We start from the raw sequence: 56,800 nt of genomic DNA, 5'->3' as shown, positions 1-56,800 counted from the left end.
CCACCGCTACCCGGTGGCACGCATTGCGGCTGCCTCCCCTCTGTTCCAGTGCATCACCTTCAGGTCGAAATGGCACTGTCAGAACGGCATATGCCAAAAGACTGGGCGAAACCCCAGCACTGCTGTCATGCTGGCAGTCGACTTCTGCCAATTTTTGGTACTGCCAAGGGGGCTGTGTGGCCGACGAACGCGCATCATTGCCGCGACGACAACTGGGGCGCTTCGTCCGCCGCCAGCGCGAAGAGAACACCTCACTGACGCAAGAAGCTGTGGCGAAAGCCATGCAGTGGAGTCACAGCAAGTACGCACGGCTCGAACGGGGCGAACCGGGCAAGGTTCTCGACCGCGATCTCGCCGAACTCGGCAAGATTCTCGAGATTCCCGAGAACCAGGTAGGCGCCATGATCGAACTGGCGCGTCAGGTAGCCGAAAAGACCTGGTACAACTCGTTCAACGATCTCATTCGAGCGAACTTCGACGTGTACATGCGGTTGGAGACAGACGCGCGCTCGATGGAAATCTGGCGACCGGATATCGTGCCCGGCTTGTTTCAGACGGCTGACTATGCCGGCGCACTGAACCGGATCTACTTCCCGAAGGAATCCGAGGAGGAACACGCGCGCCGAATTCAGCTGAAATTGCAGCGCCAGAAGATACTTACGCGCAAGAAGGCACCGGTCGTCGTTGATCTCGTGCTTCACGAGTCTGTTCTTCACACGGTTGTGGGGAATCATTCCGTCACAGCAAGCCAGCTGAGGCACCTAGCCGATATCAGCACCAAACCGAACGTCACCGTCCGTGTTCTGCCTTATGCGGCCGGTTTTCCGCTCGGCACACCGGTAGGACCGTTCGCCATTCTCGACTTCGAGACCAGCTCCAACGGCGTAGCCGAACCGACAGTCGTGTACGTCGAGAACTACACCGGTGACATGTACCTTGAGGAAGACGCGGACGTCCAGCGATACCGCAGGGCCTCCGCGACCATCCAGCATACAGCGCTGGATGCCGTGGCCAGCAGGATGCTGCTACGGCGAGCAGCACGGAAGGACGCAACCAAGTGAGCAATGACCGTCTGGCGGAGGCGCAGTGGTTCAAGAGCACGCATAGTTCAGGTAATTCGGAGTGCGTCGAGGTCGCCTTCCTCGACCACGGCATGGTCGGCGTCCGCGACAGCAAGAACCCCTCCGGCCCCGCATTGATCTTCACCCCCGGCGAATGGAATGCCTTTGTCGGCGGCGCGAGCAGCGGCGCATTCGACCGAGCGTGAGCGTGCTGCACCCACGATGCGTCAGGGCTCTGCGACCTCGACCAGTTGCTTGCCGAGATTGCGGCCCTCGAAGACGGCGCGCAATGCGCTCGGCGCGGATTCCAGTCCCCTGCTGACGGTTTCGGCAATGGTTATCGCTCCCTGGGCCTGCCATTCGCGCAATGCCGTGAAGGCTTCCGGAAAACGGTCGAGGTAATCGAGGAAGATGAACCCCTCCATGCGCGCCCGGTCCAGCGCCAGCCTCATATAGTTCCGCGGCCCCAACGGCGGATCGGCACCCTCATAACCGGACGAGATCGCCCCGGCCAGGACGACACGTGCGTGAGGGGCCAGGTGCGCCAGACCGTATTCGAGAATTCGGCCGCCGACACCGTCGAAGAAGACGTCGACACCGTTGGGGGCGAGATCGGTCAGACGGGCATCGATATCGTCGTGCTTGTAGTCGAGGGCGGCATCCAGACCCGCGTGGTCGATGATCCAGGAGCACTTCTCCGGGCCACCAGCGATACCGATGACCTTGCAGCCCAATGCCTTTGCTATTTGCCCTGCGATGGACCCGGTGATACCGGCCGCCGCCGAAACCAGCACCGTCCGACCGGGCTCGGGACGGCCGATATCCGTCATACCGAAGTACGCGGTCAAGCCCGGCGGTCCGAACAGACTCAGCATCGATGTAGGGGGCACACCGTCGGGCACAAGGTTCAACCCGAACAACCCGCCCGCAGACCGAACGACGTAGTCCTGCCATCCCACCATCCCCGCGACCCAGCTACCCACCGGACAATCCGGGTCGTTCGAGCGAACCACCTGGCCGACACCACTGCCACGCATCACCGCGCCGATCGGCACGGCGTCGATATAGTTGTCGGACGCGTTGAGCCAGCCCCGCTGTGTGGGATCTATTCCCAGCCAATGCACCCGAATCAGGGCCTCTCCGGGCCCCGGCACCGGGACCGGCACATCCCTCAACTCGAAATCTTCGTCCCGCAGTGCCCCTACCGGCCGTCGCCGCAACACCCACTGCCTGTTCACCGCGTCCACCACCGGGCGATAGTAGATCGCCCGGCACCCGCCGCTCGACTCCTTTTCCGCCCGGGCGACAGCGCACGACATCCGGTTGCTGCGCGAGCGGTCGCAGTCGGTCTCGCCCGCCGCGGCTTGGCCATCGCCGATCGGCTTGCTACTGAAATCTGTTCGTCTACAACTTCTTTCGCGGCTCGGCGTGTTACGCCAAGTGGGCGCATGGTCTACAACTGAACACCTCCGGCTGTCACAGCCTCAAGGTAGCTTCGCGTCCATGCCCGCCAACCCGTCGAATCCGCACGACGCCTACTTCCGGCGCGTACTGAGCCGCCCAGCCGACGCCGCGTGCGAACTCCGCGCGGCGCTCCCGGCAGCCGTCACCGACCGGATCGATTGGGACACACTGCGTTTGCAGTCCGGCAGCTTCGTCTCCGCGGATCTGCGCTCCCGCTACAGCGACCTGCTCTACCGCACTCGCCTCGACGGCCATCCCGCCTACATCTACTTGCTGATCGAACACCAAAGCCGCAGCGACCATTTCATGGCCCTGCGCATCGTGGAGTACCTGGTCGGCATTTGGAATCAGCATCGTAGCCAGCACCCGGAGGCGCGCACCCTGCCCGCGGTGATCCCGCTGGTCGTGCACAGCAATCACACCGGCCGCCCATGGAAGGCCCCGACCGAAGTGGCCGATCTCATCGACCTCGACCCATCCGCCCGAGAAGCATTGCAGCCTCATCTGCCCCGGCTTCGGTTCCTGCTCGACGACGTGGCGGCACTGGACCTGCCCGCCCTGCTCCGACGGGATCTCACACCCGCCACCCGAGTGATGCTGGCCCTGCACAAAATGGCACCGAACAACATCGACCTCGGCACCGATATAATTTCACTGATCGACGACCTGCGTGCACTGCTGTTCGGCCCGAGGGGAAGGCACAGTTCCAGGCCGTCATCGCCTACGTGATGACCGTCAGCGACATTTCGGAAGTTGATCTGCTCCCGTTGGTCGATCAGCTCGGACCGCCAGCCAAGGAGGCAATCGTGACCACTGCCGAACGGCTCCGCGCCGAAGGCGAAGCCCGCGGGGAAGCACGGGGTGAAGCACGCGGGGAAGCACGCGGGCGTGCCGAAGCACTCATCGAGCTACTCACCCTCAAATTCGCTCCCCTACCCGCGGACGTCACCAAGACCGTCCACGCGGGCACTCCCGAGCAAGTACGCACCTGGACAGCGCGTGTCCTCACCGCGACAACCCTGGACGAAATCTTCGCCTGAGCCCGCAGCCGCTCACCCCTACTGCGCGGGGCGGAGTTCCACGCAGCATTCGCCGGCGGTCGGCGCCAGCACCGCTTCGAGTGTCTCGGCTTTCAGGCCGGACAGCACTCCGCGTAGATAGGCGTGGTTGAGGCCGCAAACCAGGCCGGGGGCTTGGGTGGAGAGAGGGTGGAAGGGGCAGTTGCGCAGGCGTAGGCAGTTCAGCGGGTCGCGGCTGGGTTCGAAGCCCTGGTCGGACAGGATCGCCTGCACCACCGTGAGGGCGCGCTCGACGCCCAGGCGGCCGGGGCGTAAGCGCTCGCGGGCGTTGTGGCCCAGCGTATTTCCGCGTTCGGCCGCGACTCGTTCGGCGGCGTCGCGGGCCGTTTCGCCGGTGCTCTCGGCCAGCACCGCATCCATCAGGATCTCGGCCAGCACTTCGTGGCGGCGTTCGGGGATGTTCACCCGCACCTCGGCGTCGGTGGGCTCGTACACCTTGGGAGCGCGGCCGACGCGGCGCAGGCCGCCGGTCTGTTCGTAGCGCGCCTGGAGGAGTCCGGCGGCGACGAGTTTATCCAGATGGAAGGCAGCCAGCTTGCGCGAGATACCGACCTGTTCGGCCGCTTCGTCACGAGTCACCGGCCGCCGGGCCGCGCGGATGAACCTGTACATGCCGCGCCGCAGTTCGTCATCGAGCACCGCGACCGCACCGATCGCCGAATCGCTGGTCATCCGACCACAATAACGCCTAATCGCATGGGTCGAAAGATCGATCGCATCGATTCACGGGCGTTGTATTGACCACAGATACAGTTTCACCAATACTTATTGGCGAAACTGAACCTCGACCGAGGGAGGGTGGAGTCATGGCGGATGATGTCGTGGCCGGAGATTTGGAGCAGGCCAAACAACCCGTCAGTGCCGCACTGGCCGGGCCGTACGGGCATCCGTTCCACCCGATCCTGGTGACGGTGCCGATCGAGGCGTGGGTCGCGAGCCTCGTCTTCGACATCGGCTCCCACATCGTCGACGACCCGCAGTTCCTCGCCCGCGGGGCCGAATGGCTGGTGGCGATCGGCGTGCTCGGCGCCTTGGCCGCCGCCTCGATCGGCTTTCTGGACCTGTTCGCCATCCCGTCCGGAACGCCCGCGTTCCGCACCGGACTGACGCATATGAGCCTGAATCTGGTCATCACCATCGCCTATGCACTGAACTTCTGGTGGCGGACCGCGGCCGGCACCGATCGCGCGACACCCGTCGGGCCCCTGGTCTTGTCGATCGCATCCCTGCTCGTGCTGGGCATATCCGGATATCTCGGCGGCAAACTCGCCTACCACTACGGCGTGCGAGTCGCCGGCGAAACCACGCAGGCCACCGGCTACCGCCGCTGACCTTCCCTTCTCATATTTCGGGAGTCACCATGGGCATCGCAGCTCTGATCCTCTGGCTGCTCACCGCCGGCGGAGGGTTCTTCCTGCTGGCCACCTGGATCGCCAAAGGCGGTGCACGACAACCCAGTTCGAGCCATCTGCCGCCGCCGGTGATCTTCGGGCACTTCCTGCTCGCCGCCGCCGGCCTCGTGGTGTGGATCATTTACCTGGTCATCGACAACGACGCCCTCGCGTGGGTCGGATTCGCCTTGCTCGTGCCCGTCGCGCTGCTCGGATTCGTCATGTTCTTCCGCTGGCTGCCGGTGTTCCGCGCCCGCACCGCGAACCAGGCCACCGACCACGCGGCGGCAAACCTGGCCGGGGCACACGAGGCCGCAGAGCCCGCCGAGCGGCATTTCCCCGTGGCGATCGTCGGTGGGCACGGCGTCCTGGCCGTCGCGACGCTCGTGCTCGTGCTGCTCACCGCTCTCGGCGTCGGTGGGAGCTAGCGTGTCCGTCCCCGCGTTACACGTCGTCCACGAGACCGGCGCCATCGACCTCGCGGTCGCCGAGGATGCCGCTCGGACCTTCCTCACCGCGTTGGGCGTCAGCCTCGACAGCGAACATCTGCAGGCCACGCCGGGCCGGATGGCGCGCGCCTACGCCGAACTGAGGGCTACGACGAACTGGTGCTGGCCCGCCGCATCCCGTTGCGCTCGGTCTGCGAACACCATCTGCTGCCGTTCGAGGTGACCGTCGTCGTGCCCGCGGCCTGAACTCCGCGCCCTGAGGCGAGCGTCAGCCGCCGGGTCGAGCACCCGCCACGGCGAATGCGACCGCCTCGGCCGCATTCGCCGCCCGGTGACTCCCCTCGACCGCTCCGCCCTCGGCATCGAGGATCTGCCAGCCACCGATCGACACCACCGGCACGTCCCCACGTCGATTGGCGAGCGCCAGCTCCGACAGCGTTCCCCAGGAACCGCCCACCACGATCACCGCGTCCGCCGACCGGACCAGAATCGCGTTCCGCGCCTCACCCATCCCCGTGTACACGACGGCGGACAGGCCGTCACACACACCCGCGCGGTCGGTGTCCGGCCGGACTCCGATCATTAGGCCGCCTTCGGCCGACGCACCCTCGGCGACCGCCGCCATCACCCCGGTTCCGCCGCCGCACAACACGATCGCGCCGGCCCGGGCCAGCAGCCGCCCGACCTCCCGCGCGATATCGGCCTCGGCGTTCGTGCAGTCGCGCGGCCCGCAGACCGCGACCTGAACAGGGGGCATCTCGCACACTCCTCGGGCGTGGCCGATAGGTACTGCGGCAGCGGCGAAACCACCTACTGCCGCGGCGGGAACGGTGGCAGCAGCGGCGGAATGGTCGGCACCACGATCGGCGGCAGGCCCGGGACGACGATGGTCGGCGGCCCCGGCGTCGGGGGTGCGGTCGTGGTGGTCGGCGCCTGCCAGTTCGGAGTGGGCGCGGCGACCGAGGCATTGGTGGCATCGGTGGTCGGCGCTACCGAGAGGTCCGCGGAGGCGCGGGGCGGCGCGACAGGCACCGAAGTGGAGGCGGAGGTGTTGCTCTGGGAATCGCCGCGCAGAACCGATTGGCCCCAGCCGAGCCCGATCCCGAGCGCGGCGACGACGACCAGCGCACCGACCGCCACCCCGGCCACGCTCAACTCCCGGCGACGACCGGCACCGACAGCACCCACCTTGCCGCCGAGTGTGCTCGTGGCGCGCGCCTTGTTCCGCTTGCGCGCGCGTCGCAGCGCATCCTCGGACAACCACACCGGCGCCAATTGCACGGTGTCGTCGGCGGATCCGGGCCCGGGAGCCTGTGGAACCGGCGCGGGTGTGGCCACCTGGGCGGGGCGGGCGAGCAGTGCCGCGCCGCGCACGATCACCGTCTCCGGATCGGCGGGCACCAGCACCGGCATCCCCATCCACCGCTCCAGAATGCGCGCGATCAGAGGAATCCGGGCGCAACCGCCGATCACGAAGACCGCCTGCACGGCCTGTTCGGAGCGCATCATCACATCGCGGGTCATGCGAGCCGAGGATTCGACCGCGAGCATGATCAGCGCTTCGAAGTTCTCCTGCGACAACAACACCAGGCCGTGCTCGGACGGCACCGCGACCGCCGTGGTACTCGACAACTGCTCCTTGGCCTGCCGGCATACGCCGTCCAGGGCCGCCAAACCCTGTGCGGTGGGGGGATGTTCGATCCGGCCGGAGGCGATCTGCTGTTCGCGGATCAGCGAATCCAGGTAGTCGCCGCTGATGTCGCTGGTGCGCTCGCTGTGGCTCACCTGGCCGGACTCGACGTCGATCACGCTGACCGAGAGGCCGGAACTGCCGAGGTCGTAGAGCGCGACCGTGCGATACCCCTGCAGTTCACCGGTGGCGCGCAGGAATTCCCGCGCCGCCGCGACCTCGGGCACGAGTTCGTAATTGGTGAGCTGGCGACGCGCCAGGGCGCCCCGCAGCGTGCGCGCATGCTGTTCGTTGCGATAGGCCAGCGCGGTCGCGGCGATCTCGGGCGCGGAACCGAAGACGGCGCCGACGGTTTCGGCGGCCACATCGTCCATGGAGTGCTGCTCGCCGACCGGCATCGCCTGCACGTCGAAGGCGGTGGCGACGAATCGTTCGGCGGAGTTACCGGGATGTGGGATCGCGACGCGAATGGCGCCGGCCCCCACCGAAACTCCCAGTACCGAACTCATCTGCCGCCCATCTCGTTTCACGCTTCCCGACCGGTACGCCCCGGCCACCGCCCCCACCGGCCTGCGCTGGGCCGTGCGAGCGCCCCCAGGCCGCCGTGAACGGGCCCGATGCGCATGCCGCAGGGCGCCGCCACTCTACCTGGCTCCCGCCACACTACGACGTGCCGAGTCCCGCGTACACCCATCCCGCGGCGGTCCACGCGGCGCGCTCGAGACAGTTGCGTCCGTCGATGATGGAACGCCCGCGCACCACCGGCTCGAGGTCACGCGGCGAGAGTGCGGTGAACTCGTCCCATTCCGTGAGAACCAGCACGACATCCGCCCGATCACACGCCTCCGCCACCGAGGTCGCGTAGTTCAGCGTCGGAAAGACGCGACGGGAGTTCTCCAGCGCTTTCGGGTCGTAGACCGTGACCACCGCACCGTGCAGCTGGATCATTCCGGCCACGTTCAACGCGGGCGAATCGCGCACATCGTCGGATTCCGGTTTGAAGGCCGCGCCCAGCACCGCCACGTTGGCGCCCAGCAGCGAACCGCCGCACGCCTTGGCCGCCATATCGACCACCTTGGTGCGCCGGCGCATATTGATGTTGTCGACCTCACGCAGGAACGCGACCGCGTGATCGGCGCCGAGCTCCCCCGCCCGGGCCATGAACGCCCGGATGTCCTTGGGCAGACAGCCACCGCCGAAACCGAGCCCGGCGTTGAGGAACCGCCGGCCGATGCGGGCGTCGTGGCCCAGCGCGTCGGCCAGCATCGTGACATCGGCTCCGGTCGCCTCGCAGACCTCGGAGACGGCGTTGATGAACGAGATCTTGGTGGCCAGGAACGCGTTGGCCGACACCTTCACCAGTTCCGCGGTGGCCAGATCGGTGAGCAGGAACGGCACCTGCGCCGCGATCAGGTCGGCGTAGATCTCGCGCACCTGCGCTCGCACCCAGTCGGCGCGCTCGCGTTCGCCGTCGACACCGAGGACCAGCCGGTCGGGCCGCAGCGTGTCGCGCACCGCGAACCCCTCCCGCAGGAATTCCGGATTCCAGGCGACCTCGACGTCGGTGCGCGCGCGGGATCGCATCCGGCGGCCCAGTTCCGCGGCCGTGCCGACGGGCACCGTCGACTTGCCGATCAGCACCGACGGCCGCTCCAGCAGCGGCGCCAGCGAATCGGCCACGGCGTGGACATATTTCAGGTCCGCGCCGTATTCGCCCTTCTTCTGCGGGGTGCCGACGCCGAGGAAGTGGGCGTCGGCGTGCGCGGCCGCCTCCTCGTAGGAGGTGGTGAAGCGCAGTCGCCCGGCGTCGAGGTTGCGGCGCAGCACCGCTTCCAGGCCGGGTTCGTAGAACGGCACGACGCCGTCGGACAATTTGGCCACCTTGCCGGGGTCGATGTCCACCCCGAGCACCTCGTGACCGAGCTCGGCCATGCAGGCGGCATGGGTGGCTCCCAGATATCCCGTCCCGAATACCGTCAGACGCATAGTCGATTGATACGCGGCGGGTATGGCCGGTCCGCGTCCACGAGGCGAGGGCGCAGGCAACAGTGGGTGTACAGGGAGAAACCGCCGCCGATCAGCGCATTCGCCGACCACCTACCATCGCAGAGTGCGAAAACGGTGGTGGGTGCGCGGTGCGGTGGGGGTGGTGCTCGTGCTCGCCGTCGCGGTGGCGGCGCTGTGGCCGGTGTACGTGCGCCCGCGTACCGACGCGCCGCGCCCGGCCGATGCCATCCTGGTCCTCGGGGGCGCCCACGACGGCCGTGAGGAGCTGGCGCTGCGCCTGGCCCACGACGGTTACGCCCCGCAGGTGGTGTTCTCCGATCCCTACGACCACTCCCCGCTGATCAATCGAATCTGTCACGGCGGATACAGCTTCCGGGTGAGCTGCTTCGATCCGGAGCCGCGCACCACACGCGGCGAGGGACGCGAACTGGCCGCCCGCGCGGCACGGGAGAACTGGCGACGCGTGATCGTGGTGACCTTCACTCCGCACATCTCCCGCGCCCGGTATGTGCTCGGAAAGTGCTGGGGCGGTGAGGTTCTGCTCGTCGACGCGCGGCCGCACATCGGGCCGGCGCGGTGGGCCTACCAGTACCTGTATCAGTCCTCGGGATATGTCAAAGCCGCCTTCGAGGACTGCTGAACCGGCGGCCGTCGAGCCGGGCATCGGCTCCACGACCTTCCGGCTCGCTCACGGCCGATCCGACACCTCACCGGTCGGGTCCCGGAAAACCTTGTGCCGCACCACCTTCCGGAAGCACCGGCCCGGAATAGCCGGCGATGCGCACCCGCTCGTCCATGCGGTCGCGGATATGGCGAACGCGTTCGCCGACCGCGGTGCGCGGCGCGTACGCGGACACCGAGAGTGCGTACAGCGCCGCCGCGTCGCCGGACTCCGCCCGCCGTTCCTGCAGCGCCACACCGAGATCCGTACCGTAACCCAGGTCGACGGCCGCCCGGTCGGCCCGGTAGTCGATGCGACGCACGACCGGAACGAGAGCGCAGGCCGCCACCTCCGGAGCGATACGCAGCAGCAGCGCGGCCGGAAGCCCCACGATCACGGTGGTGGCCGCGATCGCCGGGCAGGCGACCAGCACCCGGCTGACCGCACTCCATCCGATACCGAAGATCCGGGCCGCCGGCGGAGTCATCCGCCGCGTCAGCCACGCTCCGACCGCCGCGGGGCCCGACAGCAACACCCGCTCCAGCCACACCAGCGGCAGATTGAAGTACCGGAACACGAACTGGCACAACGACACCCGTCCCTCGGACCGATACCCGAGCTCCCGGGCGAGTACCGCTTCGAGTTCCCGCGGGGGCGCACCGAGTACGGCCGACGGGACCGCGATCATCCGCCGGGGCAGCAACAGTTCACGCTCGCTCTCCCGGATCCACAGCGAATGCGAGGAGGAGGCGATGCCGGATCGGCGGGCCACCCGCTCCCACGCCGTCATCAGCGCGTGCCGCTCGCCGGAAGTGGGCGCGCGCACCCCGAAACGCGCCGACAACCACCGCCGCTCGGCGCCCAGGAAGCACACCACCGCGACGAGAACACACACCACCAACCACGCGATGGCGAGAATGCCGAGGGTGCCGAAACCCATCGCCAAACCGAGCCCGTAGAGCACCACCGTGAGGATCGCCGCGGTGGGTGCGGCGGCCAGTACCAGCGCCGCCCAGGAGCGGATCCGGTCGGTCGCGGAGGGCCGGATGGCCGCGCCCGCGCCGGGGTCGTTCGCCTTCGCTGTCGAGTCAAAGGTCATGCACCACGGTAAAGGGAGAGCACAAAGCCGCACGTCGCGGGGCGTTACACGGCGGTAACCGAGCGGCAAACCGGACACCACATCGGGCCTGCACCCTCGAAAGGCCGCGCCGAGCGCGGGAACGATGAGGAGTAGATCGTGGTTGATGTGCAAACCCGTCCGGCGACCGCTGCCGCCGCGACGAAGGAAACCCTCGAGGACTACACGCTGCGTTTCGCGCCCCGCAGCTATCGCAAATGGAGTCCGGCAGTGGTCGGCGTCTCCGCATTGGGCGGCATCGCCTATCTCGCGGATTTCTCCATCGGCGCCAACATCGGCATCGCGAACGGCACCGGAAATGCGTTGCTGGGCATCGGCATCTTCGCGATCATCATCATGATCACCGGATTTCCGCTGGCCTACTATGCCGCTCGCTACAACATCGATCTGGATCTGATCACCCGCGGAAGTGGATTCGGTTACTACGGTTCGGTGATCACCAACCTGGTGTTCGCCTCGTTCACCTTCATCTTCTTCGCCACCGAGGGTTCGATCATGGCGCAGGGCCTCAATCTGGGCCTGCACATCCCGCTGTGGCTGGGTTATCTGCTCTCCACGGTGCTGATCTTCCCGCTGGTCGTCTACGGCATGAATACGCTGGCGAAACTGCAGGTCTGGACGACGCCGCTGTGGCTGCTGCTGATGGTGTTACCGTTCGCGTTCCTGCTGATCCGCCACCCCGAATCGATCGACTCGTTCTTCGCCTACGGCGGTAAGGACGGTGCGGGCGTGAGCCTTTCCGGTGCGCTGCTGGCCGCCGGTGTCTGTCTGTCACTGATCGCCCAGATCGCCGAGCAGATCGACTATCTGCGGTTCATGCCGCCGAAAACCCCGGAGAACGCCCGCAAGTGGTGGGGCTGGATGCTGCTGGCCGGGCCGGGCTGGGTGATCTTCGGCGCCGTCAAACAGGTCGTCGGCCTGTTCCTCGCGGTCTATCTCATCGCGAATCTGCCGGGAGCACAGGACATCGCGAATCAGCCGGTGCATCAGTTCCTGGAGATCTACCGCGATATGGTTCCGTCCTGGCTGGCGATGACGCTCGCGGTGGTGCTGGTGGTCATCTCACAGATCAAAATCAATGTGACCAACGCCTATTCGGGTTCGCTGGCGTGGACCAACTCGTTCACCCGCGTCACCAAGACCTATCCGGGCCGGCTGGTATTCCTCGGGGTGAATCTGGCGATCGCGCTGATCCTGATGGAAGCCAATATGTTCGACTTCCTCAACGACATCCTCGGCTTCTACGCCAACTGCGGTATCGCCTGGATCGTCACCGTCGCAACGGATATCGCGGTCAACAAGTATCTGCTGAAGCTCTCGCCCAAACAGCCCGAATTCCGGCGCGGCATGCTCTACAACTTCAATCCCGTCGGCCTGGTCGGCTTCGGATTGTCGGCGGTGCTGTCGATCATGACCTTCTTCGGCGTCTTCGGTGCCGCGTTGAAACCGTATTCGCCGATCGTCGCCGTCGTGATCGCCTTCGTCGCGACCCCGCTCACCGCGGTTCTCACCCGGGGTAAGTACTACCTGCGCCGCGGCGACGACGGAATCGAACTGGACATGTTCGACGAACACGGCAACCCCTCCGGCGAGACCCTCACCTGCCACGTCACCGGAATGGACTTCGAACGGCCCGACATGATCGCCTCCGCGGTCCCCGGGCCGGAGGGCGAAATCCAATACATCAGCTCACTGGCCCTGTCGACGGACAAATCAGGCGCGCACGTGCTGCCGCCGAGCTAGCCGGATGCCGACGTAGTGAACGTATCGTGCAAACCTCGGCGGTTTTTGCGGTTTTCTCGCATTGACGTCGAGGTTTGCACGAAAAGTTCAGGTCCCACTCCAACCACACTTCCAGCAAAGGTGCTGTTCAGGACTCCGCGGGCTCCGGAATCGAATCCTGCGGCAGCGGAAAGTTCATATACGCGCGCGAGGGCGTGGGCCCCCGCTGGCCCTGATATTTCGAGCCGGCCGCCGCACTACCGTACGGGTGTTCCGACGGACTGCTCAGGCGGAACAGGCACAGCTGGCCGATCTTCATACCCGGCCACAGCGTGATCGGCAGATTCGCCACATTCGACAACTCCAGCGTGATGTGACCGCTGAAACCCGGGTCGATGAATCCCGCCGTGGAATGGGTGAGCAGGCCGAGCCGCCCGAGGCTCGACTTACCCTCCAGGCGTCCGGCCAGATCATCGGGCAGGGTGCAGACCTCGAGCGTCGAACCCAGGACGAATTCGCCCGGATGCAGGACGAACGGCTCACCCTGGTCGGGTTCGACCAAGGTGGTCAGTTCGTCCTGGCGTTGCGCGGGATCGATATGGGTGTAGCGAGTGTTGTTGAACACCCGGAACATTCGATCCAGCCGCACATCGATACTCGACGGCTGAACCAATTTCTCGTCGAACGGTTCCAGCCCGAGCCGCCCGGCGGCCAGCTCGGCACGAATGTCGCGATCGGAAAGCAGCACGGCGGTCAGCCTAGTAACCCGTGTTCGCGGGCTCGCAGCCGCACAGCGAGCCGGCGCGAAATCCGTCCCATCCGCGGTGGCCGGCAGCGCGAATTCCGTCCCGTCACCAACGAGCTGTACGACCGCGGGGTCGTCCGGAGGAAAGCGATGAACCGATGAAAAGTATGCAGCGCGCTGTCGTCACCGCGGCGCTCGTGTCGGCCGCCCTGCTGGGAGTGTCGGCCTGTTCTTCCGACGACAACTCCGGTTCGGGATCGTCGTCGTCCATGACAAGCGGTAACGCGATGACCAGCACCATGATGTCGCCGAGCGGTTCGGCCGCCGATGCCATGGCCGGCCTGGTCGGTCCCGGCTGCAAGGCCTACGCCGAGCAGGTGCCCTCGGGCTCGGGCTCGGTCGAGGGGATGGCACAGGATCCGGTGGCAACCGCCGCCTCGCACAATCCGATGCTGACCACACTCACCGCGGCCGTCTCCGGGAAGCTGAACCCGCAGGTCAACCTGGTCGATACGTTGAACGGCGGCCAGTTCACCGTCTTCGCGCCCACCGATGACGCGTTCGCGAAACTGCCGCCGGCCACGATCGACAGCCTGAAGACCGATAGCGCCACGCTCACCGAGATCCTCACCTACCACGTGGTGCCGGGGCAGATCGCACCCGACGCCATCGCCGGTGAGCACAAGACGGTCGAGGGCGGCACGGTGGAGGTGACGCGCTCCGGCGACATGATCAAGGTCGGCGACGCGTCGGTGGTCTGTGGTGGCGTGAAAACCGCGAACGCGACGGTGTACCTGATCGACACCGTGCTGATGCCGCCGGCCTGATCACTGTCGAGCCGGCGTCGGCGCAGGTCGCGGGGTTGTGAGAACTTTTCCGCCGCTCGCCCCCATCCGGCACGCCGGGCATGTCGAAACTCTTCCTATGCATGCAGGAACGCACTCATGACCGGCGATCCGGAGTTCACCTCGATCCGCCTGGCCGACATTGACGAGGCCCCGTCGTGTCCGCCGGGCGGCGGCGAGCGAGCGGAGGCGCAGCGTGAGCTCGCGACTCTGCTCGCGGCCGCCGCCACCGGCAACCGGGACGCGTTCACGCGGTTCTACCGCGCGACCAGTGCGCGGGTGTTCGGGCTGGCATTGCGCATCCTGCGCAACCACAGCGCCGCCGAGGAGGTCACCCAGGAGGTCTACCTGCAGGCGTGGACGGCCGCCGAACGCTACGACGCCGCACTGGCCAGCCCCATCGGCTGGTTGATGATGCTCACGCACCGGCGCGCCGTGGACCGGGTGCGCACCGAGCAATCGGCGACGGTTCGTGATCGTGTCTTCGGCCACGCCCATCTGGGACGCGAGCACGACGTCGTCGCGGAGACCGTCGGTCAGCGACTGGAGGAGCAGGCGGTGCTGCTCTGCCTGGACACCCTCACGGCCACCCAGCGAGAAGCGGTCGCCCTGGCCTACTACAGCGGGCGCACGTATCGAGAGGTCGCCGAACATCTCGACGCGCCACTCCCCACCGTCAAGAGCCGTATCCGGGATGCGCTGAAGCGGCTCCAGAACTGCCTTTCAGGGGTTGCCTCCCATGCCTGACACATCCGAACACGAACTGCTCGACCTGGCCTATCCGTACGCCCTGGACGCCGTCGGCGATTCCGAGCGCGACGAGATCGAACAGCGCGTCGCCACCGCCGGTCCCGAGACGAGCCGGGCCTTCACGGTGGTGGTTCGCGGCGTCCGCGAGACGATGGGCGCGTTGTCGGTCCTCGATGCGAAAGAGCCTGCGCCGGAACTGGAAGCGCGCATACTCGCCGCACTCGACCGGGCGCGGCCCGCCGATCCGTCCGCCGCGGTTCCGCTCACCCGGCCGTCCAGGAGGCCTCGGCTACGGTGGCTGGCCGCGGCGGCCGCGGTAGTGGTGGCGGCGGGAGTCGGCGGCGGGATCGTCGCCCAGCAACACGCCGGACGGACCGCGAATGCGCCGATGGCGGAACAGATCATGCGACAGCCGGATGCGCACACCGCGAGCGCGCCGCTGAGCACCGGCGGCATGCTGACGGTGCACGCGTCCACCGGAATGGGCGCGGTCACAGTCGCTTTCGACAGCGTGCCGCCCGCGCCGCAGGGCCATGTGTACCAGCTGTGGGTGGTACCGCCCACCGGCGCGCCGCGCTCGGCCGGAGTGATGGACTCGATGCCGAGTTCGTCCGCGCCGATGGTCGCGACCTACTCCGGCGGCGACGCGCTGGCCGTCACCGTGGAACCCGCGGGTGGCTCCCCGGCTCCGACGACGACTCCGATCGGCACCATGCCGATGAGCTGACGAACGGTGCCGTCCGCGCGGTCCGGCGTCACGAATTCCTCACCCCACCTGGGAATCGAGGAGATCATGATCGATACGGCTACGCGCGGGCCCACCGCGCACCGCGGCACGCTCGGATTCGCCGCCGCCGCGCTCGCCGGGGTTCTGGCCGGTGCGACGGTGCTGGGAATCGGCGAATTCGTGGGCGCGATCCTGGATCCACGCTCCTCGCCGTTCTTCGCCGCCGGGGCGACGGTCGTCGATCACACGCCGCAGCACCTGCGCGAGGAGGCGATCCGGCGCTTCCGCAGTCACGACAAGGATGTGCTGTTCGCCGCCATGGGCGCGGCGATGGTGGCGCTTTCCGCACTGTGCGGTGTGCTCGAACGTCGCCGGCGCATCGGCAGCGCGGTATTCGCCGTGCTGGGTATCGCGATCGCCGTGGCGGCACTGCGTCGCCCGGATGCGCAGTGGTGGTTCGCGGTTCCGACCGCGGCCGGTGTGGTGGCGGGGCTGATCGCGTTGCGGCTACTGCTCCCACACGGAGGGCGCCGCGGCGAGGTCCGGGACCGCAGTCGGGGCGGTGTGCCGAATCGTGTCCGGCTATCGGACCACGGTGACGCCGAGGACCAGCGTGAGGCGCCGGAGCGGCGTGGGGTCGGTGCGCGCGCGGAATCACTTGGCAGCGCACGGATTTCGGTAGACGCCGATCCTTCCGATGCGATTCGAGTGGAGCGCCGGCGTTTCCTGGCGATGGTGGCAGGGGTCGGCGCGATCGCGATCGGCGCCGCGGCGGCCGGACGATTCGTCGCACAGCGGCTGCGGGACGTGGCCGCGGACCGAGCGAGATTCGTTGTGCCGAAGCCTGTTTCGGAGGCCGCACCGATCAGCCCGGTGATGTCGCCCCTGTTCCCGGGGTTGACCCCGTTCGTTACACCCGGCAGCGACTTCTATCGGGTCGATACGGCGCTACAGGTGCCAGCGTTCAGCAGTGCCGAGTGGCGTCTGCGCATCCACGGAATGGTCCACCGCACAGTCGAATTCACGATGGACGACCTGCGTCGGCGGCCCGCGATCGCGCGCATGATCACCCTCACCTGCGTGTCCAACGAAGTGGGGGGCACTCTCGCGGGCAATGCGGTGTGGACCGGATACCGGCTGGCCGATCTGCTCCACGACGCGGGCGTGCCCCCCGACGCCGATATGGTGTTGTCCCGCAGCGCCGACGGATTCACCGCCGGGACGCCGATCCAGGCGATGACCGACGGGCGCGACGCCCTGCTCGCCGTCGGCATGAACGGCGCGCCGCTGCCCCTCGAACACGGCTACCCCGCGCGGCTCGTGGTGCCCGGCCTCTACGGTTACGTCTCCGCCACCAAATGGGTGGTCGTCCTCGAGGTGACCCGATTCGATCGCGCACAGGCGTATTGGACGGCGAGGGGGTGGGCCGGACAGGCGCAACTCCCCCGACACCTGGCGGCAATGGACCTACCGGTGGCAGGCCACCCCGGGCGCCCACACCCTGCGCGTCCGCGCCACCGACACCACCGGAACCACCCAGCCCGCTCAGCGCCGTCCACCGATGCCGGACGGCGCGACAGGGTGGCATTCCCGCACGGTCAGCGTGCGTTGAGCGGGCGCGCCGATTCGCGGTCGTCCTCGCGCGACGCCCCCACATACGCCCGCCACAGCGCCGCGTAGGTCCCGTCCGCCCGCAGCAGCTCCGCGTGCGGGCCGACCTCCGCCAACCGGCCGCCCACCATCACCGCGACGATGTCGGAGTCCGCCGCGGTCGCCAGCCGATGCGCCACCACGATCGTGGTGCGGCCCGCGGTGAGCACGTCGATGGCCGCGCGCACCCGGGCCTCGGTGGCGAGGTCGAGGGATGCGGTGGCCTCGTCGAGGATGAGGATGTCGGGTTCGACGAGTTGAGCTCGGGCGAGGGCGAGCAGTTGGCGCTGCCCGGAGGACAACAGCCTGCCCTGCGGGCCGATCGGGTGGTGGTAGCCGTGGTCGAGTCCGGCGATCATCTCGTGGGCTCCGACCGCCCGGGCCGCCCATTCGATCTCGGCCGGGTCGGCGTCCGGTTTCCCGTAGGCGATGGCGTCGCGCACGGTATCGCCGAACAGGTACGGCTCCTGCGGCACCACGCCGAGCCGTTTGCGGTAGTCCTCGAGCCGGAACTCGCGAATATCGGTGCCGTCCACCAGAATTCGCCCATCGCTCGGGTCGTAGTAGCGGGCCAGGAGTTTGACCAGCGTGGACTTTCCGGCCCCGGTCTCGCCCACCAGCGCGACCCGCTGCCCGGGTTCGATACGCAGCGTCACGTCGTGCAGGACGGCGGCGTCCTCGGGCCGGTACCGGAAGCCCACATCCCGGACCTCGATCGCACCGTCGACGCGGTGCACCGCCTGCGGCCGCGCCGCCTGCGGGGTGGCGACCTCGACCGCGAACAACCGGCCGAGCCGATCGACACCCACCACCGCCTGCTGATAACTGTCGAACACCTGCGACAGCTGCTGAATCGGGGCGAACAGCAGATCGATGTAGAGCAGGAACGCGATGAGCGTCCCGGCGCTCAGCTCCGCACCGCGCACCTGATGCACACCCACGGTGAGGACGGCGGCCGTCGCCACCACCGACAGGAATTCGATGAACGGGAAGAACACCGCCATCAGGGTCTGGCTGCGCAGCCGGGCGTCGCGGTACTCCCACGACAGCCGGTCGAATCTGGCCTGGTTCCGCGCCTCGCGGCGGTAGGCCTGCGTGACCTTGATGTTGTCGACATTCTCCTGCAGATAGGCGTTGACCGCGCTGACCTTGTCCCGCGCCGTGTTGTAGGCGGGCACCGACAGCCGCCGGAACCACACCGTGGACGCGATGAGGATCGGCATCAGCGCCAGCACCACCACGGCCAGCCGGGCGTCGATCACCAGCAGTGCGATCACCACGCCGCCGATGGTCAGCGAGGAGGTCAGCGCGGTCGACAGTCCGGTCTGCAGGAAGGTGGACAGACCGTCGACATCGGTGGTCATGCGGGTCATGATCCGGCCGCCGAGTTCGCGTTCGTAGTACTGCAGGCCGAGCCGTTGCAGCTGGGCGAACGTCTTCACCCGAAGGCCGAACAGCAGCCGTTCCCCGGCTCGCCCGGTCACCCGCACCTGCGCGACGCTGATCGCCCAGTCGACGAGTACCACCGCGGCCGCGAGCGCCGCCGCACCGAGCAGGACATCCCGCGCGCCGACCAGGACTCCCCGGTCGATGCCGTAGCGCACCAGGACCGGGATCAGAATCTGCGCGATCGCGTCCAGTGCGACCAGGCCCAGGCCGGCCAGCAGCGGACCGGCGAACGGCCGCAGCAACCGGCGCAATCCGAACTCGGGATCGGCTGTGCGAGTGAATGTGTCGGACACCTTCGGCTCACCGGTCACCGGTGGCAGCGCGTCGATGAGGGCCTGCACGTCACCGCTGGGCGGTGCGGAGGTCATCATGCCGCCGCCGCGCCCGAAACCGCCCGCCCCGGCCGCATGGTGGGAGAACGCCCGCGCCATCTGCTCCAGGGTGCGGCTCTCGTCGCCGTACTCGGCGGGTTCGGCCCACAGGATCTCGGTCGGCACACCGTCGGTCGTACCGCGCAGTGCCGCACCGATTTCCGCGACATCGGGTGGCGTGAACAGCGTCGCGAACAGGGCTCCGGATTCCTGGAGCTCGGCCAGGGTGCCCGATTCCGCGACCCGGCCGCCGTCCAGGATCACCACCCGGTCCGCCAGGGCAAGCGTTGAAACACGGTGCGCTACGACAACTGTCGTGCGCCGCTGCACCTCGGCGGCGATGCGTTCGAAGATGGTCTGCTCCACCTTCGCATCGATAGCCGACGTCGCATCGTCGAGCACCAGCACGGGGGCGTCGGTGATCAGCGCTCGCGCCAGCGCGAGCCGTTGTCGTTGGCCGCCGGAAAGCCGTTGTCCTCGTTCGCCGATCGACGTATCGAGCTGTTCGGGCAGCCGCCGGACGAAGTCGTCGGCCGCGGCCAGATACAGAGCGTGCCAGACCTGATCGTCGGTGGCCTCCGGACGGCCGTAGGCCACATTCGCCCGGATGGTGTCGGCCATCAGATGCGTGTCCTCGAAGACGATGGCCACCCGGCCGCGGAGATCCGGCACCTCGCGCACATCCACGCCGTCGATCCGCACCACCCCGGCATCCGGATCGATCAGTCGCGGCAGCAGTGCGGTCAGTGTCGATTTCCCGGATCCGGCGCCGCCCGCCAACGCCACCGTCGACCCGGCGGGGATGGTCAGGTCCAGGTGGTCGAGTACCGCGGTGTCGCCGATCCGCACACTCACGCCGGACAGGTCGATCCGCGGCGGCGCGACGGCCGCGGCGAGCGGGTGAACCGCGGCCGCCTCCCGCCCCGGGCCCGCATCGATGACCTCGCGCACCCGATCCAGCGACGCCTTGCCCTGCTGGCTCACCGTGAGCAGTGTCGAGAACTGCCGTACCGGACTGACGAACGACCCGAGATACGTCATGAACGCCAGGAACGTGCCCAGGCTGATGCTCTGGTGGAGGGCCAGCAGACCGCCCACCACCAGGATGAACACCTGGCCCAGGGCCGGCAGGGCCGCCATCGCGGGAGTGAACCGGCTGGTGATCCGCACCACGCGCAGCCGTGACCGGAACAGGTCACGGGCGCGCTGCTCCAGTTCACCGGTCTCCCGGCGCTCCTGCCCGAACCCCTTGACGACGCGAACACCGGCGACCGCGGACTCCACCCGCATCGCCACCTCCGCCGCCTGGGCCTGTGCATCCCAGTTGGCGGGGAACAGTTCTCGCTGCGAGCGCCGGGTGACGAACCACAGTGCCGGCAGCAGCACCAGCGCGATGCCCGCCAGCGGCAACGACATCGTCGCCATCAGCACCAGCGCCGCCACCAGCAGCGCCGCATTGCCGGTGACGATCGGAATCAGTTGCAGGAACATCTGAATCAGCGTGATGTCGCTGATCGCGCGGCTCACCACCTGTCCGGTGGACACCGCCATCTGCTCGCGGCCGGGCATCCGCACCAGCGCGGCGAACAGATCCGACCGCAGATCGAACTGGACGCCCAGCGACAGCGTGGACGAGCACACCCTGCGCAGCATCGACAGCCCGAACCGGAGCACACCGATGACGATCAGGACGGTGACGGCGGCGGCCAGCGGTACCCGGGAATCGCCCAGCGTATCGACGACATGGCGCACCACCAGGGGTAGTGCCGCGGTCAGCGCGGCACTACCGAGGGCGCCTGCGGCCGCACCCGCGACGGCACGCGGATGGGACAGACATCGATGCAGCAGATATCGCACCCAGCCCTGATCGGCAGCCGAATCCGTCCGGCTCACTGAGCGATCGCCGCATCGGCGGCCGCGCTGAACCGGTTCTCCGGACGCGCCAATCCGTAGTGCCCGCGCAAGGTGGTCGCCTCGTATTCGGTCCGGAACAGGCCGCGCTCCTGCAGGATCGGCACCACCTCGTCCACGAACCTCTCCAGCCCGGAGGGCAGGGCGGCCGGCATCACGTTGAATCCGTCGGCGGCGCCGTCGGTGAACCATTCCTGGATGGTGTCGGCGACCTGTTCCGCGGTGCCCGCGAAGGTCCGGTGCCCGCGACCACCGCCGAGGCGCGCGATCAGCTGGCGCACCGTGAGTCGTTCGCGGCGAGCGAGGTTGACGATCAGCGTGAACCGGCTCTTCGCCCCCTGGATCTCGTCCTCGGTCGGCAGATCCGCGGGCAGTTCGCTGTCCAGATCCAGCGCGTCCACCGGCAGCTTGAACCGCTCCGCGAGGGTGCGGCGCTGATATTCCGGCTGGATGAGGCGGGTCAGCTCGTCGTCGAGTTCCCGTGCGTGCGCTTCGGTGTCGCCGATCACCGGGACGATGCCCGGCAGGATCTTGACGGTGCCGGGGTCACGTCCGAGCCGACGCGCCCGCTCCTTCAGATCGGCGTAGAACTGCTTGCCGTCCTCGAGGGTCTGCTGCGCGGTGAAGACCGCCTCGGCGTAGCGGGCGGCGAACCCCTTACCGTCCTCCGACGAACCAGCCTGCACCAGAACGGGATACCCCTGCGGCGACCGCGGCACATTGAGCGGTCCCGCCACCCGGAAGAACTCGCCGATATGGTTGATCTCGCGCACCTTGTCCGGGTCGGAGTGGATGCCGAGTTCCTTGTCGCCGATGAAGGCGTCGTCGTCCCAGCTGTCCCAGAGTTTGGTCGCCACGTCGACGAATTCGGCGGCCTTCTCGTAGCGCAGCCGATGATCGGGAACGTCGTCGAGGCCGAAGTTGCGGGCCGCGTCGGCACCGGCGGTGGTGACGATATTCCAGCCCACCCGGCCGCCGGACACCCAGTCCACCGAGGCGAAGCGCCGCGCCAGGTTGTAGGGGTCGTTGTAGCTGGTCGACGCCGTGGCGATGAGGCCGATGCGGCGGGTGCGCAAAGCGATCGCGGTCAGCAGAATCGTCGGCTCCAGCTTGCCGACCGGCCGGCGGCCGGGATCACCCTGCAACACCGGCGAATCCGCGAAGAAGATCGAGTCGAACAGGCCCCGCTCGGCCGTTTCCGCCAGATGGATGTAGTGCTCGATATCCAAGTGCGCCAACGGGTCCGATTCCGGCAGCCGCCACGACGCCTCGTGGTGGCCGGTCGACATCAGGAATGCGTTCAGATGCAGAGTTCTGCTCATCGGTGGTCGAAAGTCTTTCCGGTAGTGGATGATCGGCGCTCAGGCCGCGATCGGATCGGCGCCCAGCGCGCTCAGCAGCGAGCGTCGGATCCGCTGGAACTGCGGTTGCGCCGGATCGCGCGGGCCGTCGATGTCGATATCGATATCGACGTCGATGCGCCCGCGGTCCAGAATCAGCACCCGCTGTGCGAGGGTGATGGCCTCGTCGACGTCGTGAGTCACCAGCAGCACGGTCGGGCGATGAGCCGCGACGAGGCGGCGCAGCAGGGCGTGCATGCGGATGCGGGTCAGCGCGTCCAGGGCGCCGAAGGGTTCGTCGGCCAGCAACAGTTCCGGCTCGCCCACCAGGGCGCGAGCCAGCGCGGCACGCTGCTGCTCGCCGCCGGAAAGCTCGCCCGGCCAAGCTTTTTCGCGTCCGGCGAGACCGACCTCGCCGAGCAGCGTGGAGGCCGCGGCCCGGCGGGAACGGGGCTGACCGTAGAGGACGTTGGGCAGCACCCGCTTCCACGGCAGCAGCCGGGAGTCCTGGAACACCATGGACGTCCGGTCCGGCACCCGTAACAGGCCGTCGCCCGCCACACCGTGATCGATGCCGGCCAGTGCCCGCAGCAGCGTGGACTTGCCGGATCCGCTCTTGCCCAGCAGTGCCACGAACTGGCCCTCGGGGATGGTCAGATCGACGTTGTCGAGTACGGCTCGGCCGCCGAATCTGCGGGTCAGCCCGTCCAGTTGCACACCCGTACCGGGGTCGGGGGTCAGTCCGCCAGTGTTTGCCGCCACGACAGCACCTTTCGCTCCAGGATCCGGATTCCGGAATCGCATGCCAGGCCGAAAATTCCGTAGACCGCGAGCGCGACGAGGATGACATCGGCCTGGCCGTAGTTCTGGGCGTCCTGCATCATCTTTCCCAGACCGTCGGTCGCGTTGACCGACTCGACCACCACCAGCACCAGCCACGACGTATTCACCGCGAGCCGCAATCCGAGGAAGAAGCCCGGCAGCGATCCGGGAATCACCACCTGCCGGATGAAGTCGAAGCGGGAAACGCCCTGGATCTCCGACAGTTCGACGAGCCGCCGGTCGATACCGGTCAGTGCGGAATGCGCGGGCACGTAGAGGGTCACCGCGGCGGCGAGCATGATCAGCACGATCTTGAAGCCATTGCCGATACCGAGCCAGAGAATCATCAGCGGAACCAGGCCCAGCGTGGGAATCGAGCGTTTGAGCTGAACCACGCCGTCCACCAACGAATCTCCGACCCGGGACAGGCCGGCGATCAGCGCGAGGGTGGTGCCGATCAGAATGCCCAGGAACACCCCGGTGGCCACGCGCTGCATGGACACCGCGATGTTGGTGAGCAGTTGACCGTCGGTGAGCAAGTCCCACCCGGTCGTCACCACCGTCCACGGGGCGGACAATTTGCGCGGATCGAGCAGGCCGAGATAGGCCCCCGCCGACCAGGCGGCGAGCAGCAGAACCACACCGAGTAACCGCGCGAACGGGATCTGCCGGCGCAGGCCGAGGCGGCGGCGCGCGGGCCGGGCGGTGAAGCCCGCGGCGACGGCGGGACGCGCGCCGAGAGCGGGAAGATGTGCGGAGACGACGGTCATCGGGTCACCCCTGTGCCTTGGTGCGATATTGCGGAGCCACCGCGTCGGCGGCGATCTTCTCGAATCGCCGATCGAACAACTGATGGGCGTCGAAGGATTTCCCGAAGGCACCCGAGGAGGTGATCAAGTCGATCGTCTGCTGTTCCCAGTCGATCGACTTGTCCCAGTTATCCGGGAAGTACGGCCGTTCGGTCGTGGCCATGATGCGGCGGCCGTCGGCCTCGCTCACGCCCTGATTCTTGACGTAGTAGTCGGCGATCCACCGGTCCTGGTTCTCCCATTCCCAGACCTTCGCCCGCGCCCAGAATTTGACGAATTCCGTGACGGCCGCCAGCTTTCCGTCGTCGGCCAGCACCGAGGTCGGCGCCCACAGAATGCTCAAGGCGTCGACCGCGTCGGATTGCACGGTGCCGGCGCCCTCGGATCGATACTGAGCGAGGTATTTCGTCAGCGACGGCTCGGCCAGCGGCGCCACATCGACCTGTTTGCCCTGCAGCGCGGTGAGGAATTGCGGGCTGTTGAGCTGAACGAGGGTGACGTCGGAGGTTGTGAGCCCGGCCTGCTGCAAGGTCCGCAGCACCACACCACCCTGCGCTTGCCCGGGCGAGAAGGCGATCTTCTTACCGCGCAGGTCCTGCAGGCTGTGGATACCGCTGCCCGGGGCGGTGGCCAGGCCGTAGTTCGGGGTGCTGCGCCACAGCACGGCGACGATGCGGGTGTCGAGGCCCTGTGCGTGGGCTTGGATGGACGGGATTCCGGCGTTACTGGCCAACTCCACCGCGCCGCCCTTGAAGGCCTGGATCACATCCGGGCCGGCGGAGACATTCGGCCAGTCGGGCACGGTGAAGGGCAACTTGTCGATCTGGCCGCTACTGGTCAGGGCGACCTTCATATCGGTCGCCGAGATCTTCAGCGAGGTGCCCGGCGGCACGCTGGTCGGTAGCGGTTTGCTGAAGTCGGCGGACCCTCCGGAGGCCGCACAGGCCGACGAGGCACAGGCGGCGACCAGCACCACGAACGACGCCGCGCCGACCCTGCGGGTGAGGCGCATCCTACGCGTAGACGGTCGCGCTTCGATGAGCTTTCTCATCTATCGATCGTCGCGAATTATGTTGCGGCCCACAATATTCGGTCTACTTAAAATTAACGAGACTCGAACTGCGGTGATTCGAACCGCGGCGCGGGCTCCTCCTTCCGGTGGGCGCCGAAGCCCTCCGCCGCGACGGCGAGCGGGTCGGCGTAGAGGCGAATCAGCAACACCGCCGCGGCGGCGGTCTCCAGCGAGCGGTCGGGAAACGAGGTGCCGATGATGCGGTGCCGCGCGGAACGCACCTGCGCTCGCGCGGCGATCGCGTCGAAATAGGTGGCGCGCACCGCCGGCAGGCCGGTGAAGGCCCGATCGGTGATGATCAACGTCTCCGGATTCAGCACATCGAGCAGCGCGGCGGCCACCGCGGCCAGTCCACGCGCCCGGTCCTCGAACAGGGCATGGGCCCGCGGATCGGTTTCGGCGGCGGCGATGAGCGCCGGAATCGTGGGCTGCGCCATGATCCCCGAACCGGCCGCGCGCCTTTCGAGCGAGCGGTCGGAATAGGTGTCGAGCGGGCCGGGGCCACCCGGACCGAGGTCGGACGGCACCAGCGTGGCCAGTGAACCGGCCGAGGAACCGGGGCCGTAGTGGACCCGGCCGTCGACGGCGAAGGCCGCATCGATGACATTGCCGACGAACAGCACGGCGGCCGAGGCGTCGAAATCCAATGCGCCGAACAGTTGTTCCGCGTGCACCATCGCGCGGGCGTGGCTGTCGAGTTCCACCGGCAGGCCGGTGAGCTGCACCAGCACGTCCCGGACGAGCGTGTCCTCGAGGCGCAGCAGCGGGTGCGAGAGCACCACGCCGGCTTCCGGGTCGACCCAGCCGCCGGTGGCGACCCCGACCCCGGACAAGCGGGTGTCGTCCGGAAGGTCGCGGCGCAGCGCGGCGAGTGCGGCGGCCGCGTCGGCGACCAGATCCGCTCCCTCGAGCGTGCGGTGCGGAATCAGCGCACTCGAGACGATCGTACCGGCGATGTCGACCACCGCCACCCGGGTCTGGGTAGCCGCGAAATGGATGGCCGCCACCGCATTCCGGCGATCGAGCTCCAGCGGCGAATGCGGCCGGCCCACCCGCTGCGAGCGGTCCACCGGAGGCGATTCGCGGAGCAGACCGGCCTCGAGCAGCGCGCGGGTCTGACTCGTCACCGTCGCCGGGGACAGTCCCGCGTGGGCGGCGACCACCGAACGCGATGCGCCACCCAATGCCAAGATCGCGCGAAGTACCGCGCCCGCGGCCGTCGGCCACCCTCTCGCCGGTCTCATAGGCCTCGGTCCCGTCTGGTCCCCATACGTCTCCGGCCGACCCTACGAGACCGGGCGAGGTTCGGCACCGTTCCGCATCAGCGTGATCCGAACTCGGGCAAATCGGCCGGTCGGCGCGGTGGGATGCCATTGTAGAACCGTCCGGAATTTCTTTGCCGAGAAAAATAAATAACGCGGATATTTGAAATCACGGCGACGGCAACAAGTGCGGCGGAAGAGGTTTCGAAATTATCATCGGAACCGTCGTGGGGATCGGAAATCATTGCACCCCACGGTATCTCCCGCACCAATGGCGATTCTCGGCCGGGTGCATTCGAATGCGATGGAGTGTAGTGAAATGACACTGGCTGTCGAAAAGAACGAAACGACCGAAGGTAATGACGGCGCCTTCACCGTGCATCGGGTGGCCGGGCATATCGGTGCGGAAATCGGTGGACTCGATCTGAGCAAGCCCCTCGACGACGAGACCGTCGCGCGGCTGCGCCGCAAGCTGCTGAAGTACAAGGTGCTGTTCTTCCGCGACCAGCACCTCGGCCACGCCGAGCAGATCGAGTTCGGCCGCCGCTTCGGCGAGCTCACCCACGCCCACCCGCACGAGGACGCGCCGCCCAGCGACGCCCCGCAGATCCTGACCATCGACCCCCAGGTCTACGAGCGGCGCTACGGCTCGGCACGGCCGGACTCCCAGGAGCGCCAGTACAGCTACTACAGCGGCTGGCACACCGACGTGACGGCCTCGGTGAACCCGCCGGCCATCTCCATCCTCCGCTCGGAGGTGGTTCCGGAATTCGGCGGCGACACCACCTGGACGAATCTCGTTGCGGCATACGAGGGGCTGTCGGAGCCGCTGCGCGCGTTCGCCGACGGGCTCACCGCGGTGCACCGGTTCTCGGCCGGTCGCAAGTTCGACGACAACGAGGCCTACGCCCGCCGGATCAACGACAATCTGCTGATCTCGGAACATCCGGTGGTACGGGTGCATCCCGAAACCGGTGAGCGGGCACTGTTCGTCAACCCCGGCTTCACCGATCACATCTCCGGGCTGTCTCCCGTCGAGAGCGCCAAGATCCTCGACCTGTTCTTCGGCCACCTCAGCAGCCCCCGGTACACGGTCCGGTTCCGCTGGGACGCCAACAGCGTCGCCGTCTGGGACAACCGCTCGACCGCCCACCTCGGTCCCCAGGACCTCGGCCACCTCGACGTGACCCGGACCCTGCACCGGGTGACGGTGGTCGGCGACCGGCCGGTGGGCCCGGACGGCTTCGTCTCGCAGATCATCGCGGGCGAGGAGTTCAAGACCGAGGCCCACGTCAAGGTCTCCTGAGAACTCGGCGGCCCACCCGCGACCGGTGGGCCGCCGCAGCCCCGCGTCCCGGCGGATGTTTCGTGCGCCGTGGGCGGGTAGCCACCCCTCGAGACCGACCGACACCGGCCGGGTCGGATTCCGTCGTACGAGGAGTGGTGACCGATGACATCGACCAACGTCCAGCCGATGAGCGCCTCGGGGCCCGACGCCGAACCGTTCGAGACAATCGACGCCTATACCGGCGAAACCCTCGCCGAACTGCCCTATCTGGCGACCGAGCAACTCGATGCCCTGCTCGAACGCGCGCACGACGCCTACCGGTCGTGGCGCGCGACACCGGTCGAGCAGCGTGCTCGGGTGGTGTCCGCTGCGGCCGATCTGATGCGAGAACGCAAGGACGACCTCGCTCGGCTGATCACCCGCGAGATGGGCAAACGCATTTCCGAGAGCGAGTTCGAAGTCGACCTCGCGGCGAGCATCCTGCAGTACTACGGCGAGAACGGACCGCGCATCCTGCAGCCCACCGCGCTGCCGGTGGACGAGGGGGAAGCCCAGATCGTCAACGCACCGCTGGGAGTGCTGCTCGGTATCGAGCCGTGGAACTTCCCGCTCTATCAGGTGGTGCGGTTCGCGGCGCCGAATCTGGTGCTGGGCAACACGATTCTGCTCAAACACGCGAAGATCTGCGCCCTCACCGCGATCGAACTGCAGAAGATCTTCACCGACGCCGGCGCACCCGAAGGGGTCTACACCAACGTCTTCCTGCGGATCTCCGATGTCGAGCACGTCCTCGCCCACCCCGCTGTCCAGGGCGTATCCCTCACCGGCAGCGACGCCGCCGGTGCGTCGGTGGCCGAGATCGCCGGGCGGCACGTCAAGAAATGCGTGCTCGAACTCGGCGGCAGCGACCCGTTCATCGTGCTCGACGCCGACGATCTGGACGACACGATCGACGCGGCGACCACTGGGCGAATGGCGAACACCGGTCAAAGTTGTGTCGCCGCAAAGCGTTTCATCGTTCCGGACGAACTCTGCGACCGCTTCGTGGCCGGTCTGGCCGAGCGCTTCGGCGCACTGCGCCCCGGCGATCCGTCGGATCCGGACACCACCCTCGGCCCGCTGTCCTCGACGAAGGCCGCCGACGACCTGCTGGAACAGGTCCAGGATGCGCGCGAGAAGGGTGCCACGGTGGTCACCGGCGGCGGCCGGCCGGACGTACCCGCGCCGGGGCGGCGCGACGCCTTCGTCGACGCGACGGTGCTGACCGATGTCACCCCCGAGATGCGCGCCTATTCCGAGGAGCTGTTCGGCCCGGTCGCGGTGGTGTACCGCGTCGGCGACGAACGCGAGGCGATCGAGCTGGCGAACACTTCGAAGTTCGGTCTCGGCGCCACCGTCTACAGCAGTGACCCGGACCGCGCGCGAGCGGTGGCCGAGCAGATCGACAGCGGCATGGTGTGGATCAACCATCCGACCTCCTCGCAGGCCGATCTGCCCTTCGGCGGCGTGAAGCAGTCCGGTTTCGGCCGCGAACTGTCCGAACTCGGCATGTTCGGCTTCGCCAATCGCAAACTGATCCGCTCCCTGCCCCGCAAGACCGCATCCGCCGGTGTCGCGGGCTGACCGTTCGAAGGAGGAGATGCGCATGCGTGCAGCGGTGCTGCGGGAATTCGGTGGTCCGGACGCACTGGCCGTTCAGGACGTCGATACGCCGCGTCCGGGACCGGGTGAGGTGCTGGTGCGAGTCCGGGCGTCGAGCGCGAACCCGGTGGACGGAATCATCCGCCGCGGACTGGCGAATCCGAACCTGCCACTGCCGGCCGTGATCGGCAGCGATGTCGCCGGCGAGGTGGAACAGGTCGGCGACGGCGTCACCGACGTGTCGGTCGGCGATGCCGTGTACTACACGTCGGAACTGGCCTCGGGTGGCGGCGCCTATGCCCAGTACCACGTGGCGGCCGCCGCGATCGTGGCGCCCAAACCCACCACCCTGTCGTTCGCGGAGGCCGCCGCGATTCCGCTGGCCGGCGGAACCGCGTGGGAGGCGATCGTGCGCCGGCTCGCCGTGCGCCCGGGACAGACGGTGCTGGTACACGGCGGATCCGGCGGTGTCGGCACGTTCGCGGTGCAGTTCGCCCGCGCGGCCGGCGCCACCGTGCTGGCCACCGCGGGAGCCGATCATCAGGGGCTGCTGCGGGATCTCGGCGCGACCCCGATCGACTACAAGAGCGAGGACTTCGTCGAGGTCGCCCGTGCGCACACCGGCGGCGGCGGCGTCGACGCGGTACTCGATACCGTGGGCGGTGAGAATGTCGGCCGCAGTTGCGCCGCCACCCGCGACGGCGGGCGCATCGCCACCATTCTGGGGCCGGAAGGCCGGCTCGACGATCTCTACCAGCGCAACCAGACGCTCTACGGCATCTTCCTCAGCCGCGAACGCCGTCGGCTCACCGAGATGACTCCGCTGTTCGAGCGCGGCCTGGTCCACCCGCGCATCGCGAAGATCATGCCGCTCGACGACATCGTCGCGGTCCACGAACAGCTGGACGAGGGGCACAACGCCGGCAAGCTCGTCATCGACGTACCGTGACGCCCTCAGCGCACGGCCTCGGCCGGTGCCGACAGCCGTGCGTCCTCAGTTCTGACGCGGCAGCAGTTCGGTGACGAACCGGTCCACGAACTGCGCCGATATCGTGCCGTCGGCCGGCACCACCACGAATTTGCTCAGTCCGGCCGCGAGATACCCGTCCACGAGCCGGTGCAGGTCCGCCCAGCTCCCGGCGATCACATCGCCCGGATCGGCACCCGGTCGCTGCGCGCCGATCCGTGCCGCCAGTTCGGCCGGGATGCCGTTCTCGGCGAGCAGCAGCGTGATGCCGAAGTGGTCGGCTTCGATCTCCCGGCCCGCCGCGGCCGCCGCCGCAGTGATCGCCGTGACTCCGGCCGCCGCCTCGTCCGGGGTCACGAAGCTGCCCAGCCAGCCGTCGCCGTAGCGGCCGATGCGGCGGAAGGCGCCCGGCGACCGACCACCCAGCCAGATGTCGAGCGGGCGGGCCGGCCGCTTTCCGACTGTCGCCGCGCGAACGGTGAAGTAGTCACCGTCGAAGTCCACATCGTCGGCGCGCAACACCGCTCGCAGCAGGCGCAGCGATTCGTCGAAGACGGCGCCGCGCGGCCCCGGCACCGGGAACAGTTCCTTCTCCCCCGGCCCCGCAGGCTGTAATCCGAACACCGGCAGCACCCGCTTCGGAGCCAGGGCGGCCAGGGACGCCAACTGCTTGGCGACGAGCACGGGATGGCGCCCGGGCAGAATCGCGACCGAGGTACCGACCTTCAGACGGCTCGTGCGGGCCAGCGCGAACGCCATCCCCACCGTCGGATCGACGGCCGGGGCGAAGACCAGTTCGGAGAACCACAGCGAATCGACCCGCGCCGCCTCGAGCCGATCCACCAGGGCCGCCAGATCGTACGGATCGGCGGCCGAACCCGTACCCACGCCGAACCGGATCTTCACCTCGCCATTGCTCACAACCCTGCACAACAGCCGCTGCCGGACCGATATTTCGGCCGCCAGTGGTGAACGATCGACGCGGGCCGAAGCGCCGCCGACCGCACGCCGTTCGCGCCACCCAGCGGTAGCCGGTGCCGGACCGCCCCCAACCACCGTGCGGGACGGTCGGATTGAACATGCCGATGACCCATCGTTGATGTTCACCGACCTACCGAACGCGGAAATGACTGTGGCACTGCATGTTCTATATGACGCGGTCCGCCTGCTCGGGCGCCTCGTCGAGCAACTCGCGCAGATGCGTGCGCGACCAGGTGCACAGCTGGTGGACAGTGGCGAGCAGGTCGCGCCCGGCCGGGGTCAGGGAATAGTCGACGCGCGGATTCGGGGTGTGGTGGTCGTAGCGGGCGACGATGCCGTCGGCTTCGAGAGTGCGCAGCGTCTGGGTCAGCATCTTGTAGCTGATGCCCTCGACGGCGCGGTGCAGTTCGGCGAACCGGCGCTCGTGGTCACCGATCGCCTCCAGCACGGCCAGCGCCCACTTGGTGGACAGGGTCGCGAAGATTCGGCGCGCGACAGCCGCCGCCCGCTCCTGATCCGTCACCGCGTACCTCTCACCTGGAAGTGCGTACTTACCCAGCGTAGGGATCGACCGTAGCGTGCGAGGGATGCGGATTCTCGAGACCTACGCCCGCCTGTTCGTCGCGGATATGGATGCGGCCCTGCCGATCTACGAACGACTCGTCGGCGCGCCGGCCGATCTGCGCTTCCATTTCGAGGAAGCCGAAATCGCCGCTGTCGGTAGCTTTCTCGTCGTCGCGGGGCCGGACGCGGCGATCGACGGGTATCGCGGCACCGTCGGCCCGGTGATCGTGGACGATCTGGGCGCGCTCCCGGAGTTCCTCGCCGAGATCGGCGGCTCGATCCTCGGCGAGCCGGTCACCTCCGCCACCGGCGAGGTCGTCTACGCCCGCCACCCCGACGGGACAAGGGTCGAGTACGTGCAGTGGACGGACGAGGTGCGCATCCACGTCCTCGGAAGCTGAATCGCCGGGTGTCAGTTCTTGTCGTCGAGACTGTCCAGGGTCGTCAGGATCGCCTCGACCGGAATGCGGCCCGCCGCGACCGTTTCGGCGCCGTTGCGTCGCAGGGCCACCGACAGCGGTGCCGCCCAAGTGTTTTCGTAGATCAGCACGGCGGCCGAACGCCCGGGATGCAACGCGGCGCCCGCCTCCCGCAGATCGCCGTCGTCGAGTACACCCGTCGTCTCCTCGGCGAACAAGGCCACGCTCGCTTCGCACTCGAGCCCGATATCGGCGATATCGATGCCGGTCAGCGACCCGTCGCCCTCCTTCCGGAGAAACGCCAGATTCAGCACCCGGATGATGCCCCGGCCGACCAGATCGCGCAGCACCGGCAATGCCGAACCGTCCGGTGGGCGGCCCGCGGGGAACTCGATGACGAGATAGTCGATCGGTCCCATCTCATCGATTCCGGCAGCACTGGTCATCCGAGCACCTCATCCGTGGCCGGATCACCGCGGTGATTCGGCGAGACAGCAGCTGATGTCACGCCGTCGGCGACGAGCACCTCCGCCACCGGCGTAACACCTAATGATTCGAAGCCACGCCGCTCGCGGATAAAGCGGGAATCGATTCGCGGGACGCGGGCCGTCGGACACGGTGTTTCATCCACCTGTCCGTCCCGCCACTCGTTCATCCCGTGCCGCGGCCCGTCGATGAGATCCAACGGCATTCCCGAGTTTCGCTCACGGTGAGTCTGGATGGTGGCAAACCGTGTGTGGCGGCGAAGAATTCGCGTGACCGCGGTGTGGAAGGGGTAGTGGTGACGACGTCCGTGCCTGTGCGACTGGAGCACGCGAAAGATATTCATCCGGGCGTCGATGTGCCGCTACTCCGCGAGGCTGTGGTGGCCGAACGCACGCTGTGGACACCGGCCGAACTGCACGAGCTCACCGCGGTGGTGGCGAGCGAACTGGCGACACCGCTGCTGGATATCGTGCGGTTCGACACCACGCGGCGGTGGTGGACCCGGCTCGCCCTGACGATGGGCGTGGAACTGTGGCTGCTGTCGTGGGCGCCCGGACAAGGCACCGAACCGCACGACCACGGCGGTGCGTCGGGTTCGTTCACCGTCTCGATCGGCGAACTCGACGAGGACTATCGCTACCCCACCGGCCCCGTACGCTCGGCCGGTCGCCGCGCCGGCGACACGATCGCGTTCGGTCCCGAACGCGCGCACCAGCTGCACAACCGCAGCGCCCGGCCGGCCACCACGGTGCACGCCTACTCGCCACCACTGCGGCCGGTCCGCGAATACCGGTCGCTGCGGGATTTCACCGGTGTGTGACCATGCCCGGTACCCCCCATCGCACGATCGCCGAGGAGTGACGGTATGAGCGCCGAGGACCTGCTCGCCCGGGCACGCGCCGGACTGAACCGCGTCGAGCCCGTCACGGCCGCGCACCGGTTGGCCGAGGGCGCCCTCGTGGTCGATATCCGCCCGCACGCCGACCGCCTCGCCGAGGGCGAGATCCCCGGCGCGGTCGTCGTCGAGCGCATCGTGCTGGAATGGCGGCTCGACCCCGGCGGTGCGCATCGGCTCCCGGACCTGACGCCCGACACCGAGGTCATCATCGTCTGCAACGAGGGCTACGCATCCAGCCTGGCCGCCGCCGACGCACAGCGTCTCGGGCTGGCGCGCGCCACCGATCTGGTCGGCGGGTTCCGCGCCTGGAAGGCGGCCGGCCTGCCGGTAGCTCCCGGCGGCACCCCCGCCGTTCCGTAGTACCGCCGGCACCTCCCTCGCAGCACCGCGTCTACCTCCCGGTTCCCGGAATTCTTTCACCTGCAAACGATCTGGCTGAGAATGTAGACGGGCAAACGGAATTACGAGGAGTGCGATGACCAGGTGTGCGCATTATGTCGGAAGTGTTCCAGCCGAGTTGATGACCGGGGATGCTGCGGTGCTGCAGTGGTTCGCCGATCGCAGTGCGGGCCATCCCGTGACCGGATTGCCCTGTGATCTGGATCCGGACTGGATCCTCGACTACCTCCGCCGGCGCAGAGAGCACGAGGACGTCTTCGAGGTCGTCCGCACCGGCGATTACTCCGACTACAGCGATTTCCCGAGCTACGGCTTGCGCCCGGGGGCGAAGCTGGAACCACGGCACGTGGCGATGGACCGGCTCGACCGCATCGGCGCCGTGGTAGCCGCGTTCGACGAGGTGCGCGCCGGGCGGCCCGAACTGGACGGAACGAGATTGCAACTGAGCCAGCCCAATCCGCTGGATCTGGCGATGTTCGTCTTCGCCGGTGCGGCGGTGTCGAACGGTTTCCCGCTCGGTCCGGCACTGCGCCGCTCCGATCTCCTCGCGGCCGCGCTGCGGCATCTGCCGGTGTTCACCGAGGCCGCACTGCACGAGATCGCGGAGGTGAACGCGCGCTACGGCGATCGCGTGGTCTGGCAGGTCGAATCACCGTTCGCGCTGCTGGGCATGGTCAAGGCCGACCAACTGGGCGCGAAATGGGCGGCGGGGCCGCTGCTGGCTCGCCAGCTGGCCGGGGTACTCACCGGCATACACGAGATCGGGGCACAGGCGGTGGTCCACCTGTGCTACGGCGATTACCAGCACAAGGCGCTGCTCAACCCGCGTTCGCTGGCGCCCGCGGTCACCCTGCTGAAGCACACCGCACGCCGGCTGCGCGCAGCCGGCACTCCCTTTCCGGCAGTGCACATTCCGTGTGCGTTCGGTGCCGAACCCGCGCCGCAGGACGCCGCGTTCTATGCGCCCCTGCGCCGACTGGACCCGGACTGGAACGTCATCGCGGGGGTGGTGTCACCCGATTCCGCCGACGACAGCGCTCACGCCCTGCAACTGTTCGAACAGGCGGCCGGGCGCACCGCATTCGGCGTCGCGACCGCGTGCGGCCTCGGCCGCTGCAGTGTTGCGGACGCGCAGCGAGCCGCGGAGACGACCGCGGCACTGACCGCCGAGACGACCACCGGTTAGCACCACGGCACGGGTCGCGGGGCCGTGCGTCAGCGTCCTGACCCACGGCACCGTGGCCCGGCCCCGGGCGCCCGTCGCCTCGCGCGCATACCGCAATCTCGTTCGGCCCCAAGGATTCTGCATCGCACACCTCGCCACCAGGGCATACACCCGAGGGGACCGCCGGAATCGGGCGGATGCCACGCGAGAACCGGACAAAGGCCTTACTCTGGATCAGTTGGTGGAAGTGGGGTGATGCCGGATGTGACCAACCGAAACCGCAACCCCGTGTCGGGCAGTCGTCACCGTCTCTTCCGCTTTGCTCGCCGATAACGGTACTCACGTAACGCAACGTCGCGTCCCCTGTCGTGACCCCTAGCCGCGCATCACCGACAGCGGCATTCTCGTACCTTCAGTAGCTATCGTCTGGCTACTCATTGACGGTGTGTACTTGCATCGAAACTTGCTGTTTCCCTTGATGATTCAAGTACTGCTGATAAACTGATTTCCCGTGTGCCGAGCTCGAGTTAACAAGCGGCTACGGAGGTTTCGGGTTTGTCGTAGGACATGCCATCCGGACCAGGTCCGGTAGCCGATCCGGCGCACCGTCCGTTCGTACGCAGTTCCAGGGAGTTGCTATGGGGAACAACGAAATTCCGCGCGTTCTGGTGGTAGGCGGCGGCCCGGCGGGGTCCACCGCCGCCGCATTGCTCGCACGGTCCGGAGTACAGGTGACCCTCCTGGAGCGGGATACGTTCCCGCGCTACCACATCGGAGAATCACTGCTGGCCTCGTGCCTGTCCACGCTGCGGATATCCGGCGCCTACGACAAGGTCGCCGCGCACGGCTTCCAGATCAAACGCGGCGGCTACTTCCAGTGGCAGAACGACACCTGGTTGCTGGACTGGTCCAAGCTCGTCGATGCCGAGGCATGGTCCTGGCAGGTCGACCGAGCCACCTTCGACGACCTCCTGCTGCGCAACGCGGCCGACCAGGGCGCGCAGGTCATCGAACAGGCGACCGTCAAGAACATCCTGTTCGACGGTGAGCGTCCGATCGCCGCGGAATGGGTCAAGGCCGGCGACGACACCGTCCACACCGCCGAGTTCGACTTCCTCGTCGACGCCACCGGCCGAGACGGGTTGCTGGCCAAGCACTTCGGCATGCGTCGCCAACATCCCGCCTTCCGCAACGTCGCGGTCTGGTCGTACTGGAAGGGCGCACATCTGCACCCGGACAGCCCGGAGGGCGCGATCAACGTGGTGTCGACTCCGGAGGGCGGCTGGTTCTGGAACATTCCGCTCGCCGACGGTCGTACCAGCGTCGGCTATGTGATTTCGGCGCGAGTGGCCGCGGAAAAGCTGCGCGGGCACGATTCGCGCCAGTCGTACTACCTGGAGACCATCCGGGAGAGCAAGCCGATGTGCGAAATGCTCGAGGGTGCGGAGCAGATCGCCGACGTGCGGGCCGAACAGGACTACTCCTATGTCGCCGACCGGTTCTGCGGCCCCGGCTACGTCCTCGTCGGCGACGCGGCATGCTTCCTGGACCCGTTGCTGTCCACCGGAGTCCACCTCGCCACCTATTCCGGGCTCGTGTCCGCGGCGGCGATCGCGACCACACTGCGCGGTGAGATGTCCGAGACCGATGCGCTGGCGTACTACGAATACACCTACCGCCGCGGCTACACCCGGTTCCTCTCCCTGGTCTCCCGGATGTACGAGCACTACATCGGTTCCGAGGAATACTTCGCGCACGCGCACAAGCTCACCGACGTCCACGACGGCGACTCACCCGAACAGTCGTTCACCCGGATCATGGCCGGTCTGACCGACGTCGGCGAGACCACGGGCGAACAGGACCGTACCGGCACCGAGGTCATCGTCTCGGAGGCGGAGCGCCTGCACACCGCCCCGGACACCGACGGGGTCAACATCAAGTACATGGGCGGACTGGATATGTCGCCGGTCTGGGACCACTGGCGTGATCCGCTGTCCGACACCGAGATGGGCGAGATCCGCATCACCACCGAACCGGTGTTCGGCCTGACGAGCCGCCCGCGCTCCGACGCCGAGCGCGAGGCCGTGGCGCTGCCGGTCCAACCGCCCCGCAAGGGCGCCGGCGCCGCACTCTAGCGGTGACCTCACCAGGACTCCCGGTGCGCACCGAGACGTGGAGTCGACAGTGACCGTCACAGGATCCGTCCCCGGCCCGCTGAGCGAACCGACGCCCAGCGGGCCGGGATTCCGGACGAACCCGGCCACGCAGATCGAGCGATTCCACCACCCCACAACCCGATCCCTGCTGTCGGGCGAAGGCTTCACGACGACGGCGCTCGAACACATCCTCGAGACGACGTTGAGCGTGCACGTCCTGCGCCAGCACCAGGTTCCGCCCCGCACACTGCCCACCTTCATCGTCGACGAACTCCGGCTGCAGGATGCCGAGGGCGCGCTGGTCCGGCGCTCCCGTCTGGTCACCCCCGCGCTGGCGACCGTCTCGATCAATTACGTTGTGGCCGTGCCACAGTCGGCCGCCGCCAGTGGCATCGATGATGTCCGGATGCCGATCGGCCACGGCTTGCTCACCCGCAGCCTGCCCCAGCGCCGCCGCCTGCTCTGGGCGGGCATCCGGCCGTGGCCGGACGGCCGGCCCAGTGCGTCCAGGGCATACATCATGACGCTCGGCCGCCATCCCGTGTGCTATATCCGCGAAGTTTTTCATCCCGCGGTCGTCCCACCCGCGCACACGACCGGTCCGCTGCCGGAACCGGCGCTGCGAGATGATGTCTCCGAGGAGAACTGAGTGCCTGCTCCCACCATCACGGTCCTACTCGACCTGGTTCTCATCATGGCGGCCGCACACCTGCTCGGCTGGCTCGCCGAAAAGATCGGGCAGCCACCGGTCATCGGCGAGATCGCGGCCGGAATCCTCGCCGGTCCGACCGTCATCGGACATCACCTGTCCGCCACCCTGTTTCCCGAAGCCGGACGCTCGTATCTGGCGCTGCTCGCCAATATCGGAGTGGCGGTGTTCATGTTCGTCGCCGGTCTGGAACTCGATCGGGAGATCTTCCGCGGTGCCCGCCGTTCGATACCCGCCGTGTCGGCGGCGGCCTACGCGATCCCCTTCGCGCTGGGAGGCGCGGTCGCGATCACCGTCCTGGCACGCCACACCACCGGCAACCGGCTGCACTTCGCCCTGTTCGTCGGCTGCGCGATGGCGGTGACCGCCTTTCCGGTGCTGGCGCGAATCCTGCACGACCGCAATCTGGTTCGCACCGAGATCGGACAGCTCAGCCTGGCCTGCGCGGCGCTGGTCGACGTCGTGGCATGGTCGGTCCTCGCCGTCGTACTCGCACTCGCGCACCCGGGTGGCGTGCAGTGGCGGCTCGTCCTGCTCCTCCCACTGGTCGGACTGCTGTGGTGGTTCGTGCGACCGCTGCTGGCCCGGATCTCGGAATCGGGCACCCAGCAGACGATGATCGTGCTCGGCGTGGGTGGTGCACTCGGGCTCGCCGCGATCACCGAATGGATCGGCTTGCACCTGATCTTCGGCGCTTTCGCCTTCGGTGTCATATTCCCGCGCGAACGCCGCCGGACGGTCGAGTCCGGTGTGCGAATTCTGTGCTTGTTGCTGATGCCCGGCTTCTTCGTGATCGCCGGGCTGGCCGTCGATCTCGGCTCGGTCGACGCGACCTCGATCGGCGAATTGATCGCGGTCATCGGTGTGGCGGTGGTGGGAAAGGTCGGCAGCGTCTACGTCGCGGGCCGACTGACCGGGATGCGGTCGCGGGCGGCCGCCGCCGTGGCAGCGCTGCTCAACACCCGAGGTCTGACCGAACTGGTGATTCTGAACGTGGGCTTGACGAGCGGCCTCATCGGCACCCAGTTGTATTCACTGCTGGTGATAATGGCCCTGGTGACGACCGCCTCGACCGCGCCGATGCTCCGTCTGCTCGGCATATCGCGCGGCGGCGACCTGTCGTCGCGTCCGCCGCACGCACCGGACTCGGAGCACGACCCGGATCCGGACGTCGTGGCCGCGGCGGTGCAGACGCCGGATATGAGCGGAAAGCACTGAACCACAAGCACATCCGATCGACTCCGGGCGCCGGTGGCGGCAGCCCTCCTCCCACGTTCGCAGACACCGTCCCCGCGTCGCTGCTATGTTGCTTGCGTGGGCGAACCGCCAGGCACCGCACGACAGGTCATCGAAGTCTGCAGATCTGTGGGCGTCGAGACGGTCCGGCATACAGTCTTCCTCGCACCGCCCATGTGAGTGCGACACGTGCCGCACCCGCCGAGCTCTCGTCGAATTTCTGTTCCATCCGTCTGGAGTCCCGTCTTTGACCACACCACAGTCACCCCTCCCCGAGCCCTACACCACGGCGACCGGAATATGCCCCGTCCAGCACGGCTCGCCCTTCGATGCCGACGACGACCGATTCCCGATGTACACAGCCGAATTCGTCGCCGATCCACACGCCGCCTATCGCGAGATGCGCGGGCAGTACCCCTCCCTCGTTCCCGTCGAGATCGCCCCCGGTGTGGCTGCCACCCTGGTCATCGACTATGCCGTCGCGGTTCGCATCCTCAACGACCCGGACCACTTTCCCTCCGATCCGCGCACCTGGCAGAAGACCATTCCGCAGGATTCACCCGTGCGCCCGATGATGGAGTGGTTTCCGGCGGCCCGGTACAACACCGGTCCGGCCCATGCCCGCTACCGCGCTCCGTCGGTCGCCGCGATCGACCACATCGACCTCCACAGCGTGCCCGCGATCGTGGAAAGGGTTGCCGTTCCCCTGGTCAACTCCTTCTGTGAGCAGGGATCCGCCGATCTCGTCATGCAGTACTCGTTCCCGCTCGTCCTCGAGGTCCTCAACCGGATGGTCGGCTGTCCCGCCGACATCGGGACCCGAGTCGCCAACGGCATGGCCGCCCGGTTCGACACCGTCAGGGGTCAACAGGGGATGGACATGCTCAAGGAAGCGCTCATGGAACTCATCGCGTTCCGGCGCGAGCAGCCCGGCGACGACGTCACCTCACAGCTGGCCCATCATCCGAACGGCCTCAACGATATCGAGGTGTTCGCCCAGCTGATGTCCTTCTACGGCGCCGGTTTCGAGGCCCAGCGCAACCTCATCAACAATGCGCTGATGCTCATCCTCACCGATGAGCGATTCCGGTTCGGCGACATCCTCGGCCGCAACCTGTCCACCACCGACGCCCTCGACGAAATCCTGTTCAACGACCCGCCGATGGCCAACTTCTGCACCACCTATCCCCGGCAGCCGATCATGATCGACGGCGTGTGGCTGCCCGCCAACCAGCCGGTCCTGATCAGCCTCGCGGCGTGCAACAACGATCCGAAGATCCGCGGCGAAGCAGCGAGCAGTATCGGCAACCGTTCGCATCTGGCCTGGAGCACCGGACCGCACGCCTGCCCCGCCAAATCGGTGGCCTATCTGACGGTCCAGAACGCCATCGACCAACTCTTCGACGCACTCCCGGAGATCCAGTTGGCCGTCCCGGCCGCACAACTGGAATGGCGGCCCGGTCCGTTCCACCGGGCACTGACCTCGCTGCCGGTCGTCTTCCCGAAATCGCCGCCGCTGCCCGTGATGTAGCAACCGCATCGCCCGGCCCGGGCGACCGCCGCGACGGTCGCCTGGCCGGGTGGCAACTCGCTGATCGGGGGCCGTGCCGTTCTAGGTGGGAAGTTGTGACCTCGGGGACGGCCTCTGCTATCTTCTCTGCAGTGCCTCACGCACCGGCCGGTGTAGTTTAGTGGTAGAACATCAGCTTCCCAAGCTGAGAGTGCGGGTTCGATTCCCGTCACCGGCTCTCTTCTTCCCCGCGGCAGCGCCCATCGGGTACGCGATACGTCCATCCGGACGAATTCCCTTGTCTCTCTTTCACATCGGCTGCCGGTGAACCACGGACAGCCGATGTCGTCGGCCGGAGTCTTCATCAGCCGGCGCCGAGGTCGATGCCGAACGGCACCTCGATCCGCCGCACGGCGAGATCCCTGCGACCGCGGCGACCGAAACACCCGAGCCCCGCGTACAGCGCTGATTCCGGCCGGAAGGTTAGGCGGGGCGAATCGTGGCTACCCCTCCCGAGGTGCTGGGTGCCGTGGACGTCGAGCGGCCGGGTCGGAGGGCCGGTCCACGGCACGGATGTACAGCACCGACCGTGACCTGTGACGACGGCGGAAGGAAACCGGACAGATGCTCATGCTCACGCCCACTGCCATCGAGGCCGTTCGCACCATCACCTCCGCGGACGGGATGCCCGACGATGCGGGACTGCGCATCTCCACCAACGACGGCGCGGAGACCCTGCAGCTCGCAGTAGCCGCGGGGCCGTCGGACCAGGATCAGGTGCTCAATGCGGAAGGCCCGCGGGTCTTCCTCGACGAGCACGTCGTCGACTTCCTGGACGACAAGATTCTCGACACCGGACTGGGTCCGGACGGGCAGGGCACCTTCGTGCTCGCCCAGCAGGACCCGAACACCGCGGGACACTAGACCGACGCCGATTCGGCTCGATTTCGGCCGAATCGGCGCCCTCCCGCCGACGGCCGGCCTAGTCCGGCCACATCGGCGTGCGCTTGGTCAGAAAGGCATCCATACCCTCGCGCGCACCGGGCAGCTGGGACGCGGCGGCCATGACCTCGAGTGCGATCGCGTAGGCGTCGTCCTCGGGGCGGTCGAGCTGGGCGTACAGCGTCCGTTTGCCCAGCGCCTTACTCGCCCGGCTACCCCGGGTGGCCCTGGTGAGCAGGTCGGTGACCGCCCGATCGAGATCGGCATCGGGGACGGCGCGATTGATCAGTCCCCAGTCGGCGGCGGTGCGGGCATCGATCGGATCGCCGGTGAGGGCGAGTTCCATCAGGCGTTTGCGGCCGATCGCCCGGGCCACCGGAACGGCCGGGGTGTGGCAGAACCAGCCGCCCTTACCGCCCGGGAGAGCGAAGCCGGCCGATTCGGCGGCCACGGCGAGATCGCAGGAGGCCACCAGCTGGCATCCGGCGGCGGTGGCCAGGCCGTGCACACGCGCGACCACGACCTGGGGCACGGATTCGACGGTCGACATGACCTCGGTGCACAGGGTCAGCAGGTCGCGGACGCCGAGCAGGTCACGGGCGGCGACATCGGCGAAATCGTGCCCGGCGGAGAAGACGGGACCGTTCGCGGCCAGAACGATCCCGCTGGCATCACTGCCGCCCGCCCAGCGAAATGCCGACAACAACTCCCTTAGATGCTCGGCCGAGAGCGCATTGCGCCGGTCCGGCCGATTCATCGTGATGCGAACGGTCTCACCGTTGCGCTCGACGAGCAGGTGCTGGTACTCCGCTGTGGCCATACCCCACGGTAGATCGGTCCGGGGGCGTTCGGGCGGGCGAACTCGTCGAGCGATCGGTGATCGTCGCGCGGTGCTACTGCGGCGCCGCGACGCAGGTGGTCGCGATCTTCTGGGTCGCCGCGCGCGCCTTGTCGGAGTCCTCCTTGCTCAGGCCGCCCATCGAACCGTCGGCCACCTGGGCAGTACTGCCGGGCTTGGTCATCTTGCGCAGGCCGTCCTGCGAAATGCCTTCGTCCACATAGAGTTTGGCGGCGCAATCGGCGAGTTTCGCATCCTTGAGGCCGCTGGACTGCAGGGACTTCGACAGGTCGGCCTGGGTGACGGTCGGCTCCGAATCCTTGTCGGAGCCGCACGCACCCAGCAGCGGCAGGGCGATGCAGACGGCGGCGATCAGCGAAATCCTCAACTGTTCCTCAATTCTCAGGCGTATCAGCTATGGCGCGCTCCGGCGGACCGGACACGAACCGCGCAGGTGATACTGCCGCATCACGCGGCCGGACAACAGTCCGAGTGTCGCGAACACGGAGCCTTCACAACGGCGCCCCTGACGGAACCGTCGTCCACGGGGTCGCGACCTCTGTTGGCATTACGCCAATGATTGCTAGGGTGTCCCCGTTCCTCGTCGGCGTCCGAGTATCGGTGTGGGAGTTTCGAATGATGTTGAACCATCACCGGGTCGGCACCGGTGAACCACTGGTCCTGATCCACGGCGTCGGCAGTCGCTGGCAGGTGTGGGAACCGGTCATCGACACGCTGGCGGCCCACTTCGACGTCATCGCGGTCGACCTACCCGGTTTCGGCGGGTCCGACCCGCTACCGCACACCACGGTCGACACCCTCACCGACGCCCTGCACGCATTCCTCACCGAACAGGGCCTGGAACATCCCCACCTCGCCGGCAACTCCATGGGCGGCCTGATCGCGCTGAACCTCGGGGCCCGCGGTGGGGCGAGTTCGGTGACGGCGTATTCACCGATCGGCTTCTGGTCCGACGCCGGGCGCATCTGGTGTCAGCAGGCGCTCGCCCGCGCGGCCACCCTGGGCCGGGGGCTGCGCAAGCAACTGCCGGCCATCCTCGGCACGCCGGCCGGGCGGACCGCCTTCCTGAGCATCGTGTTCGGCCGGCCGTGGGCGCTGGACACCCGGACCGCGGTGGAGACCGTGGACGGCGTCCTCGGCGCCCCCGGATTCCGTTCGGCCCTGGCCTCTTTCGATCACGCGCGGCTGCGCGACGGTGGGCGCCTCGCCCGCATTCCGGTCACGATCGCCTGGGGCAACCGCGACATCCTGCTCACCTATCGGACGCAGAGCCGGCGGGCGCGGCAGTGGCTTCCCCAGGCCCGGCACGTCACCCTGCCGGGCAGCGGCCACACCCCGTTCTACGACGACCCGGCCGGTTGCGCGAAGATAATCCTCGAGCAGATGCCTACCCACGGGTAACCGCGGGTAGGCCGACCCGATCAGCACGGAGTGAGCGATGAGCGACGTATCCCTGACCTTCGACGGTGATCGTGCCTACGTCGAACTCGACCGGCCCGACAAACACAACGGGCTCACCATCGACATGTTGAACGATCTCGTGCGGGTGGCGCGGGTGATCGGAAAACGCGACGAGATTCGCTCCGTCATCCTCGCCGGCAACGGGCCCAGTTTCTCCAGTGGTCTGGATATCGCGAAGGCGACCGGCGACCCGCTGAGTATCGTGCGCAATTTCCTGCCGCTACCGTGGCTGGGCACCAATGCCTTTCAGGAGGCGTGCTGGGCGTGGCGGCGACTGCCGCAGCCGGTGATCGCGGCGGTGCACGGCCATTGTTTCGGCGGCGGACTGCAATTGGCGTTGGCGGCCGATATCCGTTTCGCCACACCGGATTCCGACTTCGCCGTGATGGAAGTCGCCCACGGCCTGATCCCGGATATGTCGGGCGCGGTCACATTGTCGCGCCTGATCGGCGTGGACAAGGCGCTGCTGCTGACCATGACCGCCGACCCCGTCGACGCCGCCTATGCCGCCCGCATCGGATTGATCACCGAGGTCAGCGAGGATCCGCGCGCCGATGCCGAGAAATTGGCCGATCGGATCGCGGCGCGCCCGGCACCCGCCGTCGCCGCCGCCAAACAATTGTTCGAGCGCACCTGGCATGCGGGCACCCGCCGCACCCTGGGAATCGAACGGGCGACCCAGATACCACTTCTGGTCCGGCAGGCGCTCGGCCGTCGGTAGATCCGACAAAGGGACACACCGCCGACCCGGGAATTACCCGAAAGTGCGAGCGGGAAACCCATTTACCTGCGATTCGCTGTTAGCATTTTCACACTTTGCCAGCGAAGCCGGTGAACGGGGGCGCATCGGCGAGAACGGGAAGGGCTGCATTTGTCCAAGACCGTATCCGTCCTGCTGTCCGCGATAGCGGGCGCCTCGGCCGTCCTTCTGACCGTGACCGCGCCCGCGGCCGCCAACCCGAATGCCATCAATCCGATTCCGGTTCTCAACGGCACCACCGGGTTACCGAATCTGGCCGGCCGTTCGCGAGCGATATTCCAGGTCACCGGAATGGCCAGCCCGAACGCCACCGAGAACTACAACGTCCTCGGCACCGACCTGGGAATCATGTGGGACAACGGCCGCGGCGAGATGCTCACCGCCTTCGGCGATACCGCCGGCGTGGGGCTGCCGAATCTGCTGGCTGGCAGTTTCTGGGCGTGGCGCAGCAATATCCTGGTGCGCAGTCACACCCAGGATCCCTCGGGCGGCATCTATTTCGACAGCGCCGTGCGCGACGTGTTCGGCCAGGCGCGGGATCTGATTCCCAGCCCCAAGATTCCGTTCATCGAGATCAGCCGCATCCCGACCGCGGGAATCTCGGTGAACGGCGTGCAGTACATGAGCCTGATGTCGGTGAAGAGCTGGGACGACGTCGGCCAGTGGACCACCAACTACTCGGGCCTGGCGGCTTCCGCCGACAACGGGGAAACCTGGGCCGACCTCGATTTCACCCGCCGGCCCAACGAGGGTGGCAATGCCAACTTCCAGATGAACGCCTTCGTGAAGAGCGGCGGCTGGGTGTACGAATACGGCACGCCCTCGGGCCGCAATCACTTCGCCTACGTCGCGCGCGTACGGGAGAACGACATCCAGAATCTCGCCGAATACGAGTACTGGGACGGCGGGGCCTGGCGCAAGAACGATGTGAACGCCGCCCGCCCGATCACCGGCGGCGTAGCCGAGATGTCGGTGATGTGGAACGACTACCTCGGACAATTCGTCATGCTGACCACCGATCCGTGGAATTCGGTGGTGATGCGCCGGGCGTCTTCCCCGGAGGGACCGTGGAGTGAGCCGGAGGTGCTGATCGATACGCGCGAATTGCCGACCGCGTACGCCCCCTCGATCTTCCCGTACCAGACCGGGCGGGACTTGTACTTCCTCACCACGGTGCACAGCCAGTACAACGTCGTCCTCATGCGCACGACGCTGTAGTTCGCCTCGAACAGCCCACGCCCGGCCGGGTTCCGCTCGGCCGGGCGTCGCGCTGTGGCTGGCTAGACTCGCCCCATGGACGCCGCCGAGTGGGACGAGCGCTATGCGCAGAGCGAGTTGGTGTGGGGCGCACCGCCGAACGCGACGGTCGTCGAGCACATCTTCGGATTGGAGCGCCGCGTCCACCTGGTGCCCGATGCGCCCGGAGAGGAGCCGCCGGAACTGCCGCGTGCCCTGGATCTGGCATGCGGCGAGGGGCGGCACGCGCTGTGGCTGGCCACGCACGGCTGGCAGGTGCGGGCGGTCGATTTCTCCCAGGTCGGCATCGACAAGGGGCGCACGGTCGCCTCGCGGCTGTCGCGTTCGGTTCGCAGCCGGATCGACTGGGAATGCGCGGACGTCACCGATCTGGCCGGAGCCGGGATCGACGGCCCGTTCGAACTGATTCTCGCCGTCTACATCCACCTGCCGGCCGAACAGCGGCGCACCCTGCTGCTCTCGGCGGCCGAGCGGCTGAGCCCGGGTGGCACCCTTCTCGTCCTCGGCCACGACACCACCAATATCGCCGACGGCTACGGCGGGCCACAGGATCCGGCGATCCTGTTCACTCCCGACGATGTGGTTGCGGATCTCGCTGCGGCAGAACATATCCGGGTCGACACCGCGCAGCGGGTGATCCGCGAGACCGAGGGGCGCGACGCTATCGACGCCCTCGTGGTCGCCACCGCGACCGTGCCCGATCTCGAGGAGCAAGCGACGGCCACCCCGGACGCGTGATCCGGGGTGGCGACGCCTCACAGTCCGGCGCTGCCGGTGGGTAGCGGCGCCGGTCCGTGGGACTGTGCGGGCGGAGCGGTCCGGTCGTCACCGAATCGGTCATGGCCGAATCGGTCACGGCCATAGCGGTCGTACCCGAACCGGTCGTAACCGAGTGAGTCGTATCCGGACCGGTCGAAGCCCGAGCGGTCGCGGCCGAACGAGTCGTATCCGGACCGGTCGAAGCCCGAGCGATCGCGGCCGAACCGGTCGACACCCTGAGCGTTGAACCCGTCGGAGCCGAAGCCGTCGGCAGTGCACGGCGGGGCCGCGCCACACGGAACGTTCGCTTCGGCCGCCCCCGCCCCGGCGACGGCGATACCGGTCGCGGCGAGGACAGCCAGTGCGAGACCGGCCACGGGACGGCGAGCGGCGCGAATCGGGCCTGCGATCATGGATCACTCTCCTCTCGAAATCCCGACCGCAGTCGAAATTACCTCCCGGATCCCGGCAAGACATCGGGGTATTCCCGGAGTTGGGACCTGAGATTTCGTGGTCCGCAGAGATTTTCGGCTCCGCTCAATCCAGCGTCGCCCACCGGCGCAGCCACGGTTCCACCGTCTGCGCGATCAGATCGAATCCGGCGCGGAAGGAATGCGGCTGGCGAGGAACGACTTTCACCTCGGCGGCATCGGCGGGATCCGGAATGCCGAAGGGATCGCGCTCGCCGTTGATCACCACCACATCGACGTGCGCGGACGCTGCCACCAGTTCATCACGCCGCGTCTTCTCCGGCTTGCCGGGCGGATGCAATGGGAAAGACAGGGCCAGTACGCCTTTCGCGTCGGCTTCCACGGCGGTCCGGCAGGCGACCCGGGCGCCGTTGCTGCGACCGCCCTGGATCAGCGGTACGCCGGGTACCCGGTCCCGCAGGGCGGCGACGATCTCGAGCCAGGCCGCGTCCTGCACGGTCGCCGATCCCGGCGCCCGGCGCCCGGCGACGCGATACGGCTGGACCACCCGCGCGACCACCCCGCCCAGCGCCACCGCGCGATCGCGGACGGCCAGCAGATCCCCGGCCTCCACCCCGCCGCCGGAACCGTGGGTGAGCAGCAGCAGAAAACGATCGCCGGTACCCCGCTCGATCTCCACCCCGGCATCCCCCGCAGTCGTCTCGATGCGCACGTGGTCCACGGTAATCGCCGTTCAGCTCGCCGCGACCACGCACCGGAAGCCGATATGGCTCATGCCGGTGTCGATCATCTGCGGGCGCCGCGCCGCGGGCCGGTACCGGCGGCAGTAGCTGTCGGCGCAGAGGAACGAACCGCCCTTGATCACCTTGCGCGGCACCCGGAACTGCGGCTGACGCGGATCGAAACTCCGTTCCCGGTCCCCACCGCGCGGATTGCGCGGGACGCAGCATCCGCCGCCGTCCGGATGGCGTTCGGCGTACCAGTCGTCGGTCCATTCCCACACGTTGCCGGCCATATCGAACAGGCCATAGGGGTTGGGCGGATACGAACCGACGGCAGCGGTGCGACCGTAACCGGGGTCCGGGCGCCACGGGAATGCGCCGTGCCAATAGTTGGCCAGTCGCGCATCACCCGCTTCGCCCTCCTCACCCCAGGTGAATTCGGCGCCGTCCACACCGCCGCGGGCCGCGGCTTCCCACTGCGCCTCGGTCGGCAGCGCCCGGCCCTGCCATATCGCGTAGGCGGCCGCGTCCTCGTGCGCGATATGGACCACCGGGTGGTCGGGCCGGTCGGCGATCGACGACCCGGGCCCTTCGGGATGGCGCCACGAGGCGCCGGGCGTCCAGCGCCACCACAGGTTCAGATGCCGCAGGTCGACCGGGCCGGAGGTCCCGGTGAACACCATCGAGCCGGGTTGCAGGTTCTCGACCGGCGCCCCCGGGAAGTCGGCCGGATCGAGCGGACGTTCGGCGACGGTGCGGTATCCGGTTTCGGCGACGAACCGTTCGTACCGGGCGTTGGTGACCTGCCGAGTCTCGATGGCGAAGGAGTCCACGGCCACCCGGTGGGCGGGCCGCTCCTCCGGATAGTGACGGTCGGAACCCATGGTGAAGGTCTGTGCTGGTATCTGGCGTACGTCGGTGGCGATCGACATATTCACAGTCACGGGCCGTTCCTACGAATCGGGTGTGAAGATCTGCGCCCAGTCATTTTTCATGCTGATCACCGTCCAGTCGTTGCGACGCGCGTGCGCGAGGGCATCCTCGGCGCCGGCGACGTAGTCGAATTCGCGTTCGGCGTCGTCGTGCAGGATGAGCATGCGCAGCGACGGCGCGCCCGCGAGTTCGGAGAACGACAGCATGGGCAGATCGCCGTTGGAATTGCCGACCGACAGAATGGGCCGGCGGCCGATCCGGCTCCAGATTCGGATCGGTTTCTCCGGTCCGTCGTCGAAGAAGTCCATCGCGGATTTGTAGAGCAGGTCGCTGCGGCCTTCCTGTTCGCGATAGGTCAGCCCGAGCGCACTGCCGATCACTCGTTCCGGCGGCACCCCGTAGAGATCACCCGCGACCGGGCGCATGAAATCCCGGTCGCCGCCGGAGGCGATGTAGGTGGTGAATCCGTTGTCGCGCAGGTACCACAGCAATTCGACCATCGGCGCGAAACCACAGCCGTGGTACGGGCGGCCGAGAGTCGGGTGGGCGGCGTCGGCGAAGAATGCCGCCACCCGCGCGTCGTAGTCCTCGACGGTGATCTCGCCGAAGGCGCGAGTCACCGCGCCCATCAACAACTTCAGATCGTCGTCGTCACCGTGATAATGCTTGACCATCGCCGCACCGAGCCACTGGAGGTCCTGCTCGTAGGCCGCCCGCCACGGCTGTTGCGTGCGCAATTCCGGTTCCTGCTCCGCCATTTCGGCCAGTCGCCGGATGGTGAAATCGAGCTGGATCGGCATCGGTTTCTCACACCACAGGGTGCCGTCGTTGTCGAATACCGCGATCCGTGCGGACGGTTCGACATATCCGGATCCGTCGCGATCGGTGACGCGAGCGACGAAATCGACTATGGCGGAGGTGGTTTCCCCGTCGTTCCAGGATTCCAGCGACACCGCCATCGTCAGTCCCGCGCGAGGAAGTCGTGCAGTTTGGCGACGGCGTGATCGATCGTGAACGACGCCGGTTCCTGTCGCGGCGGGAATTCCTTGAACGTCTCCAGGAACGCCGTGCAGATGGCCGTCCCGTAGAAGGCGATGTAATCGTGGTCGAGGAACCAGTCCCAGTAGGTGTTGGAGGTGACATCGGCCCGCTCGAACGGGTCCGTGCGCAGATTGAACAGTTTCGGCACCCGCAGCGGGGTGAACGGTTCGGCCCAGATACCGAGCGTGCCCTGTTTGCGCTGCTCCATGAACACGATCTTCCAATTCTCGAACCGGATTCCGAGCACATCGCAGTCGTCGGAGAAATAGACCATGCCGCGCCGCGGGCTGTGCTCGGCCGCGCCGGTGAGATAGGGCAACAGGTTGTAGCCGTCGATGTGGACCTTGAACGTCTTGTCGCCCACCGCGTATCCCTGCTTCAGCTTCTCGACGACATCGGGTTCACCGGCCGCGGCGAGCAGGGTCGGCAGCCAATCATGGTGCTGCACTATGTCGTTGGAGATCGAGCGGGCCGCGATGCGGCCCGGCCAGCGGATCACCTGCGGCACCCGGAACGCACCCTCCCAGTTGGTGTCCTTCTCACTGCGAAACGGGGTGGTCGCGCCGTCGGGCCAGGTGTTGGCGTGCGGGCCGTTGTCGGTGCTGTAGATGACGATCGTGTCGTCGGCCAGCCCGAGTTCGTCGAGGGCATCGAGCACGCGGCCCACATTGCGATCGTGGTCGATCATCGTGTCGTGGTACGGCGACTGCCAGAATCCGGCCTGCCCGACACTTTCCGGTTTCGTATGCGTGCGCAGGTGCATGTGGGTGAAGTTCAGCCAGACGAAGAACGGGGTGCCCGCCTGCTGCTGGCGGGTGAGGAAGTCCACGCAGGCCTCGGCCACGTCCTCGTCGATCGTCTCCATCCGCTTCTTCGTCAGCGGGCCGGTGTCCTCGATGCGCTGCTTGCCGACGCGCCCGAAGCGCGGATCCTCGGTGGGGTCGTCCTCGTCGGTCGCCCACGAGTGCAGCACCCCGCGCGGGCGTTGCAGGTCGTACAACCGCGGATAGGCGTCCTTGTGCGGATAGTCCGGCAGTTCGGGTTCCTCCTCCGCGTTGAGGTGGTAGAGGTTGCCGAAGAATTCGTCGAAGCCGCGGACCGTCGGCAGGAACTTGTTGAGGTCGCCGAGGTGGTTCTTGCCGAACTGGCCGGTCGCGTAGCCGAGCGGTTTCAGCAGTTCGGCGATGGTCGGGTCCTCGGGCGCCAGCCCGATACCCGCGCCCGGCACCCCGACCTTGCTCATGCCGGTGCGATAGACACTCTGCCCGGTGATGAAGGAGGCCCGCCCGGCCGTGCAGCTCTGTTCGCCGTAGGAGTCGGTGAACCGCATGCCCTCCTCGGCGAGCCGGTCGATGTTGGGCGTGCGATAGCCCATCAGGCCGTCGCTGTAGCAGCTGAGATTGGTGATCCCGATGTCGTCGCCCCAGATCACCAGGATGTTCGGCTTCGAATCCGGCACAGCGGCCTCCTTCGGCGCAGGTGAACTACCCTGCCGAAACCCTGCCCGCACCCGCGCGCGGACACCTCACCCGCGGCGGGTGATTGCGGTGAGGCGGGGCCCGGGTGTTCATCTCGTCACATCGCCCGGTCAGCGCTTTCCAAGCCCATTACTCATCGGTAATATACGGTGTAAGTTACCCGCGAGTAGAAGGCGGATATTCCGTCCGACACCCGGTGTGGAGACACATGGGCGGGAACGGCACACACCGACCCGCACCGACTCAACGGAGAGTGAGTAACAGAGATGGGCCATTACAAGAGCAACGTCCGCGACCTGGAGTTCAACCTCTTCGAGGTGCTGGGCATCGGCTCGGTGCTGGATTCCGGCGCCTACGGTGACCTGGACACCGACACGGTCAAGAACATCATCGACGAGGTACGCCGCCTGGCCGAGGGCCCGGTCGCCGAGTCCTTCGCCGACGCGGACCGCAACCCGCCGGTGTTCGACCCCACCACCCACAGCGTCTCCATTCCGGAGTCGTTCAAGAAGTCCTTCAAGGCCTACGAAGAGGCCGGCTGGAACAAGGTCGGCCTGAACGAGGAGCTGGGCGGCCTGCCCGCGCCGCGTTCGGTGGTCTGGGCCCTGAACGAGATGATCCTGGGCTCCAACCCGGCCGTCGCGATGTACGCCGCCGGTGGTCCGTTCGGCCAGATCTTCTGGAACAACGCCACCGACGAGCAGAAGAAGTGGGCCGAGATCGCCGTCGAGCGCAACTGGGGCGCCACCATGGTGCTGACCGAGCCCGACGCGGGTTCCGACGTCGGCGCCGGCCGCACCAAGGCCATCCAGCAGGAGGACGGCTCCTGGCACATCGAGGGTGTCAAGCGGTTCATCACCTCCGGTGACTCCGACGACATGTTCGAGAACATCTTCCACCTGGTGCTGGCCCGCCCCGAGGGCGCCGGCCCGGGCACCAAGGGCCTGTCGCTGTTCTTCGTGCCGAAGTTCCACTTCGACTTCGAGACCCAGACCCTGGGCGAGCGCAACGGCGTGTTCGTCACCAACGTCGAGCACAAGATGGGCCTGAAGGTTTCGGCCACCTGTGAGGTCACCTTCGGCGGCCACGGCGTGCCCGCCAAGGGCTGGCTGGTCGGCGAGGTCCACAACGGCATCGCGCAGATGTTCGACGTGATCGAGAACGCCCGAATGATGGTGGGCACCAAGGCCATCGCGACCCTGTCGACCGGTTACCTGAACGCGCTGGACTACGCCAAGCAGCGGGTGCAGGGTGCGGATCTGACCCAGATGACCGACAAGACCGCGCCCCGCGTCACCATCACCCACCACCCGGACGTGCGCCGCTCGCTGATGACGCAGAAGGCCTACGCCGAGGGCCTGCGCGCCATCTACCTCTACACCGCCGCGCACCAGAACGAGGACATCGCTCAGCTGGTCTCGGGCGCCGACAAGGACCTCGCGTTCCGCGTCAACGACCTGCTGCTGCCGATCGTCAAGGGTGTCGGCTCGGAGCGGGCCTACCAGTACCTGACCGATTCGCTGCAGACCTTCGGTGGCTCCGGCTTCCTGCAGGACTACCCGATCGAGCAGTACATCCGCGACGCGAAGATCGACTCGCTGTACGAGGGCACCACCGCCATCCAGGCGCAGGACTTCTTCTTCCGCAAGATCGCCCGCGACCGCGGCGTGGCGCTGGCCCACGTGGCCGGCCAGGTGCAGAAGTTCATCGAGTCCGAGGCCGGCAACGGCCGCCTGAAGGGCGAGCGCAAGCTGCTGGCCACCGCGCTCGAGGATGTGCAGGCCATGGCCGCCACCCTGACCGGTCACCTGATGGGTGCGCAGGAGGACGTCAAGGAGCTGTACAAGGTCGGCCTGGGTTCGGTCCGCTTCCTGATGGCGGTCGGCGACCTGCTGATCGGCTGGCAGCTGCTGCGTCAGGCCGAGATCGCCATCAAGGCGCTCGACAACGGCGCCACCGGCTCCGACGAGGCCTTCTACACCGGCAAGGTCGCGGTCGCGCAGTTCTTCGCCCGCAACGTCCTGCCGGAGCTGACCGCCACCCGCACCGTGCTGTCCAACCTGGACAACGACGTGATGGAGCTCGACGAAGCGGCCTTCTGATCGTCTTCTCGACCACCACGTGAACACAGCGGCCCCGCCTCTCGCATTCGGGAGGCGGGGCCGCTGTCGTCGCGGGTTATAAATGTGACGAGAGTTTCGTCGGCATATCGCACGCCGTCGGCCGATGGCAGGCACAATACCCACGGCGCGACTCATGGAAGGAAATTCGGAATATGAGACGACTGTCCGCCCTGGCCGGAGCTTGCGCGGCGGTCGCGCTGCTGGGCCTGACGGCATCGCCGGCCGGAGCCGACCCGAACAACATCAATCCGATTCCGGGGCTGAACGGCATCAACGGATTGCCGCAGCTGCCGGGCCCGACGCAGGCGGTCTACCAGGCCACCGGGATGGCCTCGCCGAACCGGACCCAGAACCAGAACGTGCTGGGCACCGACCTCGGCATCATGTGGGACGACGGCCGCGGGCAGATGATCACCGCCTACGGCGACACCGCCGGACTCGGCGTGCCGAACGTCCTGGCCGGCAGCATCTGGGCGTGGCGCTCGAACGTGCTGTTCCGCAGCCCGGCCGGTGCGGACCCGTCGGCGGGGCTGAACTACACGAGCTTCGTGGACAATCCGCTGCCCAGCCCCAAGATTCCGGGTATCGAGATCAGTTTCATCCCGACCGCGGGCATCTCGGTCAACGGCGTGCAGTACATGTCGATGATGTCGGTGCGGGAATGGGGCCCGGACGGGCACTGGGACACCAACTTCTCCACGATGGCCGTCTCCGGTGACGACGGCCAGACCTGGGCGCAGCTGCCGACCACCCGCCGCGGCAACGAGAACGGCTTCCAGAGCTTCCAGCAGAACGCCTTCCTGAAGGCCGGCGGCTACGTCTACAAGTACGGGACCCCGGCGGGCCGCAACCAGCCCGGATTCATCGCCCGGGTCAAGGAAGCCGATATCGCCAATATCGACGCCTACGAGTACTGGGACGGCGGCGCGTGGAAGCCGAAGGACGCCAATGCCGCCAAGCCGATCGTCGGTGGTGTGGGCGAGCTGTCGGTGCAGTGGAACGCGCATCTGGGCCAGTACGTGATGCTGACCACCGACCCCTTCGATTCCGTGGTCATGCGGACCGCGCCGAACCCGGAGGGTCCGTGGAGTGCGCCGCGCGTGCTGGTCGATGTGCGCGATCTGCCGACCATGTACGCCCCGATGATCTACCCGTATCAGACCGGCAGCGACCTGTACTTCCTGCTGACCATGCACAACCAGTACAACGTCGTGCTCATGCGCACGCCGCTGTAGGCGGGCGGGAGCCGGAGTCGTCGACGGGCGCGAGCCCGGAGGATACGAAGACGGCTCCGTGCGGTTGCCGGGTCGGGGGTCTGGCAACTGCACGGAGCCGATCTGATTATCGGGGCCGAGCCCGGGGCGTTACACGATTCGTTTCGACACCGGAGAAATTCTCGATCGGGGCACCGGGGACAATCGAGGGCGATTGCGGTACGGGGCGCTGATCTCACGCCGCGGTGCAGCAGCAAGCAGAGCTCGGACCTGCCGAAGCTCGGACGACTCGAGGAGAAGAGTATGCAGCTGGGAATGATCGGGCTCGGCCGAATGGGTGCCAATATCGTGCGGCGCATCGTCAAGGACGGGCACACCGCGGTCGGCTACTCCCGGCACGAGGACCAGATCAAGGAATTCACCGACGAACTGGGCGACAGCTTCCAGGGTGCGACCGACTACGCGGCGTTCGTCGCGCTGCTCGAGAAGCCGCGCGTGGTCTGGGTGATGATTCCGGCCGGCGCGACCGGCGCGGTCATCGACCAGGTCGCCGACCTGCTGGAGCCGGGCGACATCATCATCGACGGCGGCAACAGCCGCTACCACGAGGACATCAAGCGGGCCGCGGCGCTGGCACCCAAGGGAATCCACTACCTCGACATCGGCACCTCCGGCGGCGTGTGGGGCCTGGACCGCGGCTACTGCCTGATGATCGGCGGCGAGGCCGAGCAGGTCGCCCACCTGGAACCGCTGTTCCGGTCGATCGCCCCGGGTGTCGACGCCGCCGAGCGCACCCCCGGCCGCACCGGTGAGCCCTCCCCCGCCGAGCAGGGCTACCTGCACTGCGGCCCCGCCGGTGCCGGGCACTTCGTGAAGATGGTGCACAACGGCATCGAATACGGCGCGATGGCGGCCTACGCCGAAGGCCTGAACATCCTGCACAAGGCCAATATCGGCAAGGAGCTCGACGACGCGCATTCGGCCGAGGTGTCCCCGCTGGAAAACCCCGAGTACTACCAGTTCGACATCAACGTGCCGGAGGTCACCGAGGTGTGGCGGCGCGGTTCGGTGGTCGCGTCCTGGCTCCTGGACCTGACCGCGGCCGCCCTGCACGCCGATCCCGACCTGACCAGCTTCGGTGGGCGGGTGTCGGATTCGGGCGAGGGCCGCTGGACCATCCACGCCGCGATCGATGAGGGCGTGCCCGCGCCGGTGCTCTCGACCGCGCTGTACGAGCGTTTCTCCTCGCGTGGTGAGGCGCTCTACGCGGACAAGGTGCTCTCGGCCATGCGCAAGGCGTTCGGCGGGCACAACGAGCTGCCGGGCAAGTAGGCCGCGGCCGGAGCGGCGCACGCCGAACCGGAACGAAGGCCCCTACCGCGTCGGCGGCAGGGGCCTTTCTCGCATCGTGTCTCGCTCAGCTCAGGCTCTGGACGGCGCGGCCGACCATGTCCAGCGCGGCCAGCGGTCCGAAGGTGAGCAGATAGCCCAGTCCCCAGGGGAATGCCATGATGTCTCCACTCAGTCGAATTGCCGGTCCATCCAGTCGATGGTCTGCATGCCGAACAGATCCGTGCCCCAGCCGTACAGGTCGGTGAGCATCGTGACCATCGAACAGTCCGTGGGCTGGTAGGTGACATCGGTGCCCTGCGCCCGGTAGGTGTCGGCGAGCTCGCGCGAATCGGCCGCGGGGACCAGCGACATCGGCGAATCGTCCTTCGCGCACGAGGTGATCAGCACCTTGGACGCCGGCGCGCCGGAGCGGCCGAGCCGGTTGTCGTCGAACACCGGCTGGAACGCCGGTTCGTCGGCGGGATTCAGTCCCGAGTCGAACATCGTTCGCAAGGGGATGAACGGCATGCTGAAGTAGGCGTCCTGACATTGACCGCGGAAGACCTTCGCCACCGCCTGCCCGGCCGGATTCAGTTTCGAATCGAGTTGCATCTCAGGATATTTCGGCTCCAGCCCGAGCAGGGTGGCGAACGC

58 protein-coding genes, 1 tRNA gene and 1 pseudogene (2 of these 60 running past the window's edge) are annotated in these 56,800 nt (G+C 67.5%); 33 read left to right on the top strand and 27 right to left on the bottom strand.

The genetic code is table 11. From position 1 onward, the window contains the following. Positions 1-4 carry the 5' portion of a hypothetical protein gene (locus tag AC5592_RS07460; protein WP_157121650.1) on the bottom strand. It extends 599 nt beyond the left edge of the window, so the window shows 4 of its 603 coding nt (coding positions 1-4); the start codon lies at positions 2-4; the stop codon falls past the left edge of the window. 172 nt (positions 5-176) lie between these two features. Here AC5592_RS07460 and AC5592_RS07455 point away from each other — a divergent pair, with 172 nt between their 5' ends. Continuing rightward, positions 177-1,061, top strand: coding sequence for a helix-turn-helix domain-containing protein (locus AC5592_RS07455; RefSeq protein WP_063063774.1), 885 nt, complete (start codon positions 177-179; stop codon positions 1,059-1,061). Further along, a complete protein-coding gene (locus tag AC5592_RS07450; RefSeq protein ID WP_063063773.1) occupies positions 1,058-1,267 on the top strand; it encodes a DUF397 domain-containing protein in 210 nt (69 codons plus the stop codon). The genes AC5592_RS07455 and AC5592_RS07450 overlap by 4 nt, the downstream gene beginning before the upstream one ends. A gap of 21 nt (positions 1,268-1,288) precedes the next feature. Here AC5592_RS07450 and AC5592_RS07445 read toward each other — a convergent pair whose 3' ends face one another. Continuing rightward, the gene (locus AC5592_RS07445; RefSeq protein WP_232329247.1) at positions 1,289-2,311 is read right to left on the bottom strand and encodes an NADP-dependent oxidoreductase; all 1,023 of its coding nucleotides are present in this window, start codon (positions 2,309-2,311) and stop codon (positions 1,289-1,291) included. A gap of 253 nt (positions 2,312-2,564) precedes the next feature. Here AC5592_RS07445 and AC5592_RS07440 point away from each other — a divergent pair, with 253 nt between their 5' ends. Further along, positions 2,565-3,254, top strand: coding sequence for an Rpn family recombination-promoting nuclease/putative transposase (locus tag AC5592_RS07440; RefSeq protein ID WP_063063772.1), 690 nt, complete (start codon positions 2,565-2,567; stop codon positions 3,252-3,254). Positions 3,255-3,331: 77 nt separating this feature from the next. Next, complete coding sequence (locus tag AC5592_RS07435; RefSeq protein WP_157121648.1) at positions 3,332-3,565, top strand: hypothetical protein; 234 nt, start codon at positions 3,332-3,334, stop codon at positions 3,563-3,565. Between the two features lie 18 nt (positions 3,566-3,583). Here the strand turns inward: AC5592_RS07435 and AC5592_RS07430 are convergent, their stop codons facing one another. Further along, positions 3,584-4,276: a helix-turn-helix transcriptional regulator gene (locus AC5592_RS07430; protein ID WP_063063770.1), complete on the bottom strand. Its 693-nt coding sequence runs from the start codon at positions 4,274-4,276 to the stop codon at positions 3,584-3,586. Between the two features lie 134 nt (positions 4,277-4,410). Here AC5592_RS07430 and AC5592_RS07425 point away from each other — a divergent pair, with 134 nt between their 5' ends. The 3 genes and pseudogenes from AC5592_RS07425 to AC5592_RS07415 form a co-directional block, all read left to right on the top strand. After that, on the top strand, positions 4,411-4,935 hold the full coding sequence (locus tag AC5592_RS07425) for a DUF2231 domain-containing protein (RefSeq protein ID WP_063063769.1): 525 nt from the start codon (positions 4,411-4,413) through the stop codon (positions 4,933-4,935). Positions 4,936-4,964: 29 nt separating this feature from the next. Then, positions 4,965-5,423, top strand: a complete 459-nt coding sequence (locus AC5592_RS07420; protein ID WP_036506677.1) for a hypothetical protein — start codon at positions 4,965-4,967, stop codon at positions 5,421-5,423. A gap of 135 nt (positions 5,424-5,558) precedes the next feature. Next, positions 5,559-5,690, top strand: a pseudogene (locus AC5592_RS07415) (GTP cyclohydrolase I); the annotation flags it as partial. Positions 5,691-5,712: 22 nt separating this feature from the next. On the opposite strand, the gene AC5592_RS07410 reads toward AC5592_RS07415, so the two are convergent. The 3 genes from AC5592_RS07410 to AC5592_RS07400 all read right to left on the bottom strand — a co-directional run bounded on the left by AC5592_RS07410 (position 5,713) and on the right by AC5592_RS07400 (position 9,120). Next, complete coding sequence (locus tag AC5592_RS07410) at positions 5,713-6,201, bottom strand: SLOG cluster 4 domain-containing protein (RefSeq protein ID WP_063063768.1); 489 nt, start codon at positions 6,199-6,201, stop codon at positions 5,713-5,715. A gap of 53 nt (positions 6,202-6,254) precedes the next feature. Continuing rightward, the gene (locus tag AC5592_RS07405) at positions 6,255-7,643 is read right to left on the bottom strand and encodes a DUF7159 family protein (protein ID WP_063920262.1); all 1,389 of its coding nucleotides are present in this window, start codon (positions 7,641-7,643) and stop codon (positions 6,255-6,257) included. Positions 7,644-7,797: 154 nt separating this feature from the next. Further along, on the bottom strand, positions 7,798-9,120 hold the full coding sequence (locus tag AC5592_RS07400; RefSeq protein WP_036506686.1) for a UDP-glucose dehydrogenase family protein: 1,323 nt from the start codon (positions 9,118-9,120) through the stop codon (positions 7,798-7,800). Positions 9,121-9,244: 124 nt separating this feature from the next. Between AC5592_RS07400 and AC5592_RS07395 the strand changes: the two genes are divergently transcribed. Then, positions 9,245-9,781, top strand: coding sequence for a YdcF family protein (locus tag AC5592_RS07395; protein WP_063063767.1), 537 nt, complete (start codon positions 9,245-9,247; stop codon positions 9,779-9,781). A 67-nt stretch (positions 9,782-9,848) separates the two neighbouring features. Here AC5592_RS07395 and AC5592_RS07390 read toward each other — a convergent pair whose 3' ends face one another. Then, complete coding sequence (locus tag AC5592_RS07390; RefSeq protein WP_063063766.1) at positions 9,849-10,901, bottom strand: M48 family metalloprotease; 1,053 nt, start codon at positions 10,899-10,901, stop codon at positions 9,849-9,851. Between the two features lie 138 nt (positions 10,902-11,039). Here AC5592_RS07390 and AC5592_RS07385 point away from each other — a divergent pair, with 138 nt between their 5' ends. Beyond that, positions 11,040-12,683, top strand: a complete 1,644-nt coding sequence (locus AC5592_RS07385) for a purine-cytosine permease family protein (RefSeq protein ID WP_232329246.1) — start codon at positions 11,040-11,042, stop codon at positions 12,681-12,683. Positions 12,684-12,810: 127 nt separating this feature from the next. Here AC5592_RS07385 and dcd read toward each other — a convergent pair whose 3' ends face one another. Further along, a complete protein-coding gene (gene dcd / locus AC5592_RS07380; protein ID WP_063063765.1) occupies positions 12,811-13,410 on the bottom strand; it encodes a dCTP deaminase in 600 nt (199 codons plus the stop codon). Between the two features lie 155 nt (positions 13,411-13,565). On the opposite strand from dcd, the gene AC5592_RS07375 reads away from it, so the two are divergent. The 4 genes from AC5592_RS07375 to AC5592_RS07360 all read left to right on the top strand — a co-directional run bounded on the left by AC5592_RS07375 (position 13,566) and on the right by AC5592_RS07360 (position 17,409). Continuing rightward, entirely contained in the window at positions 13,566-14,234 is a 669-nt protein-coding gene (locus AC5592_RS07375) for a fasciclin domain-containing protein (RefSeq protein ID WP_063063764.1), read from the top strand. 117 nt (positions 14,235-14,351) lie between these two features. After that, positions 14,352-14,999, top strand: coding sequence for an ECF RNA polymerase sigma factor SigK (gene sigK / locus AC5592_RS07370; protein WP_063063763.1), 648 nt, complete (start codon positions 14,352-14,354; stop codon positions 14,997-14,999). After that, positions 14,992-15,729: an anti-sigma factor gene (locus AC5592_RS07365; RefSeq protein WP_063063762.1), complete on the top strand. Its 738-nt coding sequence runs from the start codon at positions 14,992-14,994 to the stop codon at positions 15,727-15,729. The genes sigK and AC5592_RS07365 overlap by 8 nt, the downstream gene beginning before the upstream one ends. A gap of 66 nt (positions 15,730-15,795) precedes the next feature. After that, positions 15,796-17,409: a molybdopterin-dependent oxidoreductase gene (locus tag AC5592_RS07360; protein ID WP_371507136.1), complete on the top strand. Its 1,614-nt coding sequence runs from the start codon at positions 15,796-15,798 to the stop codon at positions 17,407-17,409. Here AC5592_RS07360 and AC5592_RS07355 read toward each other — a convergent pair. The 7 genes from AC5592_RS07355 to AC5592_RS07325 form a co-directional block, all read right to left on the bottom strand. Beyond that, entirely contained in the window at positions 17,328-21,092 is a 3,765-nt protein-coding gene (locus AC5592_RS07355; protein ID WP_063063760.1) for an ABC transporter ATP-binding protein, read from the bottom strand. The genes AC5592_RS07360 and AC5592_RS07355 overlap by 82 nt on opposite strands. After that, positions 21,089-22,432, bottom strand: a complete 1,344-nt coding sequence (locus AC5592_RS07350; RefSeq protein WP_036506706.1) for an LLM class flavin-dependent oxidoreductase — start codon at positions 22,430-22,432, stop codon at positions 21,089-21,091. The genes AC5592_RS07355 and AC5592_RS07350 overlap by 4 nt, the downstream gene beginning before the upstream one ends. A 39-nt stretch (positions 22,433-22,471) precedes the next feature. Continuing rightward, positions 22,472-23,212: an ABC transporter ATP-binding protein gene (locus AC5592_RS07345; protein WP_063063759.1), complete on the bottom strand. Its 741-nt coding sequence runs from the start codon at positions 23,210-23,212 to the stop codon at positions 22,472-22,474. After that, positions 23,188-24,042, bottom strand: coding sequence for an ABC transporter permease (locus AC5592_RS07340; protein ID WP_036506709.1), 855 nt, complete (start codon positions 24,040-24,042; stop codon positions 23,188-23,190). Before AC5592_RS07340 ends, AC5592_RS07345 begins: the two co-directional genes overlap by 25 nt. A 4-nt stretch (positions 24,043-24,046) precedes the next feature. Beyond that, entirely contained in the window at positions 24,047-25,132 is a 1,086-nt protein-coding gene (locus tag AC5592_RS07335; RefSeq protein WP_232329245.1) for an ABC transporter substrate-binding protein, read from the bottom strand. A gap of 53 nt (positions 25,133-25,185) precedes the next feature. Continuing rightward, on the bottom strand, positions 25,186-26,397 hold the full coding sequence (locus AC5592_RS07330; protein WP_084506437.1) for an ROK family transcriptional regulator: 1,212 nt from the start codon (positions 26,395-26,397) through the stop codon (positions 25,186-25,188). Between the two features lie 77 nt (positions 26,398-26,474). Further along, on the bottom strand, positions 26,475-26,660 hold the full coding sequence (locus tag AC5592_RS07325; RefSeq protein ID WP_157121646.1) for a hypothetical protein: 186 nt from the start codon (positions 26,658-26,660) through the stop codon (positions 26,475-26,477). A gap of 74 nt (positions 26,661-26,734) precedes the next feature. Here AC5592_RS07325 and AC5592_RS07320 point away from each other — a divergent pair, with 74 nt between their 5' ends. The 3 genes from AC5592_RS07320 to AC5592_RS07310 all read left to right on the top strand — a co-directional run bounded on the left by AC5592_RS07320 (position 26,735) and on the right by AC5592_RS07310 (position 30,293). After that, positions 26,735-27,721 carry a TauD/TfdA dioxygenase family protein gene (locus AC5592_RS07320; protein WP_063063795.1) on the top strand — a complete coding sequence of 329 codons (987 nt, stop codon included), beginning with the start codon at positions 26,735-26,737 and terminating at the stop codon, positions 27,719-27,721. A gap of 144 nt (positions 27,722-27,865) precedes the next feature. Further along, positions 27,866-29,326, top strand: coding sequence for an NAD-dependent succinate-semialdehyde dehydrogenase (locus AC5592_RS07315; RefSeq protein WP_157121645.1), 1,461 nt, complete (start codon positions 27,866-27,868; stop codon positions 29,324-29,326). Between the two features lie 22 nt (positions 29,327-29,348). After that, positions 29,349-30,293 (top strand): zinc-binding dehydrogenase, encoded by a 945-nt coding sequence (locus AC5592_RS07310; protein WP_063063794.1) that lies wholly within the window; start codon positions 29,349-29,351, stop codon positions 30,291-30,293. Between the two features lie 45 nt (positions 30,294-30,338). Here the strand turns inward: AC5592_RS07310 and AC5592_RS07305 are convergent, their stop codons facing one another. Further along, positions 30,339-31,217 carry a TIGR03854 family LLM class F420-dependent oxidoreductase gene (locus AC5592_RS07305; protein WP_036506783.1) on the bottom strand — a complete coding sequence of 293 codons (879 nt, stop codon included), beginning with the start codon at positions 31,215-31,217 and terminating at the stop codon, positions 30,339-30,341. A gap of 241 nt (positions 31,218-31,458) precedes the next feature. Beyond that, on the bottom strand, positions 31,459-31,815 hold the full coding sequence (locus tag AC5592_RS07300) for a winged helix-turn-helix transcriptional regulator (RefSeq protein ID WP_036506717.1): 357 nt from the start codon (positions 31,813-31,815) through the stop codon (positions 31,459-31,461). A gap of 64 nt (positions 31,816-31,879) precedes the next feature. On the opposite strand from AC5592_RS07300, the gene AC5592_RS07295 reads away from it, so the two are divergent. Continuing rightward, positions 31,880-32,257 (top strand): VOC family protein, encoded by a 378-nt coding sequence (locus AC5592_RS07295; protein ID WP_036506720.1) that lies wholly within the window; start codon positions 31,880-31,882, stop codon positions 32,255-32,257. A gap of 11 nt (positions 32,258-32,268) precedes the next feature. Here AC5592_RS07295 and AC5592_RS07290 read toward each other — a convergent pair whose 3' ends face one another. Together AC5592_RS07290 and AC5592_RS07285 are read right to left on the bottom strand one after the other, a co-directional pair. Then, positions 32,269-32,721, bottom strand: a complete 453-nt coding sequence (locus AC5592_RS07290) for a DUF6325 family protein (RefSeq protein WP_030514283.1) — start codon at positions 32,719-32,721, stop codon at positions 32,269-32,271. Next, positions 32,718-32,960, bottom strand: a complete 243-nt coding sequence (locus tag AC5592_RS07285) for a hypothetical protein (protein ID WP_157121643.1) — start codon at positions 32,958-32,960, stop codon at positions 32,718-32,720. The genes AC5592_RS07290 and AC5592_RS07285 overlap by 4 nt, the downstream gene beginning before the upstream one ends. A gap of 108 nt (positions 32,961-33,068) precedes the next feature. On the opposite strand from AC5592_RS07285, the gene AC5592_RS07280 reads away from it, so the two are divergent. From AC5592_RS07280 to AC5592_RS07240, 9 genes are all read left to right on the top strand, one after another. Continuing rightward, positions 33,069-33,581: a cysteine dioxygenase gene (locus tag AC5592_RS07280; protein ID WP_232329244.1), complete on the top strand. Its 513-nt coding sequence runs from the start codon at positions 33,069-33,071 to the stop codon at positions 33,579-33,581. 45 nt (positions 33,582-33,626) lie between these two features. After that, positions 33,627-34,019: a rhodanese-like domain-containing protein gene (locus AC5592_RS07275; protein WP_036506724.1), complete on the top strand. Its 393-nt coding sequence runs from the start codon at positions 33,627-33,629 to the stop codon at positions 34,017-34,019. A 160-nt stretch (positions 34,020-34,179) separates the two neighbouring features. Then, entirely contained in the window at positions 34,180-35,244 is a 1,065-nt protein-coding gene (locus AC5592_RS07270; RefSeq protein WP_036506727.1) for a hypothetical protein, read from the top strand. Positions 35,245-35,861: 617 nt separating this feature from the next. Next, the gene (gene qhpG, locus AC5592_RS07265; RefSeq protein ID WP_036506730.1) at positions 35,862-37,358 is read left to right on the top strand and encodes a flavin-dependent monooxygenase QhpG; all 1,497 of its coding nucleotides are present in this window, start codon (positions 35,862-35,864) and stop codon (positions 37,356-37,358) included. Between the two features lie 49 nt (positions 37,359-37,407). After that, the gene (locus AC5592_RS07260) at positions 37,408-38,028 is read left to right on the top strand and encodes a hypothetical protein (RefSeq protein WP_036506733.1); all 621 of its coding nucleotides are present in this window, start codon (positions 37,408-37,410) and stop codon (positions 38,026-38,028) included. Beyond that, complete coding sequence (locus AC5592_RS07255; RefSeq protein ID WP_063063756.1) at positions 38,029-39,306, top strand: cation:proton antiporter; 1,278 nt, start codon at positions 38,029-38,031, stop codon at positions 39,304-39,306. 265 nt (positions 39,307-39,571) lie between these two features. Beyond that, the gene (locus AC5592_RS07250; RefSeq protein WP_063063755.1) at positions 39,572-40,855 is read left to right on the top strand and encodes a cytochrome P450 family protein; all 1,284 of its coding nucleotides are present in this window, start codon (positions 39,572-39,574) and stop codon (positions 40,853-40,855) included. A gap of 146 nt (positions 40,856-41,001) precedes the next feature. Continuing rightward, positions 41,002-41,072 (top strand) — tRNA-Gly (locus AC5592_RS07245). 386 nt (positions 41,073-41,458) lie between these two features. Further along, entirely contained in the window at positions 41,459-41,758 is a 300-nt protein-coding gene (locus AC5592_RS07240) for a hypothetical protein (protein WP_036506738.1), read from the top strand. 58 nt (positions 41,759-41,816) lie between these two features. Here the strand turns inward: AC5592_RS07240 and AC5592_RS07235 are convergent, their stop codons facing one another. Beyond that, a complete protein-coding gene (locus AC5592_RS07235; RefSeq protein WP_063063753.1) occupies positions 41,817-42,596 on the bottom strand; it encodes an enoyl-CoA hydratase-related protein in 780 nt (259 codons plus the stop codon). A gap of 73 nt (positions 42,597-42,669) precedes the next feature. Then, entirely contained in the window at positions 42,670-43,002 is a 333-nt protein-coding gene (locus AC5592_RS07230) for a hypothetical protein (protein ID WP_036506745.1), read from the bottom strand. Positions 43,003-43,250: 248 nt separating this feature from the next. Between AC5592_RS07230 and AC5592_RS07225 the strand changes: the two genes are divergently transcribed. From AC5592_RS07225 to AC5592_RS07210, 4 genes are all read left to right on the top strand, one after another. Beyond that, positions 43,251-44,036, top strand: a complete 786-nt coding sequence (locus AC5592_RS07225) for an alpha/beta fold hydrolase (protein WP_063063752.1) — start codon at positions 43,251-43,253, stop codon at positions 44,034-44,036. A 37-nt stretch (positions 44,037-44,073) separates the two neighbouring features. After that, on the top strand, positions 44,074-44,817 hold the full coding sequence (locus AC5592_RS07220) for a crotonase/enoyl-CoA hydratase family protein (RefSeq protein ID WP_036506751.1): 744 nt from the start codon (positions 44,074-44,076) through the stop codon (positions 44,815-44,817). Between the two features lie 150 nt (positions 44,818-44,967). Beyond that, a complete protein-coding gene (locus tag AC5592_RS07215; RefSeq protein WP_063063751.1) occupies positions 44,968-46,074 on the top strand; it encodes a glycoside hydrolase family 183 protein in 1,107 nt (368 codons plus the stop codon). Positions 46,075-46,149: 75 nt separating this feature from the next. Further along, a complete protein-coding gene (locus AC5592_RS07210) occupies positions 46,150-46,851 on the top strand; it encodes a class I SAM-dependent methyltransferase (protein ID WP_063063750.1) in 702 nt (233 codons plus the stop codon). 17 nt (positions 46,852-46,868) lie between these two features. On the opposite strand, the gene AC5592_RS07205 is transcribed toward AC5592_RS07210, so the two are convergent. The 5 genes from AC5592_RS07205 to AC5592_RS07185 all read right to left on the bottom strand — a co-directional run bounded on the left by AC5592_RS07205 (position 46,869) and on the right by AC5592_RS07185 (position 51,458). Further along, on the bottom strand, positions 46,869-47,285 hold the full coding sequence (locus AC5592_RS07205) for a hypothetical protein (protein ID WP_063063749.1): 417 nt from the start codon (positions 47,283-47,285) through the stop codon (positions 46,869-46,871). Positions 47,286-47,409: 124 nt separating this feature from the next. Further along, positions 47,410-48,015, bottom strand: coding sequence for an alpha/beta hydrolase family protein (locus AC5592_RS07200; protein WP_036506796.1), 606 nt, complete (start codon positions 48,013-48,015; stop codon positions 47,410-47,412). Positions 48,016-48,036: 21 nt separating this feature from the next. Further along, positions 48,037-48,957: a formylglycine-generating enzyme family protein gene (locus tag AC5592_RS07195; RefSeq protein ID WP_063063748.1), complete on the bottom strand. Its 921-nt coding sequence runs from the start codon at positions 48,955-48,957 to the stop codon at positions 48,037-48,039. Between the two features lie 21 nt (positions 48,958-48,978). Further along, positions 48,979-49,917 carry an HAD family hydrolase gene (locus tag AC5592_RS07190; RefSeq protein ID WP_036506808.1) on the bottom strand — a complete coding sequence of 313 codons (939 nt, stop codon included), beginning with the start codon at positions 49,915-49,917 and terminating at the stop codon, positions 48,979-48,981. A 2-nt stretch (positions 49,918-49,919) separates the two neighbouring features. After that, the gene (locus tag AC5592_RS07185) at positions 49,920-51,458 is read right to left on the bottom strand and encodes an arylsulfatase (protein WP_036506811.1); all 1,539 of its coding nucleotides are present in this window, start codon (positions 51,456-51,458) and stop codon (positions 49,920-49,922) included. A 285-nt stretch (positions 51,459-51,743) separates the two neighbouring features. On the opposite strand from AC5592_RS07185, the gene AC5592_RS07180 reads away from it, so the two are divergent. From AC5592_RS07180 to gnd, 3 genes are all read left to right on the top strand, one after another. Continuing rightward, positions 51,744-53,579 carry an acyl-CoA dehydrogenase gene (locus AC5592_RS07180; protein WP_036506814.1) on the top strand — a complete coding sequence of 612 codons (1,836 nt, stop codon included), beginning with the start codon at positions 51,744-51,746 and terminating at the stop codon, positions 53,577-53,579. A 173-nt stretch (positions 53,580-53,752) separates the two neighbouring features. Beyond that, a complete protein-coding gene (locus tag AC5592_RS07175; protein WP_036506817.1) occupies positions 53,753-54,835 on the top strand; it encodes a glycoside hydrolase family 183 protein in 1,083 nt (360 codons plus the stop codon). Positions 54,836-55,117: 282 nt separating this feature from the next. Next, positions 55,118-56,146, top strand: a complete 1,029-nt coding sequence (gene gnd / locus AC5592_RS07170) for a phosphogluconate dehydrogenase (NAD(+)-dependent, decarboxylating) (protein WP_036506823.1) — start codon at positions 55,118-55,120, stop codon at positions 56,144-56,146. A gap of 189 nt (positions 56,147-56,335) precedes the next feature. Here gnd and AC5592_RS07165 read toward each other — a convergent pair whose 3' ends face one another. Beyond that, positions 56,336-56,800, bottom strand: the end of a protein-coding gene (locus tag AC5592_RS07165; protein ID WP_036506820.1) for a lipase family protein. The gene runs 876 nt beyond the window's last position; 465 of the gene's 1,341 nt are visible here — the last part of the coding sequence; the start codon falls outside the window, past its right edge; the stop codon is at positions 56,336-56,338.

Origin of the sequence: Nocardia violaceofusca NBRC 14427, from assembly GCF_963869435.1 — a bacterium.
Taxonomy (GTDB): Bacteria; Actinomycetota; Actinomycetes; order Mycobacteriales; family Mycobacteriaceae; genus Nocardia; species Nocardia aobensis.
This window is presented reverse-complemented; position numbering and strand designations above follow the sequence as displayed.

Excerpts from the sequence above, each read along its gene's own strand:
- AC5592_RS07440 (WP_063063772.1), top strand. The coding sequence starts at position 2,565 with ATGCCCGCCAACCCGTCGAATCCGCACGACGCCTACTTCCGGCGCGTA.
- AC5592_RS07430 (WP_063063770.1), bottom strand. The coding sequence starts at position 4,276 with ATGACCAGCGATTCGGCGATCGGTGCGGTCGCGGTGCTCGATGACGAA.
- AC5592_RS07425 (WP_063063769.1), top strand. The coding sequence starts at position 4,411 with ATGGCGGATGATGTCGTGGCCGGAGATTTGGAGCAGGCCAAACAACCC.
- AC5592_RS07420 (WP_036506677.1), top strand. The coding sequence starts at position 4,965 with ATGGGCATCGCAGCTCTGATCCTCTGGCTGCTCACCGCCGGCGGAGGG.
- AC5592_RS07410 (WP_063063768.1), bottom strand. The coding sequence starts at position 6,201 with ATGCCCCCTGTTCAGGTCGCGGTCTGCGGGCCGCGCGACTGCACGAAC.
- AC5592_RS07405 (WP_063920262.1), bottom strand. The coding sequence starts at position 7,643 with ATGAGTTCGGTACTGGGAGTTTCGGTGGGGGCCGGCGCCATTCGCGTC.
- AC5592_RS07400 (WP_036506686.1), bottom strand. The coding sequence starts at position 9,120 with ATGCGTCTGACGGTATTCGGGACGGGATATCTGGGAGCCACCCATGCC.
- AC5592_RS07390 (WP_063063766.1), bottom strand. The coding sequence starts at position 10,901 with ATGACCTTTGACTCGACAGCGAAGGCGAACGACCCCGGCGCGGGCGCG.
- AC5592_RS07375 (WP_063063764.1), top strand. The coding sequence starts at position 13,566 with ATGAAAAGTATGCAGCGCGCTGTCGTCACCGCGGCGCTCGTGTCGGCC.
- sigK (WP_063063763.1), top strand. The coding sequence starts at position 14,352 with ATGACCGGCGATCCGGAGTTCACCTCGATCCGCCTGGCCGACATTGAC.
- AC5592_RS07365 (WP_063063762.1), top strand. The coding sequence starts at position 14,992 with ATGCCTGACACATCCGAACACGAACTGCTCGACCTGGCCTATCCGTAC.
- AC5592_RS07360 (WP_371507136.1), top strand. The coding sequence starts at position 15,796 with ATGATCGATACGGCTACGCGCGGGCCCACCGCGCACCGCGGCACGCTC.
- AC5592_RS07350 (WP_036506706.1), bottom strand. The coding sequence starts at position 22,432 with ATGAGCAGAACTCTGCATCTGAACGCATTCCTGATGTCGACCGGCCAC.
- AC5592_RS07340 (WP_036506709.1), bottom strand. The coding sequence starts at position 24,042 with ATGACCGTCGTCTCCGCACATCTTCCCGCTCTCGGCGCGCGTCCCGCC.
- AC5592_RS07335 (WP_232329245.1), bottom strand. The coding sequence starts at position 25,132 with ATGAGAAAGCTCATCGAAGCGCGACCGTCTACGCGTAGGATGCGCCTC.
- AC5592_RS07330 (WP_084506437.1), bottom strand. The coding sequence starts at position 26,397 with ATGAGACCGGCGAGAGGGTGGCCGACGGCCGCGGGCGCGGTACTTCGC.
- AC5592_RS07325 (WP_157121646.1), bottom strand. The coding sequence starts at position 26,660 with ATGATTTCCGATCCCCACGACGGTTCCGATGATAATTTCGAAACCTCT.
- AC5592_RS07320 (WP_063063795.1), top strand. The coding sequence starts at position 26,735 with ATGACACTGGCTGTCGAAAAGAACGAAACGACCGAAGGTAATGACGGC.
- AC5592_RS07315 (WP_157121645.1), top strand. The coding sequence starts at position 27,866 with ATGACATCGACCAACGTCCAGCCGATGAGCGCCTCGGGGCCCGACGCC.
- AC5592_RS07310 (WP_063063794.1), top strand. The coding sequence starts at position 29,349 with ATGCGTGCAGCGGTGCTGCGGGAATTCGGTGGTCCGGACGCACTGGCC.
- AC5592_RS07295 (WP_036506720.1), top strand. The coding sequence starts at position 31,880 with ATGCGGATTCTCGAGACCTACGCCCGCCTGTTCGTCGCGGATATGGAT.
- AC5592_RS07290 (WP_030514283.1), bottom strand. The coding sequence starts at position 32,721 with ATGACCAGTGCTGCCGGAATCGATGAGATGGGACCGATCGACTATCTC.
- AC5592_RS07275 (WP_036506724.1), top strand. The coding sequence starts at position 33,627 with ATGAGCGCCGAGGACCTGCTCGCCCGGGCACGCGCCGGACTGAACCGC.
- AC5592_RS07270 (WP_036506727.1), top strand. The coding sequence starts at position 34,180 with ATGACCGGGGATGCTGCGGTGCTGCAGTGGTTCGCCGATCGCAGTGCG.
- qhpG (WP_036506730.1), top strand. The coding sequence starts at position 35,862 with ATGGGGAACAACGAAATTCCGCGCGTTCTGGTGGTAGGCGGCGGCCCG.
- AC5592_RS07240 (WP_036506738.1), top strand. The coding sequence starts at position 41,459 with ATGCTCATGCTCACGCCCACTGCCATCGAGGCCGTTCGCACCATCACC.
- AC5592_RS07235 (WP_063063753.1), bottom strand. The coding sequence starts at position 42,596 with ATGGCCACAGCGGAGTACCAGCACCTGCTCGTCGAGCGCAACGGTGAG.
- AC5592_RS07225 (WP_063063752.1), top strand. The coding sequence starts at position 43,251 with ATGATGTTGAACCATCACCGGGTCGGCACCGGTGAACCACTGGTCCTG.
- AC5592_RS07220 (WP_036506751.1), top strand. The coding sequence starts at position 44,074 with ATGAGCGACGTATCCCTGACCTTCGACGGTGATCGTGCCTACGTCGAA.
- AC5592_RS07210 (WP_063063750.1), top strand. The coding sequence starts at position 46,150 with ATGGACGCCGCCGAGTGGGACGAGCGCTATGCGCAGAGCGAGTTGGTG.
- AC5592_RS07205 (WP_063063749.1), bottom strand. The coding sequence starts at position 47,285 with ATGATCGCAGGCCCGATTCGCGCCGCTCGCCGTCCCGTGGCCGGTCTC.
- AC5592_RS07195 (WP_063063748.1), bottom strand. The coding sequence starts at position 48,957 with ATGTCGATCGCCACCGACGTACGCCAGATACCAGCACAGACCTTCACC.
- AC5592_RS07190 (WP_036506808.1), bottom strand. The coding sequence starts at position 49,917 with ATGGCGGTGTCGCTGGAATCCTGGAACGACGGGGAAACCACCTCCGCC.
- AC5592_RS07180 (WP_036506814.1), top strand. The coding sequence starts at position 51,744 with ATGGGCCATTACAAGAGCAACGTCCGCGACCTGGAGTTCAACCTCTTC.
- AC5592_RS07175 (WP_036506817.1), top strand. The coding sequence starts at position 53,753 with ATGAGACGACTGTCCGCCCTGGCCGGAGCTTGCGCGGCGGTCGCGCTG.
- gnd (WP_036506823.1), top strand. The coding sequence starts at position 55,118 with ATGCAGCTGGGAATGATCGGGCTCGGCCGAATGGGTGCCAATATCGTG.